50 protein-coding genes (2 of these 50 running past the window's edge) are annotated in these 57381 nt (G+C 66.7%); 25 read left to right on the forward strand and 25 right to left on the reverse strand.

Going from position 1 to position 57381, the window contains the following annotated elements; genetic code table 11:
• Positions 1-206, forward strand: partial view of a potassium channel family protein gene (locus tag JAO74_RS03175; protein WP_199034894.1) — the 3' end only. 877 nt of this gene lie to the left of the window's left edge; the window shows 206 of its 1083 coding nt (coding positions 878-1083); its start codon lies beyond the left edge, outside the window; its stop codon occupies positions 204-206.
• A gap of 49 nt (positions 207-255) precedes the next feature.
• Entirely contained in the window at positions 256-2448 is a 2193-nt protein-coding gene (locus JAO74_RS03180) for a ribonuclease R family protein (protein WP_199034896.1), read from the forward strand.
• A 141-nt stretch (positions 2449-2589) separates the two neighbouring features.
• On the opposite strand, the gene JAO74_RS03185 is transcribed toward JAO74_RS03180, so the two are convergent.
• Positions 2590-4404, reverse strand: coding sequence for an ABC transporter transmembrane domain-containing protein (locus JAO74_RS03185; protein WP_199034903.1), 1815 nt, complete (start codon positions 4402-4404; stop codon positions 2590-2592).
• Positions 4405-4547: 143 nt separating this feature from the next.
• On the opposite strand from JAO74_RS03185, the gene JAO74_RS03190 reads away from it, so the two are divergent.
• Entirely contained in the window at positions 4548-5765 is a 1218-nt protein-coding gene (locus JAO74_RS03190) for a polyhydroxyalkanoate depolymerase (RefSeq protein ID WP_199034904.1), read from the forward strand.
• Between the two features lie 56 nt (positions 5766-5821).
• Here the strand turns inward: JAO74_RS03190 and JAO74_RS03195 are convergent, their stop codons facing one another.
• From JAO74_RS03195 to JAO74_RS03210, 4 genes are all read right to left on the reverse strand, one after another.
• Positions 5822-6304, reverse strand: coding sequence for a pyridoxamine 5'-phosphate oxidase family protein (locus tag JAO74_RS03195; RefSeq protein ID WP_199034907.1), 483 nt, complete (start codon positions 6302-6304; stop codon positions 5822-5824).
• A 67-nt stretch (positions 6305-6371) separates the two neighbouring features.
• Entirely contained in the window at positions 6372-7550 is a 1179-nt protein-coding gene (locus JAO74_RS03200) for an acetyl-CoA C-acyltransferase (RefSeq protein WP_199034909.1), read from the reverse strand.
• A 55-nt stretch (positions 7551-7605) separates the two neighbouring features.
• Positions 7606-8061: a MaoC family dehydratase gene (locus JAO74_RS03205; protein WP_199034911.1), complete on the reverse strand. Its 456-nt coding sequence runs from the start codon at positions 8059-8061 to the stop codon at positions 7606-7608.
• Positions 8062-8282: 221 nt separating this feature from the next.
• Positions 8283-9029, reverse strand: coding sequence for an AcvB/VirJ family lysyl-phosphatidylglycerol hydrolase (locus JAO74_RS03210; protein ID WP_199034913.1), 747 nt, complete (start codon positions 9027-9029; stop codon positions 8283-8285).
• Positions 9030-9249: 220 nt separating this feature from the next.
• On the opposite strand from JAO74_RS03210, the gene JAO74_RS03215 reads away from it, so the two are divergent.
• A complete protein-coding gene (locus JAO74_RS03215; RefSeq protein ID WP_199034915.1) occupies positions 9250-9936 on the forward strand; it encodes a hypothetical protein in 687 nt (228 codons plus the stop codon).
• 215 nt (positions 9937-10151) lie between these two features.
• On the opposite strand, the gene JAO74_RS03220 is transcribed toward JAO74_RS03215, so the two are convergent.
• From JAO74_RS03220 to hppD, 4 genes are all read right to left on the reverse strand, one after another.
• Positions 10152-10598 carry a Rieske (2Fe-2S) protein gene (locus tag JAO74_RS03220; protein WP_199034917.1) on the reverse strand — a complete coding sequence of 149 codons (447 nt, stop codon included), beginning with the start codon at positions 10596-10598 and terminating at the stop codon, positions 10152-10154.
• A complete protein-coding gene (gene maiA / locus JAO74_RS03225; protein ID WP_199035207.1) occupies positions 10595-11239 on the reverse strand; it encodes a maleylacetoacetate isomerase in 645 nt (214 codons plus the stop codon). The genes JAO74_RS03220 and maiA overlap by 4 nt, the downstream gene beginning before the upstream one ends.
• The gene (gene hmgA, locus JAO74_RS03230) at positions 11227-12516 is read right to left on the reverse strand and encodes a homogentisate 1,2-dioxygenase (RefSeq protein ID WP_199034918.1); all 1290 of its coding nucleotides are present in this window, start codon (positions 12514-12516) and stop codon (positions 11227-11229) included. Before hmgA ends, maiA begins: the two co-directional genes overlap by 13 nt.
• 250 nt (positions 12517-12766) lie before the next feature.
• Positions 12767-13834 carry a 4-hydroxyphenylpyruvate dioxygenase gene (hppD, locus tag JAO74_RS03235; RefSeq protein ID WP_199034919.1) on the reverse strand — a complete coding sequence of 356 codons (1068 nt, stop codon included), beginning with the start codon at positions 13832-13834 and terminating at the stop codon, positions 12767-12769.
• A gap of 85 nt (positions 13835-13919) precedes the next feature.
• Between hppD and JAO74_RS03240 the strand changes: the two genes are divergently transcribed.
• On the forward strand, positions 13920-14387 hold the full coding sequence (locus JAO74_RS03240) for a MarR family winged helix-turn-helix transcriptional regulator (RefSeq protein ID WP_199034920.1): 468 nt from the start codon (positions 13920-13922) through the stop codon (positions 14385-14387).
• 179 nt (positions 14388-14566) lie between these two features.
• Here the strand turns inward: JAO74_RS03240 and JAO74_RS03245 are convergent, their stop codons facing one another.
• Positions 14567-15445 (reverse strand): LysR family transcriptional regulator, encoded by an 879-nt coding sequence (locus tag JAO74_RS03245; protein WP_199034921.1) that lies wholly within the window; start codon positions 15443-15445, stop codon positions 14567-14569.
• 104 nt (positions 15446-15549) lie between these two features.
• Between JAO74_RS03245 and JAO74_RS03250 the strand changes: the two genes are divergently transcribed.
• On the forward strand, positions 15550-17646 hold the full coding sequence (locus JAO74_RS03250) for a malate synthase G (protein WP_199034923.1): 2097 nt from the start codon (positions 15550-15552) through the stop codon (positions 17644-17646).
• Positions 17646-18176 carry a gamma carbonic anhydrase family protein gene (locus JAO74_RS03255; RefSeq protein ID WP_199034925.1) on the forward strand — a complete coding sequence of 177 codons (531 nt, stop codon included), beginning with the start codon at positions 17646-17648 and terminating at the stop codon, positions 18174-18176. Before JAO74_RS03250 ends, JAO74_RS03255 begins: the two co-directional genes overlap by 1 nt.
• A 3-nt stretch (positions 18177-18179) precedes the next feature.
• On the opposite strand, the gene JAO74_RS03260 is transcribed toward JAO74_RS03255, so the two are convergent.
• Positions 18180-18371 (reverse strand): hypothetical protein, encoded by a 192-nt coding sequence (locus JAO74_RS03260; RefSeq protein ID WP_199034927.1) that lies wholly within the window; start codon positions 18369-18371, stop codon positions 18180-18182.
• A gap of 131 nt (positions 18372-18502) precedes the next feature.
• Between JAO74_RS03260 and JAO74_RS03265 the strand changes: the two genes are divergently transcribed.
• Positions 18503-19303 carry a hypothetical protein gene (locus tag JAO74_RS03265; protein ID WP_233150574.1) on the forward strand — a complete coding sequence of 267 codons (801 nt, stop codon included), beginning with the start codon at positions 18503-18505 and terminating at the stop codon, positions 19301-19303.
• 142 nt (positions 19304-19445) lie between these two features.
• The gene (locus tag JAO74_RS03270; RefSeq protein WP_233150575.1) at positions 19446-19916 is read left to right on the forward strand and encodes a nuclear transport factor 2 family protein; all 471 of its coding nucleotides are present in this window, start codon (positions 19446-19448) and stop codon (positions 19914-19916) included.
• A gap of 67 nt (positions 19917-19983) precedes the next feature.
• On the opposite strand, the gene JAO74_RS03275 is transcribed toward JAO74_RS03270, so the two are convergent.
• The 7 genes from JAO74_RS03275 to JAO74_RS03305 all read right to left on the reverse strand — a co-directional run bounded on the left by JAO74_RS03275 (position 19984) and on the right by JAO74_RS03305 (position 28399).
• Positions 19984-21390 (reverse strand): sugar porter family MFS transporter, encoded by a 1407-nt coding sequence (locus JAO74_RS03275; protein WP_199034931.1) that lies wholly within the window; start codon positions 21388-21390, stop codon positions 19984-19986.
• Between the two features lie 57 nt (positions 21391-21447).
• Positions 21448-22311, reverse strand: coding sequence for an SMP-30/gluconolactonase/LRE family protein (locus JAO74_RS03280; protein ID WP_199034933.1), 864 nt, complete (start codon positions 22309-22311; stop codon positions 21448-21450).
• The gene (locus JAO74_RS03285; protein WP_199034934.1) at positions 22308-23069 is read right to left on the reverse strand and encodes an SDR family NAD(P)-dependent oxidoreductase; all 762 of its coding nucleotides are present in this window, start codon (positions 23067-23069) and stop codon (positions 22308-22310) included. The genes JAO74_RS03280 and JAO74_RS03285 overlap by 4 nt, the downstream gene beginning before the upstream one ends.
• Positions 23066-24217 carry a fumarylacetoacetate hydrolase family protein gene (locus JAO74_RS03290; RefSeq protein ID WP_199034937.1) on the reverse strand — a complete coding sequence of 384 codons (1152 nt, stop codon included), beginning with the start codon at positions 24215-24217 and terminating at the stop codon, positions 23066-23068. The genes JAO74_RS03285 and JAO74_RS03290 overlap by 4 nt, the downstream gene beginning before the upstream one ends.
• A 125-nt stretch (positions 24218-24342) precedes the next feature.
• Complete coding sequence (locus JAO74_RS03295; protein ID WP_199034939.1) at positions 24343-26829, reverse strand: PhoX family protein; 2487 nt, start codon at positions 26827-26829, stop codon at positions 24343-24345.
• Positions 26830-26933: 104 nt separating this feature from the next.
• Positions 26934-27938, reverse strand: a complete 1005-nt coding sequence (locus tag JAO74_RS03300) for a glycerophosphodiester phosphodiesterase (protein ID WP_199034941.1) — start codon at positions 27936-27938, stop codon at positions 26934-26936.
• 5 nt (positions 27939-27943) lie between these two features.
• Entirely contained in the window at positions 27944-28399 is a 456-nt protein-coding gene (locus tag JAO74_RS03305) for a universal stress protein (protein WP_199034949.1), read from the reverse strand.
• Between the two features lie 120 nt (positions 28400-28519).
• Here JAO74_RS03305 and JAO74_RS03310 point away from each other — a divergent pair, with 120 nt between their 5' ends.
• The 6 genes from JAO74_RS03310 to JAO74_RS03335 all read left to right on the forward strand — a co-directional run bounded on the left by JAO74_RS03310 (position 28520) and on the right by JAO74_RS03335 (position 35565).
• Entirely contained in the window at positions 28520-29887 is a 1368-nt protein-coding gene (locus JAO74_RS03310; protein ID WP_199034950.1) for a pyruvate dehydrogenase complex dihydrolipoamide acetyltransferase, read from the forward strand.
• A gap of 8 nt (positions 29888-29895) precedes the next feature.
• Positions 29896-30312 carry an acyl-CoA thioesterase gene (locus tag JAO74_RS03315; RefSeq protein ID WP_199034951.1) on the forward strand — a complete coding sequence of 139 codons (417 nt, stop codon included), beginning with the start codon at positions 29896-29898 and terminating at the stop codon, positions 30310-30312.
• 37 nt (positions 30313-30349) lie between these two features.
• The gene (gene lpdA / locus JAO74_RS03320; RefSeq protein WP_199034952.1) at positions 30350-31744 is read left to right on the forward strand and encodes a dihydrolipoyl dehydrogenase; all 1395 of its coding nucleotides are present in this window, start codon (positions 30350-30352) and stop codon (positions 31742-31744) included.
• A gap of 459 nt (positions 31745-32203) precedes the next feature.
• On the forward strand, positions 32204-33583 hold the full coding sequence (locus JAO74_RS03325) for a hypothetical protein (RefSeq protein WP_332908717.1): 1380 nt from the start codon (positions 32204-32206) through the stop codon (positions 33581-33583).
• A gap of 72 nt (positions 33584-33655) precedes the next feature.
• The gene (locus JAO74_RS03330; RefSeq protein ID WP_199034954.1) at positions 33656-34750 is read left to right on the forward strand and encodes a catalase family protein; all 1095 of its coding nucleotides are present in this window, start codon (positions 33656-33658) and stop codon (positions 34748-34750) included.
• 32 nt (positions 34751-34782) lie between these two features.
• Positions 34783-35565: a metallophosphoesterase family protein gene (locus JAO74_RS03335; protein ID WP_199034955.1), complete on the forward strand. Its 783-nt coding sequence runs from the start codon at positions 34783-34785 to the stop codon at positions 35563-35565.
• A gap of 159 nt (positions 35566-35724) precedes the next feature.
• Here the strand turns inward: JAO74_RS03335 and JAO74_RS03340 are convergent, their stop codons facing one another.
• On the reverse strand, positions 35725-36123 hold the full coding sequence (locus JAO74_RS03340; RefSeq protein WP_233150576.1) for an MAPEG family protein: 399 nt from the start codon (positions 36121-36123) through the stop codon (positions 35725-35727).
• 74 nt (positions 36124-36197) lie between these two features.
• Positions 36198-37424, reverse strand: coding sequence for an acetyl-CoA C-acyltransferase (locus tag JAO74_RS03345; RefSeq protein WP_269845918.1), 1227 nt, complete (start codon positions 37422-37424; stop codon positions 36198-36200).
• Between the two features lie 87 nt (positions 37425-37511).
• Here JAO74_RS03345 and JAO74_RS03350 point away from each other — a divergent pair, with 87 nt between their 5' ends.
• The 9 genes from JAO74_RS03350 (at position 37512) to JAO74_RS03390 (ending at position 51555) form a co-directional block, all read left to right on the forward strand.
• Positions 37512-37760, forward strand: a complete 249-nt coding sequence (locus JAO74_RS03350) for a hypothetical protein (RefSeq protein ID WP_233150577.1) — start codon at positions 37512-37514, stop codon at positions 37758-37760.
• Positions 37753-38523 (forward strand): prepilin peptidase, encoded by a 771-nt coding sequence (locus JAO74_RS03355; protein WP_199034956.1) that lies wholly within the window; start codon positions 37753-37755, stop codon positions 38521-38523. Before JAO74_RS03350 ends, JAO74_RS03355 begins: the two co-directional genes overlap by 8 nt.
• A gap of 8 nt (positions 38524-38531) precedes the next feature.
• The gene (locus JAO74_RS03360) at positions 38532-38978 is read left to right on the forward strand and encodes a hypothetical protein (RefSeq protein ID WP_233150578.1); all 447 of its coding nucleotides are present in this window, start codon (positions 38532-38534) and stop codon (positions 38976-38978) included.
• A gap of 164 nt (positions 38979-39142) precedes the next feature.
• Positions 39143-41266 carry an autotransporter assembly complex protein TamA gene (locus JAO74_RS03365; protein WP_199035214.1) on the forward strand — a complete coding sequence of 708 codons (2124 nt, stop codon included), beginning with the start codon at positions 39143-39145 and terminating at the stop codon, positions 41264-41266.
• Positions 41266-45504, forward strand: coding sequence for a translocation/assembly module TamB domain-containing protein (locus tag JAO74_RS03370; RefSeq protein WP_199034966.1), 4239 nt, complete (start codon positions 41266-41268; stop codon positions 45502-45504). The genes JAO74_RS03365 and JAO74_RS03370 overlap by 1 nt, the downstream gene beginning before the upstream one ends.
• Before the next feature lie 31 nt (positions 45505-45535).
• Positions 45536-47011, forward strand: a complete 1476-nt coding sequence (locus JAO74_RS03375; protein ID WP_233150579.1) for a flavin-containing monooxygenase — start codon at positions 45536-45538, stop codon at positions 47009-47011.
• A gap of 307 nt (positions 47012-47318) precedes the next feature.
• Entirely contained in the window at positions 47319-48653 is a 1335-nt protein-coding gene (locus JAO74_RS18640) for an EAL domain-containing protein (protein ID WP_233150580.1), read from the forward strand.
• 125 nt (positions 48654-48778) lie between these two features.
• The gene (locus tag JAO74_RS03385; RefSeq protein WP_233150581.1) at positions 48779-51100 is read left to right on the forward strand and encodes an ATP-binding protein; all 2322 of its coding nucleotides are present in this window, start codon (positions 48779-48781) and stop codon (positions 51098-51100) included.
• A gap of 62 nt (positions 51101-51162) precedes the next feature.
• Entirely contained in the window at positions 51163-51555 is a 393-nt protein-coding gene (locus JAO74_RS03390) for a response regulator (protein ID WP_199034981.1), read from the forward strand.
• A gap of 65 nt (positions 51556-51620) precedes the next feature.
• Here the strand turns inward: JAO74_RS03390 and JAO74_RS03395 are convergent, their stop codons facing one another.
• Positions 51621-52853: an NAD(P)/FAD-dependent oxidoreductase gene (locus JAO74_RS03395; protein ID WP_199034987.1), complete on the reverse strand. Its 1233-nt coding sequence runs from the start codon at positions 52851-52853 to the stop codon at positions 51621-51623.
• A gap of 341 nt (positions 52854-53194) precedes the next feature.
• Here JAO74_RS03395 and JAO74_RS03400 point away from each other — a divergent pair, with 341 nt between their 5' ends.
• On the forward strand, positions 53195-53929 hold the full coding sequence (locus tag JAO74_RS03400; RefSeq protein WP_233150582.1) for a hypothetical protein: 735 nt from the start codon (positions 53195-53197) through the stop codon (positions 53927-53929).
• A 66-nt stretch (positions 53930-53995) separates the two neighbouring features.
• Here the strand turns inward: JAO74_RS03400 and JAO74_RS03405 are convergent, their stop codons facing one another.
• The 4 genes in view from JAO74_RS03405 to JAO74_RS03420 are tightly spaced (at most 5 nt apart) and all read right to left on the reverse strand, a layout consistent with a single transcriptional unit that may run on beyond the window.
• Positions 53996-54880 (reverse strand): glycosyltransferase family 2 protein, encoded by an 885-nt coding sequence (locus JAO74_RS03405; protein WP_199034989.1) that lies wholly within the window; start codon positions 54878-54880, stop codon positions 53996-53998.
• On the reverse strand, positions 54877-55812 hold the full coding sequence (locus tag JAO74_RS03410) for a polysaccharide pyruvyl transferase family protein (protein WP_233150583.1): 936 nt from the start codon (positions 55810-55812) through the stop codon (positions 54877-54879). Before JAO74_RS03410 ends, JAO74_RS03405 begins: the two co-directional genes overlap by 4 nt.
• A 5-nt stretch (positions 55813-55817) precedes the next feature.
• Positions 55818-56879, reverse strand: a complete 1062-nt coding sequence (locus tag JAO74_RS03415) for a glycosyltransferase (RefSeq protein ID WP_199034999.1) — start codon at positions 56877-56879, stop codon at positions 55818-55820.
• On the reverse strand, positions 56876-57381 hold the 3' portion of the coding sequence (locus JAO74_RS03420; protein WP_199035001.1) for a glycosyltransferase. The gene runs 400 nt beyond the window's last position; 506 of the gene's 906 nt are visible here — the last part of the coding sequence; its start codon lies beyond the right edge, outside the window — the gene reads right to left on this strand; the stop codon is at positions 56876-56878. The genes JAO74_RS03415 and JAO74_RS03420 overlap by 4 nt, the downstream gene beginning before the upstream one ends.

Raw genomic sequence — 57381 nt, forward strand, 5'->3', positions numbered from 1 at the left:
CCGATCTGGTGACGCGCGGCGGCCGGGTCGAACTGCGCGAACGGACGGTGACGGCGGCGGAGGTCGGGCGGTCGCCGCGTGAGATCGCGGGCGGGCAGGTGCTGCGCGTCTATCGCGGCGATCAGGTGCTCGGCCTGTGGGATGCGGCGGCGGGGCGGCTGGAAGCGGGCGATTCGTTGATCGAGGTTGTTCCGGCGCCGACGTGACCGGCGTTGGCGGGGTGACGCGGTCGCCCGGTGCGCCTATCTCCCGTCAATGCATCGACCCATTTCCGGCCTGCCCACACGCGCGCAGATCCTCGACTTCATCGAAAAATCCGGCAGCCCGGCGGGTAAGCGGGAGATCGCGCGTGCCTTTGGCCTGACCGCGCAGGGAAAGATCGCGTTGAAAGCCTTGTTGAAGGACATGGCGGACGAGGGGCTGATCGACAGCGCCCCCGGCCGATCCTTTCACAAGATGGGCGGATTGCCGAAGGTGACGGTGCTGCGCGTCGCCGATGTCGATGACGGCGGCAATGTGTGGGCGGTGCCGGAGGTATGGCAGGCGGAGACGCCGCCGCCACGTCTGCGGGTCCGCGAGCGGAAACGCGGCGAACTGGGGATCGGCCAGCGGGTGCTGGCCCGGACCGAGGAAGCCGGATCGGGATGGATCGCGCATCCGCTGAAGGTGCTGGCGCGGGCATCGGAACAGGTATTGGGCGTGCTGCGCGAGGAGGCCGGGCGGTTCTGGCTGACCGGTGTCGAGAAGAAGGAACGGCGGGAATTCGCGGTGTCGGACACCGGCGACGCGGCGGCCGGCGATCTGGTGATGTGCGAGATGGCGGGACGGCCGCCCAAGGTGACGGTGCGCGTGGTCGAGCGGCTGGGCGATCCGTTCGCGCCGCGATCCTTTTCGATGATCGCGATCCACAAGCTGGGCATCCCGGACGTGTTCGCCGAGGAAACGCTGGAAGAGGCCGAGGAGGTAGCGCGCCTGCCGCTGGGCGACGACCGCGAGGATCTGCGTCATCTGCCGATCGTCGCGATCGATCCGGCGGACGCGCGCGATCATGACGATGCGGTGTGGGCGGCACCCGATGACGATCCGGCCAATCCCGGCGGGTGGCAGGCGGTGGTCGCGATCGCCGATGTCAGCTTCTATGTTCGGCCCGGCAGCGCGCTGGACAAGGAAGCGCGGTCGCGCGGCAACTCGGTCTATTTTCCGGATCAGGTCGTGCCGATGCTGCCGGAAATCCTGTCCGCGCATGTCTGTTCGCTGAAGGAGGGCGAGGACCGCGCGGCGCTGGCGTGTCATCTGCAGATCACATCGTCGGGCGTGTTGAAGGGATGGCGCTTTACCCGCGCGCTGGTGCGGATCGCGGCGAACATCGCCTATGAGGATGCTCAGGCGACGATCGATGCCGGCGCCGGGCCGATGATCGAGGCGCTGAAGCCGTTATGGGCGTGCTGGGGTGCGCTGGGCAAGGCGCGGGATGCGCGGGAGCCGCTGGATCTGGACCTGCCCGAACGGCGCGTGGTGCTGGACGAGAAGGGCCGTATCCTGTCGGTCGCGGCGCGCGAGCGGCTGGATGCGCATCGCCTGATCGAGGATTACATGATCGCTGCGAACGTGGCGGCGGCCAAGGCGCTGGAGGCGAAGAAGGCGCCGTGCATGTACCGCGTGCATCAGGCGCCGAGCCGCGAGAAGCTGGTCGCGCTGAAGGATTATCTGGAGACGTTCGACGTTCCCTTCGCGCTGGGGCAGGTGGTGAAGCCATCGACGTTCAACCGCATCATCGACCGGTTGGGTGACGCCGATTTCCGACCGCAGGTGATGGAGCAGGTGCTGCGCAGCCAGACCCAGGCCTACTACGCGCCGGCTAATCATGGCCATTTCGGCCTGTCGTTGGGCAGCTATGCGCACTTCACCTCGCCGATCCGTCGCTATGCCGATCTGGTCGTCCATCGCGCGCTGGTCGCGGCGTACAGGCTGGGGCCGGGCGGGTTGCTGCCCGACGAGGGCGAGATGGAGCGGATCGGCGAGGGGATCAGCCGGCTGGAACGCCGCGCCATGGAGGCGGAGCGCGATACGGTCGATCGCTATGTCGCCGCCTATCTGGCCGAGCATGTCGGCGAGGAGGTGGAGGCACGGATAACCGGCGTGCAGAATTACGGGTTCTTCGCAACGGTCGATGGCGTCGGCGGTGACGGCCTGATGCCGGTGCGCGATCTGGGCGGCGAATATTACCGCTTCGACGAGGCGGCGCGGACGCTGATCGGCGAAACCAGCGGCGACGTGTTCGCGCTGGGTCAGCGGGTGCGGTTGCGGCTGGCGGAGGCGAACGCGGTGTCGGGGGCGCTGCGATTCGAACTGCCCGGCGGCAAGGGCGCGGCGCCGAGCCGCGCGCCGCGGGTGCTGAAGCGGCGTGGGCGGCCGGCGAACATCCGGCATCAGGGGAAGCGGCGGTAGGCTTGGAACAAATTGCGTGAAATCGGAACCATTCCCAACCGTTCGGCCTGAGCGAAGTCGAAGGCCACCTCTTCGCAATGTGCTTCGACTTCGCTCAGCACGAACGGGTCAGATTAAGCGCTCGACATTTTTAATGTTGGCTTAAGCCGCTTCGTTGAACTGCAGGCTGGCCAGCCGCGCATATAGCCCGCTGCGGGTCATCAGCGTCGCGTGGGTGCCCTGTTCGACGATCCGTCCCTCGTCCATCACGACGATGCGGCTGGCCGCGCGGACGGTGGCAAGGCGGTGGGCGATGACAAGGGTGGTGCGGTGCTCCATCAGTCGTTCGAGCGCCTGTTGCACCAATCGCTCGCTCTCGGCATCGAGGGCGCTGGTCGCCTCGTCGAGCAGCAGGATCGGCGCGTCGCGCAGCAGGGCGCGGGCGATGGTGAGGCGCTGGCGCTGACCACCGGACAGGCGCGCACCGCCCTCTCCCAGATAGGTGTCGAGGCCGTCGGGCAGACGACGCAGGAAGGCGGCGGCGTTGGCGGCCTCGGCAGTAGCCCAAAGCTCGTCGTCGGTGGCGTCCCAGCGACCGTAGCGCAAATTGTCGCGGGCGGAGGCGGCGAAGATCACCGTCTCCTGCGGCACCATCGCGATGCGCGCGCGCAGATCGGCGGGATCGGCATCGGTCAGCGCCACGCCGTCGACCGATATGCGGCCACCCTCCGGATCGTAGAAGCGTTCGGCGAGCTGGAAGATAGTCGACTTGCCGGCCCCGGACGGGCCGACCAGCGCCACGGTCTCGCCGGGTGCGACGTCCAGCGAGAAGCTGTCGAGCGCGGCGACCTCTGGCCGGGTGGGGTAGCGAAAATGCACGTCCTCGAACCGGATCGCGCCGCGCGCGGGCGTGGGCAGCGGGACCGGCCGGGCAGGGGCGGCGATCTCCGGCACCTCGCGCGCCAGTTCGGACAGGCGGCTGGCGGCACCGGCACCGCGCAACAGGTCGCCATACACCTCCGTCAACGCGCCGAACGCGCCGGCGACGATGCCGCCGGTCAGGACGAAGGCGGCGATGGCCCCGCCGCTCAGTCGCCCGGCCGCGACATCGACCGCACCCTCCCACAGGACCAGCGTGATCGACCCGAAGACGAGGCCGATGACGATCGCGGTCATGATCGCCCGCAGCGCGTTGCGCTTGCGCGCGGCCGCGAAGGTGGCCTCCACCGCGACGCCGAAGCGGGCGGCCTCGCGGGGTTCCTGACCGAATGCCTGCACGATCCGCATCGCGCCCAGCACCTCGGTGGTGATCGATCCGACCTCCGCCACCCGGTCCTGCGAGGTGCGCGAATAGCCGCGCACGCGCTTGCCCAGCAGCGTCATCGGCAGGATGATGACCGGGATGCCGATCATCAACATGCCCGCCAGCTTGGGCGAGATGACGAACAGATAGATCAGGCCGCCGATCCCGGTGAACACGTTGCGGAGCGCGATCGACACGGTGCTGCCGACGATCATCTCGATCAGCGCGGTATCCGATGTCAGGCGCGAGGCGATTTCGGAGGGGCGGTTCTCCTCGAAGAAGCGCGGGCTGAGGCGGAGCAGATGGCGCTGCACCTCGGTGCGGATGTCCGCGACGACGCGCTCGCCCAGCCACGACACGAAATAGAACCGGATCGCGGTGGCGACGGCCAGCACGATGACGATCATCAGCAGATAATGGAAGGACGAAGCGAACGAGGTGTTCGCGCCGCCGACGAAACCGCGGTCGATCACCCGCTTGAACCCGTACGGGATGCCGATCGTGGCGGCCGATGTGGTCAGCAGGGCGATGCCGGCGATCGCGATGCGGCCGGGATAGCTGGCCGCATGTCGCCACACCATCGCGAGATCACCGAGACGCTTGCGCGATTCGGGCGTCTTGTCGGTGATGATGCCGGGGGCGGTAACGGTCGGCGGAGTGTCGGATGTCGCCATAGCCAGCGCCTAGCAGTGTGTCCGGTGATGCTCAACGGTGATGGGGAATGGAAGGCGATGGATCGATCGAACTATGGTAACGTTGCCATGCAGCGTAATTGCGTTACGGACTTCGCAACCTATCTAGGGCTAAAGGATACCCGATGCTCTATCACGCCTATGAAATGCAGCGTTCCATGTTGGCCGGCGCCAGTGCGATGGCCAATTTCGGGGCGGAGTGGTTCCAGAACCCGGCAAACCCGTTTTCCTATATGGGCGGCGGATCGATCGTGGGATCGGCGCTGGAAGTGTTCGCACATGCGGCAGCGCCACGGGGAAAGCCGGCTTTCGGCTGCACGCATACCGAAATCGACGGGCGTGACGTGCCGGTCGTCGAGGAAATCCTGCTGCGCAAGCCGTTCGGCCAGCTAAAGCGCTTTCGTCGTGACGGAGTGGAGGGCGGCCCCAAGCTGCTGATCGTAGCCCCCATGTCCGGCCATTATGCGACGTTGCTGCGCGGGACGGTGGAGCGGATGTTGCCGTTCGCGGACGTCCACATCACCGACTGGCGCGATGCGAAGCTGGTGCCGATGTCGGATGGCCGGTTCGATCTGGACGATTATGTCGATTATCTGATCGAGTTTCTGGAGCTGATGGGTCCGGGCTCGCACGTGCTGGCGGTCTGTCAGCCATCGGTGCCGGCCTATGCCGCCGCCGCGGTGATGAGCGCCGACAAGAACCCTTGCCGCCCGAAGACGCTGACGCTGATGGGCGGGCCGGTCGACACGCGGGAAGCGCCGACGGCGGTGAACACGCTGGCGACGAAGCGGCCGCATGCGTGGTTCGAGCAGAACGTGATCGTCGAGGTGCCGGTGCAATATCCCGGTGCGCGCCGCCGGGTCTATCCGGGGTTCCTGCAACTTGCCGGCTTCATGTCGATGAACCTCGGCAATCACATGATCAGCCATTGGGGCATGTTCAAGCATCTGGTGCAGGGCGACGGCGAAGGCGCGACGTCGACCAAGGATTTCTATGACGAGTATCGTTCGGTCTGCGACATGACGGCCGAATTCTATCTCCAGACCATCGACGTCGTGTTCCAGACGCACGCCCTGCCGAAGGGCGAGTACATCCATCGGGGCAAGCGCGTCGATCCGGCCGCGATCACCGATATCGGGTTGCTGGCGATCGAGGGCGAGCGCGACGATATTTCGGGGCTGGGTCAGACGAAGGCGGCGCTGACGCTGGCGACCGCGCTGCCCGACGACAAGAAGCAGTATCTGATGGCCGAAGGCGTCGGCCATTACGGCATCTTCAACGGCTCCAAATGGCGCGACCGGATCGCGCCGGTGGTGGAGCAGTGGATCACCGCCAACAGCTGATACGACAAGGGCGGCGGTCCGGGTGGACCGCCGCCTTTGTGTTGGCCTCGGTTCGATCAGGCGATCGAGTCGACCTTGGCGTGGCTGGATGACTCGTCGGGCGAGATCGTGCCGCCGAACAGCATCTTGATCCTGCCGGAGATCGCCACGTCGGTTTCCCACAATTCCGCCGAACTGACGTCGAAACGTAACAGGGCGAGATTGGGATCGGACTTGCCCTGCGGGAACCATGCCTCGACAGCATTGTCCCACAGCTTGTCGATCTGGGCGCGGTCGTTGTCCTGACTGACCGTGCCGGCGAGGCAGGCGAAGAAGTCGTGGCCCTTGCCGACGAACTGCACCATCGCATCGCCGCCACCGGCTGCGCGATTGTCCTTGCCCGCGAAGATGAACAGCGTGTTCGGCTGATCGTCGTCGAGGCGGACGTACATCGGTTCGGAATGCTGGCCGTTGGTCAGGCCCAGCATGACGTAGGGGCTGGCCTTTACCTTCTCGATGAACTTGGCGGCGATCTCTTGCGGATTGTCGTGGTCGGCCATGTCGGTGCTCTCCTTGATGGGGTTGTCGGAAGAACGAGGAGAGCGACCGTTGGTTGCCCGGCCTGCCTCAAAGCACCTCGAACAGGCCGGCCGCACCCATGCCGCCGCCGACGCACATCGTGACGACGACGTATTTGGCGCCGCGGCGCTTGCCCTCGATCAGGGCGTGGCCGGTCATGCGGGCGCCGGACATGCCATAGGGATGGCCGATCGAGATCGCGCCGCCATCGACGTTGAGCAGGTCGCCCGGGATGCCGAGCTTGTCGCGGCAATACAGCACCTGGACCGCGAACGCCTCGTTCAACTCCCACAGGCCGATATCGTCCATCGTCAGGCCGTTGCGGGCGAGCAGCTTGGGAATGGCGAACACGGGGCCGATGCCCATCTCGTCGGGCTCGGTGCCGGCGACGGCCATGCCGACATAACGACCGAGCGGGGTCAGGCCGCGGCGCGCGGCTTCCTCTTCGGACATCAGCACGCTGGCCGAGGCGCCATCGGAGAGTTGCGAAGCGTTGCCGGCGGTGATCGTGGCGTCGGGACCGAGCACGGGCTTCAGCGAAGAAAGGCCCTCCAGCGTGGTGTCGGCGCGGTTGCCCTCGTCCTTGGTCAGCGTCACTTCCTGGTGGCTGACCTCCTTGGTCTCCTTGTTGACGATCGCCATCGTCGCGGTGACGGGGACGATCTCGTCATCGAAGCGGCCGGCGGCCTGGGCGGCGGCGGTGCGCTGTTGCGACTGGAGGCTGTATTCGTCCATCTGGTCGCGGGTGATGCCGTAACGCTTGGCGACGATCTCCGCCGTCTGCAGCATCGGCATGTAGATGTCCTTGTGCATCGCCAGCAGTTGCGGATCGGGAGCGACGTTCATCTTGGGCGTCTGGACCAGGCTGATGCTGTCGACGCCGCCGCCGATGGCGATGTCCATGCCGTCGACGATCACCTGTTTGGCGGCGGTGGCGATGGCCATCAGGCCGCTGGCGCACTGGCGGTCGACCGACATGCCGGAGACGGTGGTGGGCAGGCCGGCGCGGAGCAGGCTGGTGCGGGCGATGTTACCGGCCTGATGCCCCTGCTGAAGCGCGGCGCCCCAGACGACGTCGTCGACCTCGCCGCCATCCAGCTTCGCGCGCTCGACCGCGGCCTTGATCGCATGGGCGGCGAGGCTGGGCGAGGGGAGGTTGTTGAAGGCGCCGCGATAGGCGCGGCCGATCGGGGTGCGGGCGGTGGAGACGATGACGGCGGAACGCATGATAGCTTCTCCTTCTTCACGCGGATGACCGCGTGGCGATTATGGAAAGTCGTTGTTATACAAATACTTGTGAAATCCACTCGGCGACGAGAGCGGGTTTCTCCTTGCCCTCTATCTCGACGGTGAATTGCGTGGATTGCTGGTACTGGCCGGGGCGCTTTTCGGTGAAGGACAGCGGCACGAAGCGGCCGCGGACGCGGGCGCCGGAGGGGACGGGGGTGAGGAAACGGACCTTGTCGCCGCCATAGTTGACGCCCATCCGCGCGCCCGCCAGCCGGGGCATGTCGGTCTTCGCCATCAGCATCGGCATCAGCGACAGGGTGAGAAAGCCGTGGGCGATGGTGCCGCCGAACGGCGTCAGCGCGGCGGCGGCGGGATCGACATGGATGAACTGGTGATCGCCGGTCGCGGCGGCGAAACGGTCGATCATGTCCTGCGACACCTCCACCCAGTCGGACACATATTCGGTGCCGATCGACTGTTGGATGGCATCGATGCCGGTCGTCGTCATGAGCGGTCGTTCATCCTCTGCCGTCAGGCGGCCCTGACGAGCCACCGACACCCGCCACGGGTGCTTCGTCTCTCTAGGACGGGGGCTTGCCCGCCTGCAAGCCTTGCCGCACCGAAAGTTCGATTGCGGCGGGTGACGTAGCGTCCAGTGTAGAGGTGAACGGCCAGTCCAACCGGACCCGATCTTCTAAATCACTCGATCAGGTCGATTCGCAGCGGCGCTCAACGAACCTTTGCCGGCATGACGGCGTGGATCGCGGCGAGGACATGGGCGAGCAGGCCCTCCGCATCGTGGTTGATGTTGTGGCCGCCGGGCATGGCGATGATCCGCGCGCCGGGCAGCTTGAGGCGGGGACACAGGCTGTCGGTTTCCTCTGCGCCATAGATGCAGGTGAGCGGCGCCCAGTCGAGCGTGTCGGCGGTCGTGGTAGCGATGCTGTCCGGCTGGCCGTGATAGACGATGCCCGAGGGGTCGGCGCGGTAGAACACGGTATCGCCGGGCAGGATCAGGATGATCGCGGCGACCCGCCGGCGCAGATCGGCGGGCAGGCGGGCGAGGCCGGTCTGGACGACATCGGCGCCATAGGACTGGCCGATGACGACGATGCGCGACGCGCCGGTGCGGGCGAGGCCGGTCCTGACCGCGTCGGCGATGATCGCGTCCACCTCGGCGGCGGTGCGGCGCTGGCGGAACAGGCCGGGGGACGAGATGCCGACGACCGGAAAGCCGCGCTCGGTCAGCCCGCGCGAGGTGGAGGCGCCGAGCAGGAAGCGCAGGCCCATGTCGCCGGAGACGTTGACGACGGCGATCGGCCGGGGCCGGCCGACCGCCGGATAGACATGGACGGGGTCACGATCGAAATACCCCGCCGCGCCGGCGAGGGCGATGAAGATGGCGCTGATGATGCCGGTGACCCAGGCACCGCGACGCAGGCGGCGGGTGCGCTTCGACGGGGAATCGTTGTTCATGGGTGCGGCGTTTGCGCTTGGCGGGGTGGGTTGGGCAATGTTGGTTTTTTGGCGGGCGCTTATGAGCAGGTTTGGTTAGGTGTTGCTTACGCGAAGCCGCGAAGAAGAAGGGTTCGTGCGGAACGGCCGTCCCGCACCTTTGTAGGGATTCGGGCGACCCTAGATAACTCGTTTACCTCAGCTTGCTATCGGTTTGACCGGAACCAAGCGGAGGACGCGCGTGAACCGATCGTTGCTGATCATACTGCTGCTCATCCCGGAAGCATCATGTGGCGCGAGCAAGGGGCAGCGCGCCTCGCTGAAATATGACGTGAATGGTCGCCGCACCCTTCACGCATACGACCTGAAACCAGCAAAGAGCCTAGGTCAGGCGGAAATCATCGCCCAGCGGCTCTATGGCACGCGAAACCTTCAGCGCCCTGACGAAGCATACTTTTGTACATGGCGCGATACCGGACCCGATCAGTACATCAATCGGTTTAACAGAGCTGGCAGACCATCGAAGATATTCCTCGCATGTCGATTTGGCGCCTCCCGCTGGTCTCCCCCTGCCAACTTGATCGAGGCAGCGACGGAACATGCAAAGCGTGAATCTGCCGTGATCCGTATCGAATGGGACAGGTTGCCGGATCGGTATGTGCTAAGGAGATTTGAAATCGAGCTGAATCATCGACCGGCGTTGAGTTTCCGATCCCAGAATTTAACAAAAGGGGAATTGCCAGCGCTGGGTGTACGGATACACAAAATGACCATACCGTCGAGTCCACAGGACGGTTTCAGCTTTCACCTGACGGCTCGTGTTCCATCACGCCAAAACAGTGGCATGAAGGCGGTTGGTCCGATCATACCTGTGGAAATAGATGGCTCTGCGATGCCGATGCCGATGCCGAACTGGTTATTGTACTAATCCAGTCAGTATTTCGCAAAGCGGTGGCGTGAGGATCCCCATTCAACCATCTCTCAGCCCGGGCTGCGCGCTGGCTCAAGTTGAATGGGAGCGACATCTGTCATGGCAATTTCACGGTCGGATGGTGAGCGTTCGTGCGATCTGCCCGACCAGCTAGACCTTCGCGTCTTCGCGTGAGCATTGCTTGCGGATGTTGGTGCGCGTTCGGGCCACCCTCACCCTTCGCCGCCTTCGGCGTCGTTTCCCTCTCCCGGTGGGAGAGGGAAGACAGCGGCGGTGGTCAGGTCGCCGTTCAGTACCTCGACCGGCCATGGGGTCAGGTGCTGGCCGATGCAGGGGCCGCCGATGCAGCGGCCGGTGTCGATGGTGAAGAGCGCGCCGTGGAAGCTGCAGGCGATCAGGGTGCCGTCGGGGCTGAGATAGTCGTCCAGTTGCTGCGCGAGGGGGACGCCGGCGTGGGGGCAGCGATCGACATAGCCGTGGACGCGGTCGCCGTGGCGGACGACGAAGCCGTGGAAGCGGCCGGCGCGCATCTGGACGACGATGCTGCGGGCCTTGCCGTCCGCGACCATGGCGAGGGGGCCGAGGCGCAGGCCGGGCGGGGTGGCGAACAGGCGGCGGCTGGACGGGGCGGGGGACGGGTTCTGGACGTCTTCAGTCATGCGTCGGCGTCGGGCTGGCGATCGGGGTGGGCGGCGGCGACGGCGTCGAGCGCGCGGGCGTTGGCGGCGGCGGCGGTCAGGTGCGGCCAGGGGGTGAGATCGACGGCGAACCGCTCGGCGGCATAGACCTGCGGGACGAGGTGGCAGTCGGCGAGGGTCGGGGTGGCGCCATGGGCGAAGCCGCCGCCGTGGCGGGCGATCTGCGTTTCCAGTGCCTCGAAGCCGGCGGCGATCCAGGTGGCGATCCAGGCCGTCACCTGTTCCTCGGTGGCGGCTAGGTCGCGGCGCAGGGTGGTGAGGACGCGGAGGTTGTTGATCGGGTGGATGTCGCAGGCGATCGTCGCCGCCATGCCGCGCACGATGGCGCGGGCGACGGGGTCGGCGGGGAGCAGCGGCGGCGCGGGATGCGTCTCCTCCAGCCATTCGAGGATGGCGGGGCTTTGCGTCAGGATGGCGTCGCCGGTGTCGAGCGCGGGGACGAGACCCTGTGGCGCGATCCGGCGATAGGCGTCGGCGCGCTGGGCGCCGGTGCGCAGGTCGTGGGTGATCTGGTCGTACGCCAGCCCCTTCAGATTCAGCGCGATGCGGACGCGGTAGGCGGCGGTGGAGCGCCAGTAGCCGTGGAGAGTCATTGCGGTAATCGTGCCTTGGCGAACCCCCGCCATACGTCGTCGTAATCGAGCTGCATCGTCGGCGTCTCGCTGGCCCAGCGGGTCGGGCGGACGGGGAAGCGGGTCTCGACCATGAACGCCATGGTGTCGGTGATCTTCACCGGCTTCAGATCGGCGGCGACGGCCTTTTCATAGCTGGCCTGATCGGGGCCGTGGCCGTTCATCTGGTTGTGCAGGGACGCGCCGCCGGGGGCGAAGCCGCCTTCCTTGGCATCATAGGCGCCGGTGATGAGGCCCATGAATTCGCTCATGACGTTGCGGTGGAACCAGGGCGGGCGGAAGGTGCCCTCGGCCACCATCCAGCGCGGCGGGAAGATGACGATGTCGCAATTGGCGGTGCCGGGCGTGTCGCTGGGGCTGGTCAGCACGGTGAAGATCGATGGGTCGGGATGGTCGAAGCTGACGGTGTTGATCGTGTTGAAGCGCGTCAGGTCGTAACGGCAGGGGGCGAGGTTGCCGTGCCACGCGACGACGTCGAACGGGCTGTGGTCGAGCGTCGTGGTCCAGAGGCTGCCCTGATATTTCTGGACGATCCGGTGGGGGCGGTCGTCGTCTTCGTAACGGGCGACGGGGGTTTCGAAATCGCGCGGGTTGGCGAGGCCGTTGGCACCGATCGGCCCGAGATCGGGCAGGCGGAACAGCGCGCCGTAATTCTCGCAGACATAACCGCGCGCGGGGCCGTCGAGCAGCTCGACGCGGAAGCGGATGCCGCGGGGGATCAGCGCGATCTGGAGCGGGGCGACTTCCAGGCGGCCGAGTTCGGTGTCGATCAGCAGGCTGCCCTGCTGCGGAACGATCAGCAACTCGCCATCGGCCGAGAAGAAGGCGCGATCGACCATGTCGGCGGTGGCGGCATAGAGGTGGATGCCGACGCCGGTGCCCGTGCCGACATCGCCGTTGCCGCCATAGGTGACGAGGCCGTCGACGAAATCGGTCGGCTCGGTGGGGAAGGGCAACGGGTCCCAGCGGAGGCGGTTGGGGCTGGGGGGTGCGTCGGCGAAGGGGGCGGATTTGAGGTTGGGGGCGCCCTCATAGGGGGTGAAGGCGGGGTGGTTGGCGGTGGGGCGCAGGCGGTAGAGCCAGCTGCGGCGGTTCTCGGCGCGGGGCGCGGTGAAGGCGGTGCCGGAGAGTTGCTCGGCGTAGAGGCCGAAGGGGGTGTGTTGGGGGGAATTGCGGCCGATCGGGAGCGCGCCGGGGACCGCTTCGGTGGCGTGGTGGTTGGCGAAGCCGGGTTGGTAGTGGGTCATGTGTGTTGCTCCACCTTGCTCGTTCGGTTGTATCCCCCTTTCCGTCATTCCCGCGAAGGCGGGAATCCATAGGGGCGGACTTGGGGGCTGGTTCGACAGCGTCCGACATATGGGTCCCCTCCTGCGCGGGGACGACGGGGGTGTTCCGGGCCGCCGGCGCGTCAGACGCGGCAAAGCCGCGCCTTATGCGCCAGCTTTGCCGCGCTGGCCGGGCTTGCTCGCGCACCTTCGTGCGCGCTTCGGTAGATGCTCAGGCATCTACCGTGACGACGCCGCGCCGGATTTGATCCAGCTCAATACTTTCATACAACGCCTGAAAATTGCCGTTCCCGAACCCCTCGTTCCCTTTGCGCTGGATGATCTCGAAAAAGATCGGCCCGACCATCGTCTCGGTGAAGATTTGCAGCAGCAGCCCTTCTTCGCCGACATTGCCGTCGATCAGGATGCGGTTGGCGCGGAGGCGGTCGAGGTCTTCGCCGTGGTCCGGCACGCGCTTGTCGACCAGTTCGTAATAGGTCTCGATCGTGTCCTGCAACTTCACGCCGCGGGCGCGGAGTTTTTCGACCGTGGTGTAGATGTCGGGGGTGGTGAGGGCGAGATGCTGGATACCTTCGCCATTGTAGTCGCGGATGAATTCCTCGATCTGGCTCTTGTCGTCCTGACTTTCGTTCAGGGGGATGCGGATCGCGCGGTCGGGGGCGATCATGGCCTGGCTGAACAGGCCGGTCGCCTTGCCCTTGATGTCGAAATACTTCTGCTCCTCGAAGCCGAAGATCTGGCCGTAGAAGGTGGACCACGTCCGCATCTGGCCGCGACGGACATTGTGGGTCAGATGGTCGAGCAGGTCGAGGCCGACATTGTTGGCGGCCTCCGCCTCCGCCGCGCCCGGAATCTGGTCCCAGTCGTCGTAGAGCGAGCCGGCGGTGCCGTGGCGATCGACCAGATAGAGCATCGATCCGCCGATCCCCTCCAGCGCGTACCCGCTGCCGAGGGCGCCGGCCGATGCATCGGCGGGCTTTGCACCGCGCTCGATGGCGGCGTCATAGGCGGCCTTGGCGTCGTGCACGCGGAACGCCATGCCGCTGGCCGACGGTCCGTGCGCGGCGCGGAAATCGGCGGCGTGGCCGGTGTCCATGCGGTTCAGGAGCAGGTTGATGCGGCCCTGCTTGTACCGGGTGACGGCGCGGGTCGGATGGGTGGCGGCGGCGGTGAAGCCCAGCGCCTCGAACTGCGCGGCGAGCGTGTCGGGATCGGGCGACGTGAATTCGGCGAATTCGAACCCGTCGAGACCCATCGGGTTGACGTCCATATGCTCCATGATCGGCATCCTCATCGCAAATTTCGTATCGATTGATACCAATTTGGGCCGTTGCCGGGATAGTGTCAATCGTTACTATCGCCCCATGACCACGCTCGCGCTCGACGATTTCATTCCGTACCGGCTGTCGTTCACGTCCAATCTGGTGAGCGACACGATCGCGCGGACTTATGAAGCGCTGTTCGGGCTGACGATCCCGGAATGGCGGCTGGTGGCGGTGGTCGCGGAGACGGGCGGGATCACGCAAGGCATGATCGGCGCGCGGACGCGGATGGACAAGGTAACGGTCAGCCGCGCGGCGATCGCGCTGGTCGATCGCGGGTTGCTGGCGCGGGTGGCCAATCCGCAGGACCGGCGGTCACACCTGCTGTCGCTGACGGCGGCGGGGGAGACGCTGTATGCGGCGGTGGCGCCCAAGGCGATCGATCTGGAGCGGCGGATCTTCGCGAGTTTTCCAGCGGACGAGGTGGCGGGATTCGTGGCGATGCTGCGGCGGATCGATGCGGTGACACTGGCGCTGGTGGACGAGGCGGGGCGTGTGGAAGGTTGCTGACCGGGGTTGGAGTTCAGGCGAAGCCTCGAAGGCGCGAAGAAAGTTGGTTTCGCGCGGAGGCGCGGAGGACGCGGAGGTGTTTCGCGCTGGGCCGATGGTGATCTGTAGCAACCGGAGATGGCGATAAGATGAGGCCGCCTCCGGCGGGACTCTCCGCGTCCTCTGCGCCTCTGCGCGATCTACAGCGTGGGACCGAGCCGGTCTTGCAGGAACCCGATGAAGGCGGTCACGACGGCGGGGACGTAGGGTGCGCGGGGGTGGACGGCGTGGATGGCGAGGTCGTCGGGGCCTTGCCAGTCGGGGAGGATGCGGATCAGCGTGCCGGCGGCGAGGGCGTCGCCGACGTCCCATAGCGAGCGGAGCGCGATGCCGGCGCCGGCGATGGCGCATTCGCGGACGACTTCGCTGGAATTGGTGCGGATGTGGCTGGTGCCGTCGATCGCGATCGGGCGGCGGCCATCGGTGAGGCGCCACGGCCATTGGCCGTCGGCGGCGAGCAGGTGGTGGTCGTTGAGGTCGGCGATCGTCGTCGGCGCGGCGTGGCGATCGAGATAGCGGGGCGCGGCGCACAGGATGCGGTGGCTGGTGGCCAGGCGGTGGGCGACGAGGCCGGCGGGGACGGTCGGCGCGATGCGGATGGCGAGATCGATGCGGTCGGCGAGCAGATCGACGAACGCGTCGGTCAGGTCGAGTGTCAGGGCGACGCGGGGGTGACGGTCGAGGAAATCGGGCAGATGCGGCGCGATGTGAAGGCGACCGAACGAGGTGGGGGCGGAGATACGCAAGGGGCCGTGTGGCGCATCGGGCGTGCCGGCGATGCGCGCCTCCGCGTCGCGGATCGATTGCAGGATCGCGGTGACATCGGCGTGGAAGGTCGCGCCGGCCTCGGTCAGGGCCAGCTTGCGGGTGGTGCGGTGGATCAGGCGGACGCCGAGCCGCGCTTCGAGACGGGCGAGGCGTTTCGACACCATCGCGGGCGAGATCGAACGGACGCGGGCGGCGGCGGACAGGCTGCCGCTGGCGACCACATCGGCGAACAACGCATAGTCGGCGTCCATCGTAATTGTTTCCTGTAGGGAAAAACTGTCGATCCTTTGATGTGTCTACCGGTGGGGATCGTGGTTCGTCTATGGTCCGTCGCAGGATAGCGGGAGGATGGGTGATGGCGGAGTTCGAGCAGCGGGCCGGGTTGAGCGTCGCCGCGCCATTGGTGGCGTTTCTGGAAGACCGGGCGTTGCCGGGAACGGGGATCGCCGCGCCTGATTTCTGGGCGGGGCTGGCGGCGGTCTATGCGCGGTTCGCGCCGGAGAATGCGCGGCTGCTGGCGGTGCGCGATGCCATGCAGGCGCAACTTGATACTTGGCATGAGGCGCATGCGAGCGCGGAGATCGACCAGGGGAAGTATCAGGCGTTCCTGCGGTCGATCGGTTATCTGGTCGAGGAGCCGGCGGCGTTTGCGATCGACCCCGCGAATGTCGACGCGGAGGTGGCGACGCTGGCGGGGCCGCAACTGGTCGTGCCGATCCTGAATGCGCGCTTCCTGTTGAACGCGGCGAATGCGCGCTGGGGGAGCCTGTACGATGCGCTGTACGGGACGGATGCCATTCCGGGCGAAGCAGCGGGCGGCGGATATGACGCGGCGCGCGGGGCGGCGGTGATCGCGTGGGCGCGGGACTTTCTGGACCGGACGGTGCCGCTGGCGGCGGGTTCGTGGCGCGACTGGACAGGGAAGGCGCCGGTGCTGGCCGATCCGGCACAACTGATCGGGCGGGCGGGCGACAACTGGTTGCTGCGCCATCATGGGTTGCATATCGAACTGGTGATCGACGCCGCGCATCCGATCGGGCGCGATGATGCGGCGGGGCTGGCGGATGTCGTGCTGGAATCGGCGCTGAGCACGATCGCCGATCTGGAGGACTCGGTCGCGGCGGTGGATGCCGACGACAAGGTCGCGGCCTATGACAACTGGCTGGGGCTGATGACGGGGACGCTGTCGGCGTCGTTCGACAAGGCCGGACGGACGGTGGAGCGGCGGCTGGCGGCGGACCGCGACTATGTCGCGCCGGATGGCACGCAATTCACGCTGCCGGGGCGCAGCCTGATGTTCGTGCGCAATGTCGGGCATCTGATGACGACGCCGGCGGTGCGGCTGGCCGACGGGAGCGAGGCGCCGGAGGGGATACTGGATGCGATCGTCACCAGCCTGATCGGATTGCATGACGTGCGGGGCGCGCGGCGGAACAGCCGGGCCGGGTCGATCTATATCGTGAAGCCCAAGATGCACGGGCCGGAAGAGGCCGCGTTCACCGACCGGCTGTTCGACGCGGTCGAGGATATGTTGGGTCTGGCGCGGCATACGATCAAGGTCGGGCTGATGGACGAGGAGCGGCGGACATCGGCCAATCTGGCGGCGTGCATCGCGGCGGTCCGGCATCGGCTGGTGTTCATCAACACCGGCTTCCTCGATCGCACCGGCGACGAGATGCACAGCGCGATGCGAGCCGGGCCGATGATCCGCAAGAGCGAGATGAAGGGGGCGGCGTGGATCGGCGCGTATGAGGATCGCAACGTGCAGATCGGGCTGGCGTGCGGCCTGAGCGGGCGGGCGCAGATCGGCAAGGGCATGTGGGCGGCGCCCGACCGGATGGCGGATATGCTGGCGCAGAAGGTCGCGCATCCGATGACCGGCGCGTCCACCGCCTGGGTGCCGTCTCCGACCGCGGCGACGCTGCACGCGACGCATTACCATGATGTCGATGTCGGTGCGCGACAGGCGGCGCGGGCGGGGGAGGTGCCGGCGTCGCTGGATGCGTTGCTGACGGTGCCGGTCGCAACCGGGCGGAACTGGAGGCCGGACGAGGTGCGCGAGGAGCTGGAAAATAATGCGCAGGGCATATTGGGCTATGTCGTGCGCTGGGTCGATCAGGGGGTGGGGTGTTCCAAGGTGCCCGACATCCATGATGTGGGGCTGATGGAGGATCGCGCAACGCTGCGCATCTCATCGCAGCATATGGCCAACTGGCTGCTCCACGGGGTGGCGACGGCGGACGAGGCGGAGGGGGCGCTCAGGCGGATGGCGGCCAGGGTCGATGCGCAGAATGCCGGCGATCCGCTGTACCGGCCGATGGCGGGGCGGGAGGATACGAGCCTCGCCTTTCAGGCGGCGCGGGCGCTGGTGTTCGAGGGGTTGGGGCAGCCCAATGGCTATACGGAACCGTTGCTGCACCGCTATCGCCTGCGGGTGAAGGAGACGCGCTGATGGCATTGTACGCGATCGACGGGAAGCGACCGGCATTGCCGGCGGACGGATCGGCGTGGATCGCACCCTCGGCCGACCTGATCGGCGAGGTGGTGCTGGGCCGCGACGTCGGCGTGTGGTTCGGCGCGGTGATCCGGGCGGACAACACCGCGATCGTCTTGGGGGACGGCACCAATGTGCAGGAGGGGGTGATGATGCACTCCGACCCCGGTTATCCGCTCACCGTGGGGCGGGGCTGCACGATCGGGCATCATGCGATCCTGCATGGCTGCACCATCGGCGACGACGTGCTGGTCGGCATGGGCGCGACGGTGCTGAACGGTGCGACGATCGGCGACGGCTGCCTGATCGGCGCGGGAGCGCTGGTGACGGAGGGGAAGGTGTTTGCCACCGGGAGCCTGATCGTCGGCGCGCCGGCGCGGGCGGTGCGGACCCTGCCGCCCGAGGCGATCGGGAGACTGCGGTTGTCGGCGGCGCATTATGTCGCGCGGGCAAAGGCGTATGCGGCGGGGCTGGAACGGATCGGGTGAGGATCAGGACCGGATCAGGGCGATCACCGCATCGATCACCGTCACCCCGGCCAGCGGCCCGAGGAACAGCATCAGCAGGTTGAACCCGAGTATCCACGCCAGTACCGATTCGCCCCGGCGGCTGATCCGCGGCGGCGGCGGTTTCGGCTGCCACGGTTCGGGCGGTGGCCAGGCATTGCGGAAATCGACGAACATGCTCGGGTGCTCCGATCGGCGTAGGGCATCTTCGCATTGCCGGGGCCGGGGCGACAAGCATTGTTTGTTGGTTGCTTGACCTAATTCCCAGTCGGTCCATAGGTTTTGGCCGTCTGTGTCGGGGGATCGTCATGCGGTGTTTGAGTATAGCGCTGGCGTGTCTGGCGATGACGGGGTGCAGCAAGGCACCCGACGGGAACAGCCCCGGCGAGACGACGACGAATGCAAGCGGTGTCGCCTTTGCCTATCGCTATGCGTTTCGCCTTCCCTCGAACCGGATCGCCGACGCGCAGGAAGCGCAGGCCGAGGCGTGCGAACGACTGGCGCCGGGGCAATGCCGGATTACCGGCATGACCTATCGGCTGGACGATTCGGGGCAGGTCGTGGCCAGCCTCGATGTGCGGGTCGCGGCGACTGTCGCGCGTGCATTCGGCCGGCGCGGCGTACAGGGGGTGGAGCGGGCCGGCGGAGCGCTGACGGGGGCGGAGATCACCGGCACCGATGCGGCGCCAGCGATCGCCACGGCGCAGGAGGGTACGGCCGACGCGCAAACCGATATGGCTGAGATCGACCGGCAACTCGCCCGATCCGACCTGTCGACAAGGCTGCGCAGCGAACTGACGGCCCGGCGGGCGGAGCTTGTTGCCCGCCGCCGGGAAAGCGCCGTCGCGATGATCGATGCGCAGGCGAGCGTCGCCACGACGCCGATCCGTTTCGACTATGCCGCCGGTGCCGGCGTCGGCTTGACGGCGCGTCTGGGCGAGGCGGCGCAGGCGGGGTTCTGGTCGTTGACGTGGACGTTGATCTCGGTGCTCACGGTCGTCGCGTATCTGGGGCCGCCGCTGTTGCTGCTGGTCCTGTTGGGGGTGTTTTGGGACCGTATGGGCCGGCGCTGGTGGGGGCGGGTGTTTCCGGGCGGACGGGCCGAATGACTGGGGGGACCCGAGAGGGTGGATAAGCCGTGTGCCTCCCATCATGAATCCCTGTCATAGGGTCATGCACTTTATACCCTCTTCTTCATAGCGGAGACGGGCGTTAGCCCTGTCGACAGCAATGAGCCGTGGAGACAAGGTGATGAGGGCGATATCGAAGATGCTGGGGCCGATCGCCTTGGGTGTGGCCGTGCTCGGCGCGGGGCAGCCTGTGGTTGCCCAGACCGCCGCCCGGACGAGCGGGGCGGAGCGGACGCTGATCGAGCTGTCGCGCCAGAAATGGCGGTGGATGGCCGAGCGGAACGTCGATGCGTTGGCCAAGCTGTTCGATGACCAGGCGATCTTCGTCCATATGAGCAGGACGATGACCAAGCCGCAGGAGCTGGAGGTCATCAGCAGCAGGAATATCGAATATAGACAGGCGGATATCAAGGATATCTCGGTCAGGTTCGTCGGTGATACGGCGATCGTCGCCAGCCGCATCGACCTGCATGCGATCGTTCGTGGAGAGGTGGCCGACAATCCGTTTTCGGTGACCGAAACCTATGTGAAACAGCGCGGCGACTGGAAGCTGGGGGCGCTGGTCTTCTCGAAACGCTCCGTCCCGAACTGAGCGGCGAGGGAGCCAAGCCGACCCGCCCCCGCCGGACGGCAGGGGCGGGCGGTGCAGGGGGCGGCGATCAGCCCTGCATGTCCTCCAGCTCGCGGCCGCGGGTTTCCTGGACCATCGCCTTCACGAAGAAGAACGAGACCAGCGCCGCCAGCGTGTAGAGCAGGTAGGTGATCGACAGGCCGGGCGAGAGGACCATCGACGGGAAGCTGACCGCGATGGCGGCGTTGGCGATCCACTGCGCGAACCCGGAGACGGCGAGGGCGGAACCGCGGATCTGGGTGGGGAACATCTCGCCCAGCATCACCCACATCACCGGACCCCAGCTGACGTTGAAGAAGATGACGTAAAGGTTGGCGGCGACCAGCGCGATGACGCCGGCGTTGCCGGGCAGGGTGACGCCGGTGCCGGATGCGCCGGGGACCGAGGTGGAAAAGGCCCAGGCGACGGTGGCGAGCGTCACGGTCATGCCGGCCGAGCCGATCAGCAGCAGCGGCTTGCGGCCGATCCTGTCGATCAGCGCGATCGTCAGCAGGCAGGCGCCAATCGAGAGTGCCCCGGACAGGATGTTGATCTGGAGCGCGTTATCCTCGGTGAAGCCGACCGCTTCCCACAGTGTCGCACCGTAATAGAAGACGACGTTGATGCCGACGAGCTGCTGGAACACGGCGAGGCCGATGCCGACCCACAGGATCGGGCGGATTTTGCCGCTGGTCTTGTCGATCAGGTCCGACAGGCGGGGCTTGTGGTGATCGGCGGACAGGCTGGCGCGGATTTCGGCGACCTTGCGGGTGGCCTCGGCCGGGCCGAACAGGCGGGTGAGGACGCCCTGCGCGTCTGCATCGCGACCGCGCACGACGAGGTAGCGGGGGCTTTCGGGGATGAAGAACAGGGCGATAAAATAGATCGCGGCGGGAATGACCTGAAGCCAGAACATCCAGCGCCATGCCTCGTACCCGGCCCAGAACATCGCGGTCGATCCGCCGGCGTAGCGGGCGACGAGGAAGTTGGCGACAAAGGCACCGGTGAGGCCGGAGATAATCATCACCTGCTGCACGCTCGACAGGCGGCCGCGCACACGGGCGGGGGTGACTTCGGAGATATAGACCGGGCTGGTGACGCTGGCGGCGCCGACGCCGAGGCCGCCGATGATACGGGCGATGATGAAGATCGCGGAGGAACCGGCGGCACCGGCCAGCAGCGCGCTGACGATGAACAGGACGGCGGCAAGCATCATGGTGTTGCGGCGGCCGATCAGGTCGGCGAGGCGGCCGGCGGTGAACGCACCGATCGACGAGCCGACGAGGATCGCGCCGACATTGATGCCGATGCCCAGCCGGCCAAGATCGAACGCAGCCTCGATCCCCTTTTGCGTGCCGTTGATGACGCCGGAGTCATAGCCGAACATGAACCCGCCGATCGTCGCGACCGCGACGATCAGGCCGATCAGCCCGTTATTGACCTGTCTTGCTTCCACTTTGGTGCTTCCTCTCTGTTACGCCTCCCACCAGTCGATTGGGGACGCTTGATTTTTTCAGGCCGCTCTGAGTGGCGGTTTGGCAGGGATGTCGACCCGGAAGGTGAAGATGTCGCCGGCCAGCGGCTGGGCGGCGAGCGCGGTATCGTCGAGGCCTTGGCGGGCGGTCGTCGCGTATGCGGTGCGGCCATCGGGGCCGCCGAGTGCGATCTTGGTGATGTTGGCGACGGGAAACTCGACCACGTCGGTCAGCGTGCCGTCGGGCGCATAGCGGCGGGCTTCCCAGCCGCTGTAGAGGCCGAGCCAGACGCCGCCTTCCGCATCGCAGATCGCGCCGTCGGGATAGCCGTCGTCCATGTGGAACGTCAGGAAGGTCTCGCCTGCGCCCAGCGTGCCGTCGGGCGACAGCGGGTGGACGGTGATGCGCTTGCCGATGGTATCGACGTGATAGAGGCGGTCGCCGGCCGGGCTGATCGCGGGTCCGTTGGTGATTGCGACGGGATCGGCACCGCTGTCGGTGACGGTGGTGCCGTCGAGGCGATAGAGGCGACCGCTGAGCGCGGCCTCGTCATTGTCCATCGTGCCGAACCAGATGCGACCGGCGGGATCGAGCGCGGCGTCGTTCAGGCGGTTGGCGGGCAAATCAGTATCGACGCCGGCGATCGGAACGAACGTGCCGGTGGCGGGATCGAAGCGATGCGGGCCGGAGCGAAGGCCGGCGACGAACTTGCCCGGTTCGGCGGGAAGCACCCAGCCGACCATCTCGGGCGCCGGCCAGTGATCGAGCGCGCCGGTGGCGGGATCGTGGCGATAGATGCGTTGTTGTTTGATATCGACGAACCAAAGCGCTTCATCGACCCAGATTGGTCCCTCGCCCAGCGTCGCACCAACCGTAAGTGCGTGTTCTGCCTTGATGTTCATCGCCACCCCGCATCGATAAAATAATCGTGGCCGGTACACATACGCGCATCGTCTGACGCAAGGAACAGGACCAGTGCGGCGACGTCGGCCGGCTGGATGCGGCCGTCGAGGCATTGCGCGGCGACGATCTCCGCCTCGCCCTTTGGCGTGTACCATTTCTCCTGACGGGGGGTCTGGACGTTGCCGGGGACGATCGTGTTGACGCGGATATTGTCGCGGCCGAGATCGCGGGCGAGGCTGCGCGTCAGGCCCTCGATCGCCGCCTTGCAGGTCTGGTAGAGGATCAGGTCGGGCAGCGCGAGGTGCCAGCTGATCGACCCGAAGTTCAGGATCGCGCCGCCGCCCGCACGCTTCATCGCCGGCACCACGGCCTTGGCGGCGAAGAACTGGTGACGCAGATTCACGTTCAGGCGCTGGTCCCAGTATTCGGGGGTCACGTCGTCGATCGAATGGCGGTCGTCGTTGCCGGCGTTGTTGATGAGGATATCGACGCCGCCCAGCGCGGTTTCCAGATCGGCGAAGACGGTGGCGAGCTGGTCCAGATCCGTCAGGTCGCAGTGGCGATAGACGGGGGCGTGGCGCGCAGGCGGTGACAGGCGATCGACCAGCGCGGCGCTGTCGGCATCGGCGATATCGACGAAGGCGACATGCGCGCCCTGCTGCACGAAGGCGGTGACGAGACCCTCGCCGATGCCCGATCCGCCGCCGGTGACGATGACGCGCTTGTCGATGAGGCTGGGGTAATGCGCGGTGGTCATGCCGTGAGCAGACCGCGTTTGGCGAGGTTGCGCATCAGGTCGCCGAGGCCGAATTGCCACGGTGGCGCTTGGTCGCAGGTGGTGACGGGGTTGCTGAGCGTGCCGAGGCGATCGTTGCTGATCGTCACCACGTCGCCGACCTTGTGCGTGAAACCACGGCCGGGGTGGTCGCGATCCTGCGTCGGGGCGAACAGCGTGCCGAGGAACAGGACGAAGCCGTCGGGATAATGATGCTCGCTGAGCGACTGGGCGAGCAGGTCCTCCGGATCGCGGCTGATCTCACGCATCGAACTGGCGCCATTCAGGACATAACCGTCCTCGCCCTCGATCCGCAGCGCGATCTGCGCGTCGCGGACGTCGTCCATGGTGAAGCCGGCGTCGAACAGGCGGATGAGGGGGCCGAGCGAGCAGGAGGCGTTGTTGTCCTTCGCCTTGCTGAGCAACAGTGCGGAGCGCCCCTCGAAATCGCGGAGGTTCACGTCATTGCCGAGCGTCGCGCCGACCGCATGGCCATGCGCGTCGGCGAGCAGGACGACTTCGGGTTCGGGGTTGTTCCAGGTGGAATCGGAGCGGATGCCGATCGGGGCGCCGCAGCCGACGGTGGAGAGGACGGGGGACTTGGTGAAGATTTCCGCATCCGGGCCGATCGCGACCTCCAGATATTGCGACCACATGCCGCCGTCGATCAGGGCGTCCTTGAGCGTGGCGGCCTGTTCGGAGCCGGGGATGACCGAGCCGATGCTGCCGCCGAGCGCGGCTTCGAGGCGACCACGGACTTCGGCGGCGCGGGTGTAGTCGCCGCGGGCCTGTTCCTCGATCACGCGTTCCAGCGCGGAGACGGCGAAGGTGACGCCGGCGGCCTTCACGCATTGCAGGTCGATCGGGCTGAGCAGGCGGACGGGCGCGTCGCTGTCCGGCGACGGGCCGACATCGAGCAGGTCGCCGAGCGATGTGCCGGCGGCAGTGTCGAACGAGCCGCCGGCGACGAGCGCCGAGACGGTGGGGGCGACGGGCGTCATGTCATAGGCGATGCCGGCGGCGACGATGATCGGGGTCGGGCCTTCGCCGCGATCGATCCGGCCGACGAACAGACCCTGTCGCCAGTCGGCCGGCAACGCGCTTTCCAGCGCGAACGATTGGTGTGCCATGCGATCCTCTTCCTGCTTTGGTAGCGGTATCGCGTCGGTATCGGGGATCGTCAAGCGATCGGTATGGTTTTGGTTCGATCGGGTTGGATGCAGTTCCCCGGCGGAGGCCGGGGAGCGGATTAGGCTTACAGGCCGACGAGGCCGCCGTCGGTGCGTGTGATGACGATCGTTGCCGAACGCGGGCGCGAGGTGGGGGCGGCGGTGCCGGTCTGGTTGGCGGGCCAGTTGCTGGAGATGGCCGACGCGTTGCCGCCTTCGCCCGGATGCTGGATGTTCACGAACAGCGAGCGGCCATCCGGCGTCGAATGGATGCCGGTGATCTCGCACTGCTTCGGGCCGACCAGGAAACGGCGCAGCGTGGTGCCGGGTGCCTTGCCGATGCGGGTGGTGACGGTGTTGGTGACGCCGCCCAGCGTGCTGGTGACCGCCCGGGTGCCGCCGTCGCCGACCGTGCCGGGTATGGCGGCGAGCAACATGCAGTTGGTGACATCGGTATAGGCGCCGTCGTCGGTTTCGATCCACATCACCGGCGTACCCTGACCGGTGGCGTTGCTGTTCAGGCCGAACCACAGGCCGTCGGGCGACGAGAAGTCGTTGGTGGCATCCAGACCCGACAGGTTGATGTTGGTCGGGCTCAGGTCGCTGCCGGCGCCGAAGGCGTAGATGTCCCAGGCGAAGGCGGTCGCCTCAGACGTGTCGCCAGCCTCGCGCAGGCGGATGACGTGGCCGTTGACGTTGCCGTTGCCGGCCGAGCGACCATCGACCTTGGGATCGGTGTACGCGCGCGGGTTGGGGGCATCGACATTGGCGGCGGTACGCGACGAGTTGTTGGTCAGCGTCACGTACATCTCGCCAGTCGCGGGATTGACCGCGGTCCATTCCGGCCGGTCCATCTTCGTCGCACCCAGGATGTCGGCGGCGAGACGGGTGTTGACCAGCACATCGGCCTGATCGGCGAAGGCATAGGTCGCGTTCGACGAGGTCAGGCCGTTCTGGCCGAACACCAGCGGCAACCACTGGCCGCTGCCGTCCGCATTCATCTTCGCGACGTAAAGCGTGCCGGCGTCGAGATATTTGTCGCCGATCGCGAGGCGGTTGGTGGCGGTCGCGTCGGCGGCCGACCACGGTGTGGCGGAGACGAACTTGTAGAGATATTCGTTCTGCGCGTCGTCGCCCATGTAGAAGGCGGGCTTCACGCCGGCGATGGTGCGGCCGATCTCGCAACCCTCATGGTTCATGCGGCCGAGCGCGGTGCGCTTGCGCGGGGTGGAGGCGGGATCGAACGGATCGATCTCGACCACCCAACCGAGCTGGAACGGCTCGTGGCTGAAATCGGTGGTGCCGTCGGTGACGGTGCCGGCAATGACGCTGGCGTTCCAGCGGGCATAGATGGTGCTGGTGGTGTCGGCGGGGACGACGGTGGACCAGCCGTAATTGCCGGCATTGCCCTCGCGGATGCCGTAGCGGGTGAGCGAGGCGTTCTCCTTGCCGCGACCGCCGGCGGTGCGCAGCGCGGCGTCGCCCGAGGCGCGGCGGAAGTAACCAGCCCAGTTCTCTTCGCAAGTCAGATAGGTGTGCCACGGCATCGTGCCGTTGGCGCAATTGTTGATCGTGCCGCGACCGGCGGTGCCGTCGGTCGAATAACGCGTGCGCAGAACGGCGTTGCCGCGCACCGGGCCGCTGAACGACACCGGCGTGTTGGGCGTAACGCGACGGTTGAGCGCGGACGACTGGTTATAGCTCCACGTGCCGCTGGCGGACGTACGCGATACCTCGATCACCGAGACGCCGTGCGATTCGATCTCCTTGATAGCCTCGCTTTCCAGCCGGGCGCTGCCGGCGGTGACGCCGTTCACGTGCAGATATTGCTCGCTGATATTCTCGTGGTTCATCACCAGCAGGCCGCGGCTGCTGTTCGTCGGATCGGGCGTGCTGGCGCTGGCGGACAGGCCGAAATAGCTCATGCCGTCATGATGATCGCCGGCGCGCTGGGCGAAGTTCGTGTCGGTGCCGTTATTGGCATAGGCGGCGACGCCGGACGCGATCGGATCGCCGAGGCGATAGAGGACGGTGACGGCATAGCCATCGGGCACGGCGACGACATCCGCCAGGCTCTTGGGCACGGCGGTGAAGCCGAGCACGGCGGGGCTGACGGTGACGGTGGCGTCGGCGGTCGATGCCGTGCCGGCGCTGTTGGTGGCCGAGAAGCGGAAGACGAGCGGCGTCGCGGTGGTGACGCCGGGCGCGGTGAACGAGGCGGTCGACGTCGCGGCGTTGGCGATCGTGACGCTGGGGCCGCTGACCTGCGACCAGCCGGTGCCGGTCGCGCCACCGACGGTGGTACCGGTCAGCGTGACGAGGCGGCCGGCGCTGGTCGCCACCGCGCTGCCGGCATCGACCGTGACGGGATCGGGGCCGTTGTCATCATCGTCGTCGCAGCCGGTCAGCAACATGCCGCCGAACACCGCCGCCGTCATCGCAGACAGGCCGCCGCGCAACGTCTGGCGGCGCGAATAGCGGCTGGCGATCAGCTCGTCGATATGCGGGTTGGCCGACACATTGGTGTCGATGTCGCCATCGTCATAGGCGAGGTTCGCGATCGAAACAGTCATGGAAAATCCCCCGGTGGGCGCTTTGGCCGTAAGCGCTTATTGGCGGCGGGGGATGACGCGGACGTTGCGGAATAAAGACGTTTCGGTGACGGTTAACATTCCTGTCATGTTGCCAGCGCGGCTTTGCCCAGTGCGGGATCGTCGGTGAAGAAGCCGTCGATGCCGGTGGCGAGCCAGGCGCGCATCTCGGCGATCGATCCGGCCGGGTTGCGGGCGTCGGGGCCGGCATCGTCACGGAAATCGGCGGCGAGGAAGCGGTTTTCGGGGCGGAACGTCCAGACGCGGACCAGCAGGCCGGCGGCATGCGCGTCGGCGACCAGCGAGGTGGGGGCGAGGAGCCGATCGTCGGGGCCGGTCGGGATGACCGCGCGGGCGGAGGGTGCGACGACATCGGCATAGCGTGCGATGTCGGCGAGGCCGGCGGGGGTCGTCATCGCGGCATAGGATAGCGCGGGATCGTCGGCGGGACGAGCGTCTGCGTCACCGATCAACTGCATCAGGCGAAGGTTGGCGGGGCGGCCGAGCCGGTCGCGAAGATAACGCAGGTTCGCGGCCTCGAACGACTGCACCTCCAGCGGCGCGGTGCGCAGCCAGGGGTGGCGCGCGATGGAGGCAATGAAAGCGTCCTCCAGCGGCAGGCCGATACCGGCGAAATAGGTCGAGTGCTTCAGTTCGGGGACGAGGCCGATCGGGCGGTGCAGCCGAGCCGATTCGGCGGCGGTAAAATCGACGATCTCGTCCCAGGTCAGGATCGGAAACAGCCCGTCGTAGGAGCGGCTTTCCGGGCGGACATGGCCCAGCCGCTCGATCGCGCGCAGCGTCTTCAGTTCGTCGAGCGTGAAGTCTTCGGTGAACCAGCCGGTGTGGGGCATGCCGTCGATCGTCTTCGTGGTGCGGCGGTCGGCGAAGCGGGGGTGGCGGGCGACGTCGGTGGTGTCAGCGATGTCATTTTCGTGACGGGCGACGAGGACACCGTCGCGGGTCATCACCAGATCGGGTTCGATATAATCGGCACCGTCGCGAATCGCGCGGGCATAGGCGGGCAGCGTATGTTCGGGCCGCCAGGCGGAGGCGCCGCGATGGGCGAAGACCAGCGGGGCTCCGTGCATCGCGTTCAGCTCAGGCGGTCGATCTGTTCGGGGGTCAGCGAACCGGGGATTATCATCACCGGCACGGCCAGCGCGCCGGCATCGGCGCCGGTGAAATGGGTGACGAGCGCACCCGGCGCGCCCGAGGCGGCGGCGCCCAGCACCAGCGCGGCGATATCGGGATTGGCGGCGATCAGGTCGCGGATCACCTTCGGCCCCTCGCCACCGCGGACGGTGATCGCCGGCGTCAGCCCGGATTCGTCGAACAACGTGCCGGCGGCGCGCGATACCAGCCCCTCGGCATGATGGCGCGCCTCTTCCTCGATCGTGGCCTGGACGCCGCCGAACGCGATGAATTCCTGCGGCGGCAGCAGGGTGAGGATTTCGACGCCGCCGCCGGTTTTCACCGCGCGGCGGGCGGCGAATCGCAGGGCGATCTCCGCTTCCGGACTGTCGTCGATCACTACCAGATAGATGCGCATAAATAGCCCCGTTTCCGCTACGGTGTGACGCCATGCCGCCGTCCGTGCAAGCGCGTCGGACTTGACCCGCGCGCGTCACGGGGCGAGAGAGCGTGCCCTTACCGAAGCCCGAGGACCTTCATGCCGATCGAGATCAAGATGCCCGCGCTGTCGCCCACGATGGAAGAGGGCACGCTCGCCAAATGGCTGGTGAAGGAGGGCGACACCGTGTCGTCCGGCGACATCATGTCCGAGATCGAGACCGACAAGGCGACGATGGAGTTCGAGGCGGTCGACGAAGGCACGATCGGCAAGATCCTGGTGCCTGAGGGCACCGACAATGTGAAGGTCGGCACGGTCATCGCGATCCTGCTGGAAGAGGGCGAGGATGCATCCAGCATCGGCGCGCCCGCCGCGAAGTCCGAAACGCCGCAGCCCGCCGACCCCGAGTTCAAGGGCACGCCCGACGCCACCGACCCAAATACCAAGGGCAACGAGGGTGCGCCCGTGGCCCGCGGCGAGAGCGAGGCCGAGGATCATGGTCGCCCGGCCGACGCCGGCCCCGCCCAGTCTGCTTCCTCGACACCGGCCGCATCGGGCGACCGCGTGAAGGCGAGCCCGCTGGCCCGTCGTCTCGCCGCCGAGAAGGGCATCGACATTGCCGCCGTCACCGGCTCCGGTCCCAAGGGACGAATCGTGAAGGCCGATCTCGACGGCGCCAAGGCCGGTGCCGCGCCGTCCAAGGCCGCGACGCCGACCGCCGAGGCGCCCGCCGCCGCTGCGCCGGCGCCCGTTGCGAAGCCCGCGACGGTGCCGGATATCCCGCACGAGCTGACCAAGCTCAGCAACATGCGCAAGACGATCGCGCGCCGCCTGACCGAATCGAAGCAGACGGTGCCGCACATCTACCTGACGGTGGACGTGCGCCTCGACGCGCTGTTGAAGCTGCGTGGCGAGCTGAACGCGTCGCTGGAAAGCCGCGGCGTTAAGCTGTCGGTGAACGACCTGCTGGTGAAGGCGCTGGCCGTGTCGCTGATGGCGGTGCCGAAGTGCAACGTGATGTTCACGCCGGATCAGCTGGTGACGTTCAAGCGCGCCGACATCTCGGTCGCGGTATCGACGCCGTCGGGCCTCATCACGCCGATTGTGACGGAGGCGGATACCCGCTCGCTGTCGTCGATCTCGGCGGCGGTGAAGGACATGGCCGCGCGCGCCAAGGAGAACAAGCTGAAGCCGGAGGAATTCCAGGGCGGCACCGCGTCGATCAGCAACATGGGCATGTTCGGGATCAAGCAGTTCGAGGCGGTCATCAACCCGCCGCAGGGCATGATCCTGGCGATCGGTGCCGGCGAGAAGCGGCCGTACATCGTCGACGGCGAACTGGGCATCGCCAGCGTCATGTCGGCGACGGGCAGCTTCGATCACCGCGCGATCGACGGGGCCGATGGCGCCGAACTGATGAAGGTGTTCAAGGAACTGGTCGAGCGGCCGCTCGGCATGCTCGCCTGATCCCGGCGATGGACGTCCATCCCGACGAGATGCCGCCAGAGGGTCTGCCGGCGGTGCGCGTGATCGCGATGCCGGCGGATACCAACCCGTATGGTGACATATTCGGCGGGTGGCTGATGAGCATGATGGACTCGGCCGCCGGGTCGGTCGCGTCGCGCCACAGCCATGGCCGCGCCGTGACGATCGCGGTGGAGGGCATGACCTTTCATCGCCCCGTCGTCGTCGGGGACGAGGTGTCGGTGTACGCCCGGCTGGCGCGCGTCGGTCGCACATCGATGACGATCGACGTCGAAAGCTGGCGCCGCGCGCGCCACGACGACCGCAGTTACAAGGTGACGGAGGCCAAATTCACCTTCGTCGCGATCGGCGAGGACCGGCAGCCGCGACGCGTGCCGCCGGTCCTGGTCGAACAAACGAACAATTGACCGGCCGTCGCGCCGGACGCTGAGAAGGAACCGACAAGTGGCCGAATCCTACGATCTCATCATCCTCGGCTCCGGCCCCGGTGGCTATGTCGCCGCGATCCGGGCGAGCCAGCTGGGCCTGAAGGTCGCCATCGTGGAACGCGAGCGGCTGGGCGGCATCTGCCTGAACTGGGGCTGCATCCCGACCAAAGCGCTGCTGCGCACGTCGGAAATCTATCATTACATGACGCACGCCGATTCATACGGGTTGAAGGCGGACAATGTCGGTTTCGACCTGGGGAAGATCGTCGATCGCAGCCGCAAGGTCGCGGGCCAGCTGAACGCGGGCGTCAAGGGCCTGATGAAGAAGAACAAGGTCGCGGTGCATGAGGGCGTCGGCGCGATCACCGGCAAGGGCAAATTGTCGGTGAAGCAGGGCGACAAGACGGTCGAGCTCGAGGCGAAGAACATCCTGATCGCCACCGGCGCGCGCGCCCGCGACCTGCCGTTCGCCAAGGCCGACGGCAAGCGGGTGTGGACGTATCGCCATGCGATGGTGCCGACCGAGATGCCGACGAAGCTGCTGGTCATCGGATCGGGCGCGATCGGCGTGGAATTCGCCAGCTTCTATAACGACATGGGCGCCGACGTGACGATCGTCGAGATGCTGCCGCGCATCCTGCCGGTGGAGGACGAGGAAGTCTCGACCTTCATGGACAAGGCGCTGACCAAGCAGGGCATCAAGATCGTGACCGGCGCGGGCGTCGAAAAGATCGAGCCGGGCGCGAGCAGCGTGAAGGCGGCGATCAAGGGCAAGGACGGCAAGGTCGAGACGACCGAGTTCAGCCATGTCATCGTCGCGATCGGCATCGTGCCGAACACCGAGGAGATCGGCTTGGAGGCACTGGGCGTCGAGACCGAGCGTGGGCACATCAAGACCAACGGTTACGGCCAGACCAATGTCGAGGGCATCTGGGCGATCGGCGACGTGACGGGCGCGCCGTGGCTGGCGCACAAGGCGAGCCACGAGGGCGTGATCGCGGTCGAAAAGATCGCTGGTGGCAAACCGCACCAGATGGACAAGGGCAATATCCCCGGCTGCACCTATTCGCGCCCGCAGGTGGCGAGCGTCGGCATGACCGAGGCGAAGGCGAAGGAGGCCGGGTACGAGCTGAAGGTCGGCAAGTTCCCCTTCATCGGCAACGGCAAGGCGATCGCGCTGGGCGAGGCCGAAGGCTTCGTGAAGACGGTGTTCGACGCGAAGACCGGCGAGTTGCTCGGCGCGCACATGGTGGGTGCGGAAGTGACCGAGCTGATCCAGGGCTATGTCGTCGCGCGCCAGCTTGAGACGACGGAAGCGGAACTGATGGAGACGGTGTTCGCGCATCCGACGTTGTCCGAGATGATGCACGAGAGCGTGCTCGGCGCGTATGGCCGGGCGATCCATATCTAGGACGTAGGTGCTTCCTGCCGACGCAGGGGAATCTCCTAAACTATCTGCTTCCCCGGCAGAGGCTCGGGTCCAGTTGGGTGAAGGTTTGTGATGCACTCACGATGGCCTTCCCAACTTGACCCCGGCCTCCGCCGGGGAAGCTGTTTCAGGGAACGGTCCTGCACCATCGCGGCGCTTCATGGTCCGTCACACGACGACCGCCGCAGCGTTGCGCTCGCGTCACTGGCGGTCGGATGCGCGGGATGTGGGCCGATCTTGATGGACGAGGCGGTAAACCTCGGTGCGCAGGAAGTCCTGCCAAGATCATTTGCCTCCCCGGCGGAGGCCGGGGTCCAGTTGGGAAGGTTTGTGATGACTCACGATGGCCTTCCCGACCGGGCCCCGGCCTCCGCCGGGGAAGCCCCGGCCTCCGCCGGGGAAGTGACGTTGGAGATGGATGCTGCACCTTCGCGGCGCTCCGTGACCCGCCTCATCACGACCGCCGCGGCGTTGCTGCTCGTCTCGCTGGCGGTCTTCTGGCCGGGTTTTGCCGAGTATGACAGCGTCGCCCAATATGCGCAGGCGCTGTCGGGCAGCTATGACGACTGGCATCCGCCGGTCATGGCGCGGCTGTGGGCGGGGTTGCTGGTATTCGGGGCCGGCGCGGGGCCGATGCTGGTCGTGCAGATGGCGACATATTGGACCGGGCTGGGCCTGATCGCGGCGGCGCTGATGCGTGCGGGGCGGGTGCGGACAGGCTGGGCGGTGGTGGCGGTCGGTCTGTTTCCGCTTTTCCTCGGCTGGCAGGCGGTGGTGCTGAAGGATGCGCAGGGCGCCGGCGCGATGCTGGCGGCGGTCGGGGTCGTCGGGTGGTGGCGGATCGACGGGCGGCGGGTGCCGAGCGCGGTCTGGGTCGTGGCGGCGGTGCTGCTGGGCTATGCCGTGTTGATCCGCGCCAACGGGGTGTTCGCGGTGGCGCCGCTGGTCGCGATGCTGCTGCCGGCCAGAAGCTGGCGGATGGGCGGCGGGATCGCGATCGGGCTGGTCGCGGTGACGCTGGCGCTGTCGCCGGCGATCAATCAGCGGGTGCTAGGCGCCGAGCCGAGCGGGGTACAACGGACGCAGCCGCTCTACGATCTGGCCGGCATCGCGGTGCGGATCGCGCCGGCGGAGGGGGCGGGGTTCACGCGCGCCGAGGCCCGGGCGCTGATCGAGCATCATTGCGTGACGGCGTTCTTCTGGGACTCGCTGGGCGAGGGGCCGGCGTGCGCGGCGGCGAGCGGGCGGATGCAAAAGCTGCCGCCGCCGCGGCTCTATGCGATGCTGGTGCCGGCGATCGTTGCGCATCCGCTGGCCTATGCCGGGCATCGGCTGGCGCATCTGAATTCGACGCTGCGCTGGTGGGTGCCGGCCGAGTGGCCGAATGCGGGGCCGCCTGGCGGGTCGGAGCCGAACGATCTGGGGCTGGGTCAGCCGGGGTGGCTGGCGGTTAAGTGGCAGTGGCTAGCCGGGCTGGTCGCGGCGACGCCGCTGGGGTGGCCGGTGGCGTGGATCGTCGTGGCGATCACGGCGCTGGTGGCGACGTGGCGAGCGGCGTCGCCGATTGCCGGCGTCGCGCGGGCGATGCTGGTGTCGGCGTTGCTGCTGGAGGCGAGCTTCGCGACGTTCAGCATCGCGTCCGACCTGCGATATCATCTGTGGGCGATGATCGCGACGGCGCTGGCGGGCGTGATGCTGGGTGGCGAACGCTGGTCGCGGCGGGCGGTGGTTGCCGGATCGGTGACGCTGGCGCTGGTGGTGGCGATCGGGCTGGTGGCGCGGGCGACTCTGCCGGTCGTGACGATCGCCACGATGGTCTAGCGATCGATCCGGGCGCGGAACGGGTTTCCCTTCAAACAGTTAGTCTTTTGACTTCACTGAAGGATACCCGGCATGGCCATCAATTCCCCCGTCCGTTTCGATCCGTCCGTCGAGGACGTCCAGCCGGACGAGAGCGAGGTGATCGGCCAGCTGAACGACTCGTTCCAGACCATCCTCGAAACGACGTCGGCGGATTACGGCCATGCCGTGCGGTCGGTGCATGCCAAGGCACATGGCATCGCGAAGGGCAAACTGACGGTCCACGCCGACCTGCCGCCGGAACTGGCGCAGGGGGTGTTCGCCCGCCCGGCGACGTACGAGGCGGTGATCCGCATCTCGACCAATCCCGGCGACATCCTGGACGATTCGATCGCCCTGCCGCGCGGACTGGCGTTGAAACTGATCGGGGTAGAGGGCGAGCGCCTGCCGGGATCGGAGGGCGATACGACGCAGGACTTCATCATGGTAAACGGGCCGGCATTTTCGGCGAAGGATGCCAAGGCGTTCTCCAAGAACCTGAAGTTGCTGGCCGGCACGACCGACAAGGCGGAGGGCGCGAAGAAGGTTCTGTCAGGCGTGCTGCGTGCGTTCGAGGCGACGCTGGAGGCGGTCGGGCTGGAATCGTCGACCTTGCAGACGCTGGGCGGCGCGCCGCAGGTGCATCCGCTGGGCGAGACATACTATAGCCAGACGCCGTTCCGGTACGGCGATTACATCGCCAAGTTCTCGCTGGCGCCGGTCAGCCCGGCGCTGACGCAACTCACCGGCGATACGGTGTCGACGAAGGATCGCCCCGATGCCCTGCGCGAGGTGGTGAACGAGGTGATGGCGTCGCAGGGCGGCACCTGGGAATTGCGGGTGCAGCTCAACCGTGATCTGGACGCGATGCCGGTCGAGGACCCGACCAAGCCGTGGGACGAGGACGACAGCCCGTTCGTCACCGTCGCCACGCTGGACATGCCGCCGCAACTGTCGTGGGAGCATGGATCGTCGGATGCGATCGACGATGCGCTGTCCTATAGCATCTGGCACGGCATCGCGGCGCACCGGCCGCTCGGCAACATCAACCGGGCGCGCAAGGATACGTACGATCATTCGGCCGACTTCCGCGGCAAGTTCAACGGATGCCCGCTGCATCAGCCCAAGGCGCTGGCCGAGCTGCCTTGACGGATCGGCGGTGAGCGGGAAGGGGCGTCGCCATGACTACCAAGCTATTCCACGTCAGCGACGTCCATTTCGGCAAGGAAGATCCGGCGGCGATCGCCTGGTTCAAGGAACGGGTCGAGATCGAGCGTCCCGATGCGGTGCTGATGACCGGCGACCTGACCATGCGGGCGCGGACGCGGGAGTTCGAAGCGGGCGGGGCGTGGCTGAAAAGCCTCGCCGCGCCGGTGACGGTCGAGGTCGGCAATCATGACATTCCCTATTACTGGGACCCGATCCGCCGTTTCCTGATGCCGTATCGTCGCTATGCGGCGATCGAAAAGATGATCGAACGGCCGCTCGACCTGCCGGGCGTGACGGTGGTGCCGCTGAAAACGACGGCGCGCGCGCAGTGGCGGTGGAACTGGTCGAAGGGCAGTGTCAGCCCGTCCGCCCTGCGCAAGGCGCTGGCGTTGATCGCCAAGGCGCCGAAGGGCAACCTGATCTTCGTCGCGGCGCATCACCCGCTGATCGAGGGCGGGACGAAGGGCACGGCCAAGACGCGGCGCGGCGAGCACGCGCTGGGCGAACTGGCGGCGGCGGGCGCGCATGCGGTGCTGTCCGGCCATGTCCATGATCCGTTCGACGTGCCGGTCGACTGCAACGGCTGGACGGTGCGGATGATCGGCGCGGGGACGCTGTCGAAGCGGCTGCGCAACAGCCCGCCGGCGTTCAACGAGATCGTGATCGACGGGGATCGATTCGAGACGCTGGTGCGGACGCAAAGTGCGGAACCGAAGCATGCGATCAGCGAGACGACGGCGGCGGGGGCGGTTTAAGGCTTCGGGCGTGTCGTCGTTGCGAGCGTAGCGAAGCAATCCAGGATTCCACGCGCTGCCTTGGATTGCTTCGCTGCGCTCGCAACGACGAGCTTTCGTATACCCTCACCCTTCCGCGGCTGCGCCGCTCCCTCCCTCTCCCGGTGGGAGAGGGAAAAGTTACACCAACCGGATCAGCATCAGCAGCAGGCCGAGGATCGACACCAGCCAGCACAGGCTGCGAACATAAGGTATACCGAACAGATAGAGCGGGATGTACGCGATGCGCGCGACGAACCATGTCGCGGCTCCGACCACGCCGATGCCGCCGGTGCGGTCCGTTATCGTCAGGGCGAGCGCGAGGGCGATGAAGGCGGGCCAGGTTTCCTGAAAATTCGTCAGCGCACGCTGGGCGCGGCCGGCGAGGGGGCCGAGCGGAGCCGCCTCGCCGTCGCGGGGACCGGCGTTCCAGCCCAGCCCCCGCTCGCGCGTCGCGGTCTGCCCCTGCAGCATGAGATGCGCGAACAGCAGCACCGTCGACCAGCCGAGCAGCGTGATTTCGGTCGGCAGCGTGGTCATCGGCATTCTCCAGCAGGTGGCAGGTGTTCGCAACGGAACGCCGCCCCGGCGGCTTCGGTCCCCGCGACCGGCGATCAGCGCATCAATTCGACCGCCATCGCCGTCGCCTCGCCGCCGCCGATGCACAGCGACGCGAGGCCACGGGTGCCGCCGGTGCGCTCCAGCGCCGAGAGCAGCGTGGCGATGATCCGCGCGCCGCTGGCGCCGATCGGATGGCCCAAAGCACAGGCGCCGCCATGGATGTTCAGCCGGTCGTGCGGGATGGAGAGATCGTGCATCGCGATCATCGCGACGGCGGCGAACGCCTCGTTCACCTCGAACAGGTCGATATCGCCGATGCTCCAGCCGGCGCGCTCCATCGCCTTGCGCATCGCCGGCACGGGGGCGGTAGCGAAGCGGGCGGGGGCATGGGCGTGGCCGGCATGGGCGACGATGCGGGCGATCGGCGTCAGGCCAAGCCGCTCGGCGACCGATGCGCGCGTCATCACCAGCGCAGCGGCACCATCCGAGATCGACGAGGCGTTGGCGGCGGTGATGCTGCCATCGGATGAGAAGGCGGGCTTCAAGGTCGGGATGCGGGCGACGTCGCCGCGCGCCGGCTGTTCGTCGAGGGTGACGGTGGTCGCGCCCCTGCGACCGGCGACTTCGACCGGGACAATCTCGCGATCGAAGGCGCCGTCGCGCTGCGCGCGCTGGGCACGGTGCAGCGATTCGATCGCGAAATCGTCCATCGCGGCGCGCGTGAATTGATATTCGGTGGCGGTTTCCTCGGCGAAGCTGCCCATCAGGCGGCCGGGTTCATAGGCATCCTCCAGCCCGTCGAGATACATATGGTCGTACATCGTATCATGGCCGATGCGCGCGCCGGCGCGGTGCTTGCGCGACAGATACGGAGCGTTGGTCATGCTCTCCATGCCGCCCGCGACGAGCAGGTCGACCGATCCGGCGGCGAGCGCATCGGCGGCCATGATCGCCGCCTGCATCCCCGATCCGCACATCTTGTTGACGGTCGTCGCCTCGACCTGCGTCCCCAGACCGGCGCCGATCGCCGCCTGTCGCGCGGGGGCCTGACCGAGACCGGCGGGGAGGACGCAACCCATATAGATGCGCTCGACCGCATCGGCGGGCATGCCGGCACGGGCGACCGCCCCGCGGACGGCGGCGGCGCCGAGGTCGGTAGCGGTGGTGCCGGTCAGGCTGCCCTGAAACGATCCCATCGGGGTGCGGGCATAAGACAGGATCACGACGGGATCGTGGGTCGCGAAACCGGGGGCGACATCGCCCGCGAACTGAGTGGCCAAGACATTCTCTCCGTTTATTATTTGATCGGCGATGTAGGGACTGCGATCGCCGATGGCAAAAGCGGCGTGGCCCGTTACGGCTGATGCATGGACAGCATCACCGACGTCATCAAATGGGTTGCCTCGATATCGGGCATGACGGCGGCGCTGATCGTGTCGCTGGATCTGGGGCGGCGGGCGACGGGATTCGGCTTCGTCATCTTCGTCGCCTCGTCGATCGCGTGGTTCGCGGGGGCATATCTGACCGAGGACTGGGCACTGGGGACGCAGAACGGCGTGCTATTCGCGATCAACGTGCTGGGCGTCTATCGTTATCTGGTGCGCCAGAGTGTCTGACGCGGGCGTCTGGGCCGGCGTGCTGGCGGTGCTGGGCGCGATCGTGGGCAGTTTCGTGGCGGCGCTGGTGGTACGCTGGACCGAGGACCGGTCGGTGATGCGCGGGCGATCCGCCTGCGACGCGTGCGGGCGGACGCTGGGGCCGGCGGAACTGGTGCCGTTGCTGAGTGCGCTGGTGCAGCGCGGGCGATGCCGGGGGTGCGGCGCGCGGATCGATCCGATCCACTGGCGGATCGAGGCGGCGGCGGTGGTGATCGGTGGCGCGGCCGGCGGGGTCGTCGCCGGGCCGGTGGCGATTGCCGGGGCGGCGTTCGGATGGCTGCTGTTGGCGCTGGCGGCGCTCGACTGGCGGGCGTTCTGGTTGCCGGACCGGCTGACGGGATTGCTGGCCGCGGCGGGGCTGGCGACGGGGCTGGCGACGGGATTGGGGGATCGGATGCCGCCGTCGCTGACGGATCGCCTGATCGGTGGCGTCGCGGGCTTTGCGATGTTGTGGGCGATCGCGACGGGATATCGCCGCTGGCGCGGGCGTGAGGGGATGGGCGGCGGCGATCCCAAGCTGTTCGGGGCGATCGGGCTGTGGATCGGGTGGCGGATGTTGCCGGCGGTGATGCTGACGGCGAGCCTGATCGGGCTGGGGATCGTGCTGTTCCGGTGGCTGACCGGGCGGGCGATGGCGGCGGACGACGCCCTGCCGCTGGGGACGCTGCTGGCGCTGGCGGCTTACCCGGCGTGGTTGATGATGATAGGCTGGATGTCATGATCGCGTCGATGCTTGCTTTCGCCTTGTCCGTTGCGGCCCAGACCGTTGCGCCACAGACCGCCGCGCCCCAGGGTGCCGTGCCGCCGGTTCCCGGCGAACTCGGCCGCCAGCCGCTGCCCGCTCAGGGGTGTGCGGCGTATCTATGGAACGTGTCGGACCGCAAGCTGGTGGTGATGGCGGGGGCCGATCCCGCGCTGGTACGGCTGGTGCTGGGCGGCAAGGCGATCGATCTGGCGCGGGAGTCGGAATCGGGGCTGGGCGGTTTCGGCTTCGCGGGCCGGACGGCCTATCGGAACAGCGACGTTACGGTGACGCTGGACATGACGGTGCAGACGCAGGCGGACCTGACCGACGGTGGCGCGGTGCCGCAGGGAACGCTGACGTTGGAACGGGGCGGGGCGGATGCGGTGGTGATCCCGGTCGCCGGCCTGATCGGTTGCGCACCGGCCCGCTAAGGGAGCCACGACAAAGTGCCGGAACGCGTTGAACCATACGGCCATTGGTGCGTTGCACGGGAAGTTAGGGTTATGATCCGGTACAGCGGACGCCCGGTGGCAAAGGGGCTTTGTTCAGCGTGATCGTACCGCACCGCCGGCATTACTGGTTGGCCGTCGCGCTGATGGCTGCTTCTCCCGCCGTCGGCCAGATCGCCCGGCCGGGCACCGCCCCTGCCAGAGGGCCGGACGCGCCGAAGGGCGATGCCGTACCCGATGCCGCGACGGCGTCCGACCCGCAGGGCAACCAGCCAATCGTGCCGGATGCTGAATTCAATGCCGCGCTGCCACCGCTGTCCGGTGATATCAACGCCCCCCTCGAACCGATGCAGCCCGACGCGAAACCGGGTGCCGCACCGCTGCCCGCCGCGCCGACCACCGAAGCGGTAGCGACCGGCGATACGCTGGCGCCGGTGGGTCCGGAGGACCCTGCGCTGGCCCAGCCGCTGACGCCGCTCGCCAGTTTCGACACGACCCCGCTGCAGGATGCGGTGATCGCCAATGCCGACAGTCCGCAGGTGCGGTACGATACCGAAGTGAAGGGGCTGGAGGCGCTCGACCTCGACGCTCAGTTCAAATCGCTGTCGGCGCTGAACGAGGGCAAGGGCAAGGCGGCCAATACCGCGCAGGTGTCGGCGCGGGCGCGCGAGGACGAGAGCCTGGCGGTCCGCCTGATGCGGTCGCTGGGTTACTACAACGCCACCGCCGTGTCGGTGGTCGAGACGGTGCCAGCCACGCCCGGCCGGTTGAAGGCGGTGCTGACCGCGTCGCCGGGGCGGCTGTATACGCTGTCGTCGGTGACGGTGCAGGCTGATCCGGTGCTGCCGGCCGATCTGATCCGCCGCAACCTGCCGCTGAAGGTGGGCGATCCGATCGAGGCGGCGCGGATTCAGGGAGCCGAGGCCAATGTCAGCCTGACGCTGCCGCAACAGGGATATCCCTTCGTCAAGGTGGGCGAGCGCGATATCCTGCTGGAGGATCAGTCGCCGACCGCGGTGGGGGCATACACCCTGCCGGTCGAGACCGGGCCGCGATCGTCGTTCGGCCGTATCACGACGACGGGCGATACGGTGTTCGGCGTCGATCACCTGAACATCTTCCCGCGCTTCGACGAGGGTCAGTTGTACGACTCGCGGCTGACCGACGACGTGCGCGATGCACTGGTCGCGACCAGCCTGTTCAACAGCGTCGCGGTGGAGCCGCAGCGGACCGGACGGATGAACCCCGATGGGACGGAAGCGATCGATCTGCTGGTGCGCCAGACCAAGGGACCGGCGCGCACGCTGGCGGCGACGGGCGGGTATTCGACCGGGCAGGGCACGCGGATCGAGGGAAGCTGGCAGCATCGCAACCTGTTCCCCGACGAAGGCGCGCTGATCGGGTCGATCGTGGCGGGTACGCAGGAACAGGGCGCATCGGGCACGTTCCGGCGATCGAACGCCGGCCGGCGCGATCGCACCTTCACGGTCATCGCATCGGCCAGCCACCAGAATTACGACGCGTACGAAGCGTTCATCGGCACGCTCGCCATGCGCTGGAGTTACGATTCGACGCCGATCTGGCAGAAACCGCTGACCTATTCCTATGGTGTCGAGCTGACCGGCACGAACGAAGACGTGTATGATTTCGATGCCGGCCGGCGGCGTCGCGGCACGTACGGGATCGCCGCGCTGCCGGGACAGGTGGTGTTCGACCGGTCCGACAGTCTGCTCAACCCGACCAAGGGTTTCCGCCTGAAACTGAACGTCAGCCCCGAAGCATCGGTGCGTGGTGCCGTGCGTCCCTATGTGCGGACGATGGTCGAGGGTACGGTCTATTATCCGATCAACGACAGTCTGGTGATCGCCGGGCGGGCGCGGGCGGGATCGATCCAGGGGATCGAACGCGACGATCTGGCCCCCTCGCGGCGCTATTATGGCGGTGGCGGCGGATCGGTGCGCGGTTATGGCTATCAGCGGCTGGGACCGCTTGATCCGGACGGCAACCCGGTGGGCGGTCGGTCGCTGAACGAATTCGCGGTCGAGGCGCGGTATCGCTTCGGCAATTTCGGGATCGTGCCGTTCATCGATGCCGGCAACAGTTACGACGCGAAGCTGCCGACCTTCTCCGCGTTGAAGTTCGGCGCGGGTATCGGCGGGCGGTTCTACACCAATTTCGGCCCGTTCCGCGTCGATGTCGCGACCCCGCTCAATCCACGACCCGGCGATGGCAAGGTCGCCCTGTACATCTCGATCGGGCAAGCATTCTGATGGCCGACGGCACCCTGTCCGACACCACGATCTCCGACACGCCGGGCGCCGCTTCGCCGCGTCCCGTGTGGCAGCGCATCCTGAAATGGGTCGGGCTGACGATCCTGGGACTGGTCGTATTGGTGCTGGTGGTGCTGTTCGGCATCAACACCGATCCCGGCCGCCGTTTCGTGGCGGACCAGATCGGTGGCTATACCACGGCGTCGGGCCTGACGATCAAGGTCGGGCGGATCGATGGCTCGCTCTATGGCCGGATGACGCTGTCGGACTTGCGGGTCAGCGACCCCCAAGGGGTGTTCCTCGACAGCCCCCGGCTGGATGTCGACTGGCGACCGTTCGCGTTCGTACGCAATCATGTCGACGTTCGTGCGCTGTCCGCCGATACGGTGACGCTGCGGCGGCGACCGGTGCTGAAGGCGACGCCGAGCGATCCCAACGCACCGTTGCTGCCCGATCTGGACATCGACGTGAACCGGATGCGGATCGGCCGCTTCGTGATGAGCGCGCCGGTGACGGGGCAGGCGCATGTCCTGTCGTTCGACGGCACCGTGCATATCGCCGATCGCCGCGCGCAATTGGTAGCCAATGCAGCGGCGCTGCGGGCGCCGGGCGTGGCGGGTGGCGATCGGCTCGCGCTGCGGCTGGATGCGGTGCCGGACCAGAACAAGCTCGACGTCAATGTGAAATTGCAGGCGCCGGCCGGCGGCGTCGTCGCGACGATGGGCGGGCTGAAGCAGCCGCTGGCGTTGTCCGTCGATGGACGCGGTAGCTGGGCGGCGTGGCAGGGACGTGCGGTCGCGCGGCTGGGCGGCGGTGAGCTGGCCAATCTGGGCCTGACGTCGCGGCAGGGGCATATCGAGGTGCGCGGCACGACCCGGCCGGGCCTGTATCTGGAAGGCCCGGTCGAACGGCTGACCGCGCCGCAATTGCAGGTGGCGATCGACACGACGTTGAACGAGCGGCGCGCGGACACGCGGATGACGCTGCGGTCCGATGCGCTGGCGGTGGATGCCGGCGGCCTGATCGATCTGGCCAACAGCCGCTTCGCCAACTTCGCGGTCGATGCGAAGCTGCTGACGCCGGGGGCGATCGCGCCGAACCTGAGTGGTCGCAATGTCAGTGCGCGGGTGGTGCTGGACGGTGCGTTCGCGACGCCGACGGTGGATTACAAGGTGACCGCGGCAGCGATCGGCTTTGGCGAGATGGGCGTACAGAACCTGTACGCCGAAGGTCTGGCGCGGGTGAATGCCGATCGTATTCTGGTGCCGATCAACGCGCGGGCGAAGCGCGTCACCGGGCTGAATGCGGCCGTGGGTGGTCTCGCCAACAACGTGTCGATCCAGGGCGACTTTGCGATCGCGATGCCCAATATCCTGTCGGACAATCTGCGCATCCGGTCCGACAATATCGATGCGACCGCGATCGTCGTCGCGAACGTGCAGACCGGACGGTACAGTGGTGCGCTGAAGGGCAGGGTCAATAATTACCGGGTCGATTCGATCGGCATCATCAACCTGACGACCGATGCCAAACTGGTGCCGGGACCCAATGGCGGGTTCGGCATCACCGGCCGTGTGGTCGCGCAGACCACGCAGTTGTTCAACGATGGCGCGCGCAATTTCCTGGGCGGCAACGCCGTGGTGCGCGCGGATATCGGGTACAGCCCCGAAGGCGTCGTGACGTTCAGTGGCCTGCGGATGAACGCGCCGCAATTCCGCGTGACGCGCGGCGAGGGTCGGTTCGATCCGCGCACGGGAGCCGTAGCGGTGAACGCCGATGCGTTCTCGACCCAATATGGTCCGCTGTCGGCGCGGGTGACAGGATCGGCGACGAACCCGGTGGTCGTGCTGCGCGCGCCCCGGCCGGGTGTGGGCGTCGGGCTGGTGGACCTGCAGGCGCGGGTCGTCGGTCGTGGCGGTGCCTATGCCGTGACCGCGAGCGGCGGCACCAATTACGGCCCGTTCACCGCCGATGTGCTGGTGCGGCCGGGCAATCAGCTGGCGGTCGATGTCCGCCGCGTGGTGTTCGCCGGGATCGTCGCGAACGGGCGGATCGTGCAGACCGCGGCGGGTCCGTTCGCGGGCGTGCTGGCGTTCAATGGGCAGGGGCTGACCGGCAATGTCCGGCTGGCCAATCAGGGCGGCAACCAGCGCGCCGATGTGGCGGCGCGCGCGTATAATGCGCGGGTGCCGGGGCAGGTCGATTTCACCATCGGCCGGGCGCTGGTCAACGCCAGCGTCGTGATGCTGCCGAACGCGCCGCAGGTCGTCGCGGACGTGCAACTGGCGGATACGCGCTATGGTCCCACCGTCATTCAGTCGGCGCGGGCGAAGGTTAATTATGTCGGCGGACGCGGCACCGCGCAGGCGTTGCTGACCGGATCGAACGGCGTGCCGTTCCGCGTTGCGATGAATGCGCGACTGGCGCCGAACGATTATCTGGTCGCGTTGCAGGGCATGGCGAACGGCATCAACTTCCGCACCGCCAATCCGGCGCGTATTCAGTCGGTGAAGGGCGCCTATCGTCTGTCGCCGACGCGGCTGGTGTTCGATCAGGGTTCGGCACGGCTGGCGGGTTCGTTCGGCAATGCCACGAACGTGCAGGTACGGCTCGACCGGCTCGACCTGTCGATCATCAGCGCCTTCGTGCCCAATCTGGGCATTTCGGGCCAGGCGACCGGCAGTCTCGATTATGCACAGACATCGAGCGCGGCGTTCCCGACGGCGGATGCCCGAGTGTCGGTGGCGCAGTTCCGGCGCACGGGGCTGGCCGCGATCTCCACCCCGGTCGACATCGTCTTCGCCGGCCGGCTGGTCGCCGATGGCGGCGAGGCACGCGCGCTGGTGAAGAGCGGACAGACGGTGGTGGGGCGGATGCTCGCGACGCTCCGGCCGCTGCCGCCGGGGGCGGGATCGTGGACGACGCGGCTGTTCTCGGCACCGCTGTCGGGCGGCATCCGGTATAACGGGCCATCGTCGCTGCTGTTCTCGTTCGCGGCGTTGCAGGGTCAGCAACTGACCGGCCCGATCGCGGTCGCGGCGGATTTCTCAGGCCAGGTGTCGGCACCGCGCCTGAATGGCCAGATCCGCGCTGACAATCTGACCTATGACAACGAGACGTTCGGTACGCGGCTGTCGCGGATGCAGCTGGCGGGGCGGTTTACCAACGACCGGCTGGAGATCACGCGTCTCGCCGCCCGTGCTGGCGACGGGACGGTGCAGGCGCAGGGGACGATCGGGCTGGCATCCGATGCCGGCTTCCCGATCGACCTGCGCGCGACGCTCGACAATGCCCGGCTCGCGGACAGCGACGCACTGGCGGCGACGAGCAGCGGCACGATTCACCTGACCAATGGGCCGAACGGCGGCCTGATCCAGGGCGAGCTGACGATCCCGAACGCGCGCTACCAGATCATCCGTCAGGGTGCAGCCGAAGTGCCCGAGCTGACCGGCATCCGTCGGCGCAGCGAGATGCGAACGCCGCGTCCGACGGATCGACCTGCTGCCGCGCCGCCGGTCGGCCTGTTCCGGCTCGACCTGCGCGTGCGGGCGGACAACCAGTTGTTCGTGTCGGGCATGGGGCTGGAATCCGAATGGGAGATGGACCTGCGCATCGGCGGTACGTCGACCGCGCCCGTCATCACCGGCGGGCTGGACCTGATCCGCGGCACCTATTCCTTCGCCGGCAAGCGCTTCGACGTCAGTCGCGGGACGATCCGCTTCCGGGGCGGGGCGCTGACCGATCCGGACATCAACATTCAGGCGACGACCACGACCGACGGCATCACCGCGACGATCAACGTCACGGGGACCGGCCAACGGCCGCAGATTAGCTTCACCTCGACCCCGACGCTGCCGCAGGACGAGGTGCTGAGCCGGTTGCTGTTCGGCACCAACCCGGAGAACCTGTCGGCGATGGAGGCGATCCAGCTGGCATCCGCGCTCAACTCGCTGCGAGGGTCGGGTGGCGGTGGTCTCAACCCGCTGGGCAAGCTGCGTTCGGCGACGGGATTCGACCGGTTGCGGGTGCTGGGGGCCGATGAAGCGTCGGGTCGCGGCACCAGTCTGGCGGCGGGCAAGTATCTGACCGACGACATCTATGTCGAGATCGTGACCGACGCGCGTGGCTTCACCGCCACGCAGCTGGAGATCGCGCTAAGCCGGACGCTCAGCCTGTTGACGGCGACCGGATCGTTCGGCGGATCAAGCGGCAGCCTGCGCTATTCGAAGAACTATTGAGACCGGCTTTACCTGACCGGGGCCGGCTGCCATGTTCGGTGGGATGGAGCGGAACGATACCGGTGCGGTGAAGCACGTCGATGTGCTGATCGTCGGCGCCGGTATCTCCGGGATCAGCGCGGCGTACCATCTCCAGACCCGCTGCCCCGATCGATCCTATATGATCGTCGAGGCGCGGGCGGCGATCGGCGGGACATGGGACCTGTTCCGATATCCGGGTGTCCGGTCCGATTCGGATATGTTCACGCTGGGGTTTTCGTTCAGGCCGTGGACCGGCGGCAAGACGATCGCCGATGGCGAATCGATTCGGACCTATGTCGAGGATACGGCACGCGCGTTCGGGATGGATCGGCATATTCATTTCGGCGTGCGCATCGACCGCGCGACATGGTCTTCGGCGGAGCGGCACTGGAAGGTCGAGGGCAACGGCCTCGCGGGGGCGTTCGCGATCACCTGTTCGTTCATCGATCTGTGTGCAGGCTATTACGACTATGCAGCGGGCCATGCGCCGGTGTTTGCGGGGGCGGACGAATTCGAGGGGGCGGTCGTTCATCCGCAGCACTGGCCGGCGGATCTGGATTACGCGGGCAAACGAATCGTCGTGATCGGGAGCGGCGCGACGGCGGTCACGCTGGTGCCCGCGCTCGCGGCCACGGCGGCGCATGTGACGATGCTGCAGCGATCGCCCAGCTATGTCGTCGCAATGCCGGCCGTGGATGCCGTGGCGACATGGTTGCGACGGTTCTTGCCGGCAGGGGCAGCCTATTCGGCCATCCGCGCCAAGAACATCCTGTCCTCGATCGTCCTGTTCGCGGCGGCACGACGATGGCCGGCGGTCGTGAAGCGGCAGATCACCGGGCAGGTCCAGCGTGCGCTGGGCGCGGATTACGATGTCAGCGCGCATTTCACGCCCACCTATGCGCCATGGGACCAGCGCGTCTGCCTGACCCCCGATGGCGATTTGTTCGCGTCGATCCGTAAGGGCGAGGCGTCCGTCGTGACGGACACGATCGATCGATTCACGGCGAGGGGCATCCTGCTGACATCGGGGCAGGAACTGGCCGCAGATATTGTCGTTACGGCGACCGGCCTGACGATCAAACTGGCTGGCGGCATCGCTTTTGCAATCGATGGCAAGGCAATAGGATTCGCGGGTAGATTGCAGTACAGGGGGATGATGTTCGACGGTATTCCGAACCTGATCAACACGTTCGGCTATACAAATGCCTCGTGGACATTGAAGGCCGACCTGACGGCATCTTACCTTTGTCGTCTGCTCAACATGATGCGGCGACGCGAATTGTTGGTGGCGGTGCCGATCAATGACGATGAGATGATGGCGCGGGCAGCATTCGTGCCGTTCTCATCAGGATATATTACGCGTGTATCGGCATCGTTGCCGGTTCAGGGGCAGAAAAAGCCGTGGCGGTTGAACCAGAATTATCTGCTGGATGTTATCGCGCTGCGAACTGGTTCGTTACGGAACCGAATGAGATTTACTACCTGATCCAAACTCAGGAACAAATTAAGTAATCCATTATGACCTATACAAATCGGCTCGGAACAGACCAATGCTGCCAGAGGAAGCAATGCTACCACCCCGAGCCGAAGTCAGCTTACCAAGGCTTGATATGTTCGCCGTAGATCAGCGCAAGAACGAACTTCAGCATGATGATACTCCCTCGTTTGCGCCACGTTGGACGCAAAGGCTTAGTAAAAGAAAATTAACCATGCCACAATCGCCTTAACGCATGTCAAAACGGTTTGACGCCTCTTTAAGGGAATATTTAACCCTTTCCCCTAGCGATTGGGGTATGGAACGTGGCGATGGCAACGGTTCCGGCCCGATGCCGGAGGGAGCGAACGTCTCACCCGGCGGCCAACGGGGCGCGGATGGGCGATCGGTGCAGCATGACCACTGGCGTTTCCTGATCGTGGCGCAGGTAGCGAATTTCGCTATCCTTCGCAGGCATTTGGGAATCGATCGCGCCAATCGTCTGGCGGAGGATATCGTCGTTCTCCTACAAGATCTTATCGTCGATTCGGCGGTCTCGATCATGGGTCGGGACCGGATCGACATCGCGTTTTCGGCCCCGAATCGCGAGGCGCTCGACATCGCGCTCCGCCGGATCGATGCGCGATTCGAGGGGGCGTTTATGGTCGACGGCGAACCTTATGCCGTCGAGATGCTGTTTGGTGCCTCAGTCTGTTCCATTGTGCAATGCGATGAAGTGCGCCTGATCGACGAAGCCGAGCACGCGCTGGCCGATGCGCGTGAGGCTCGCGAGCCGGTGATTCGCGGGATCGGCGAAGGCGAAGCGGTGCTCGATCGTGCCAGCCTGGCCCGCGATCTGCGCGCGGCGATCGGCAAGGGCGAACTGTTCCTGCAATATCAGCCCAAGGCGCATCTGCGCAGCCAGCGGATCGCGAGCGTAGAGGCACTGGTCCGGTGGCAGCATCCGGTGCGTGGTCTTGTCCTGCCCGGCGATTTTATCTCGTTGGCGGAAGAATCGCGCGACATCGTCGATCTGACCGTCTGGACGATCCAGCAAGTGGTGAAGGACCAACGCCTGTTGGCCGCCGATGGTCATGATATCACGGTGTTCATCAACATATCCGGCGGCCTGTTGTCGGATGCGCGTTTCGTTCGGCGGGCGTGCGCACTGGTGCAGAGCAGCGGTGTGAAGATCGGCTTCGAGATTACTGAAACCGCGGTGATCCGCGAGCCGGAAACGGCGATCGCGCATCTTCAGGCGTTCGCCGATATCGGTATCGTCATCGCGATCGACGATTACGGGGCTGGCCTGTCGTCGCTTGCCTATCTGAAGCAATTGCCGGCACGCGAATTGAAGATCGACAAGTTGTTCGTGACGCAACTGACCAGTTCCAATCGCGATCCGCTGATCGTCCGGTCGACCATCGATCTGGCCCATGCGCTGGAGATGGAGGTAGTAGCCGAAGGGGTAGAGACGGCCGCCGCTTTCGCGTTATTGTCGGTCATGGGCTGCGACGTCGTACAGGGTTATTTCATCAGCCGTCCGCTCGGGCTGCCGGCGTTGATCGAGTTTCTGGAACGCGATCATAGCGACGGGTTCGACCGGCATCGCGCCAGTCTCCCCAATCTGGCTGCGGCCTTCAGGCGAGCGTAACGGTGATGCGGGTCTGGTGGCGCGCCTCTTTGCTATCGATCGCGATTATCCCCGGCATCGCCGCCGCCGAACCGTCTCTTAAAGATGGGTTCGACGCTCGGATCGCGCATGCACGCGAATTGATGATGGTCGATCCCAAGGCCGCCAGCGATGCCGCCCAGAGCGCACGTGGGGCAGCCGACCGGATCATGGATACCCGTGAACGGACGATCGCAATCGCGACGACGCAGTGGCTTCAGGCCGAGGCCGCGTTCCGGGTCGGCGATATGGCAAAGGCCCGGACACTGATCGATACCGCGGCGGCGCAGTCGTTGGCGATAGACGCCAGATCGAAGCTGTCGGGTGACATCCTGTTGACGCGCGGCAGCGTCCGGGGGGCGCTGGCGCAGGTCGCGGAAGCATTGTCGGACTACCAGCGGGCGTTCCAGATTTTCGAACAGATCAAGAATCCGCGTAGTCAGGCAATCACGCTGATGCTGATCGCGGCGCTCTACAATGATGGACGCGACAACAACGCCGCGTTGAAATATCTGGAGCAGGCCACCGAGATATATCGCGGCGATCCAGGGCTTCTTATTTCCCTGCACAACAGTCGTGGGACGATCCTCCAGGATCTCGGTCGCTATGACGAGGCGGAAGGCCAGTTCAGGCTCGCGGCCCATTATGCCGAGCAGATGGGCAGCCCCACGCTGGAGGCGCAGGTGCTGCGGAACATCGCCCGCAATCGGCTGAAGGCCGGCCAGATCGGACCGGCCGAGCAGGCGGTGCGGCGGAGTCTGGCGTTGGCATCGGGCAGCGAACTGGCAAGCGCGCGGCCGCAGTTGCTCGCTCTTGCCGCGCAGGCGGCGCTCCAACGTAATCATCTGGCGCAAGCGGCCGAACTGATCGAGCGCAGTTTCGCCAATGTCGATCTGAATGACACCACGATCGTATGGCGGGAGGCGCATGCGACCGCCTATCAGGTGTTTTCGCGGTTGAACCGGGACGATCTGGCGCTCGCGCATCTGGCCGCCCTGAAACGGCTGGACGACGAGGCGACGAAACTCGCCACCACGACCAGCACGGCGTTGATGGCGGCGCGGTTCAACTTCGCCAATCAGGAACTGCGGATCGCCACGTTGAAGGCGGACGAACTTCGCCGCTCGGTCGCATTCGAACAGGCGCGGGCGCGGACGGAGCGGCTGGTCTTTCTGGGCATTGCCGGCGCGACGGCGGTGGTCATCGCGATGCTGGCCTTTGGCCTCTTCACCCTGCGCCGCAGCCGGAACAAGGTGCGCGCGGCCAATGACGATCTGGCGCACACCAACGCGGCCCTCGGCAAGGCATTGGCGGCGAAGACGGAGTTCCTGGCGACCACCAGCCATGAAATCAGAACGCCGCTGAACGGTATCCTAGGCATGACGCAGGTGATGCTGGCGGATGCGGCACTGGCGGCGCCGGTGCGGGAGCGGGTGTCGGTGGTCCACGGCGCCGGTCTGACCATGCGCGCGCTGGTCGACGATATCCTCGACGTGGCCAAGATGGAGACGGGCAACCTGACGATCGAACAGGCGCCTTTCAACCTCCGCGACACGGTCAGCGATGCGTCGCGCATGTGGGAGGCGCAGGCGCAGACCAAGGGACTGGCGTTCGATGTGGTGCTCGACGACTGTCCCGGCGCGGTGCTGGGCGATGCGGCGCGGGTGCGGCAGATCGTATTCAACCTGCTGGCCAACGCGCTGAAGTTCACGGCGGCCGGTCGCGTGTCGCTGACCGTCAGGGCGGATGCGGTGCGACAGGCGGCGATCATCACCGTGACCGATACGGGCATCGGTATTTCGCCCGACAAGCAGGCGGCGATCTTCGAACTGTTCCGCCAGGCGGATGCCGGCACGACACGGCAATATGGCGGCACCGGGCTGGGGCTGGCGATCTGCCGCAATCTGGCGCGCGCGATGGGCGGCGATGTCGCGGTCGAGAGCGTGCCGGGCGAGGGGGCCAGCTTCATCGTCACGCTGCCCCTGATCGAAGCGGCCGTCGAGGAAGCGGCGGCGCCAGCCGTTTCGCCATTGGCCAAATCGGCACTGCTGGTGCTGGACCGGAACCCGATCGCGCGCAGCATGTGGCGATCGCTGCTGGAACGGCATGCGGGCAGGCTGGTCTTTGCCGGCACCGCGGGCGAAGCGGTGGAATTGGTCCGGGGCGGATCGATCGCCGGTGTCCTGCTGGACGACGGCACGATAAGAAACGAGGCCGCACCGGAGGAGGCGCTGGCCGAGATCGTCGCCGCGGCCACGGATATCGGGATCGAGACGACGTTGCTGTGGCCCGCGGCCGTCGATGTTCCATCGGTGCCCGTGACGCGGATCGTGACCAGACCGGTGGTGGGAGCCACGCTGGTATCCGCCTTGTTTTCGGCCAGAGGCGACGAGCCGAGCGATACGTCGCTTGTGTCGCACGCGGCATAGGGCTTAAATGCTGCCATGAGGTACAGGTTTCCGCGACGTCCACCGGGCGTGGCGACAGTCCCATGAACGTTCTCTTCATCGAGGACGACCGCATGAACAGGCGGGTCGTGCGCGACATGCTTGGCGTGGCGGGCGCGGCTATGGCTGAAGCCGAAAGTGCCGAAGAGGGCCTGACCCGGATCGACGAGGGGGATTATCAGGTCATCCTGATCGACCTGCGCATGCCCGGCATGGATGGCATCACCGCGATCGGCCATATCCGGTCGCGTGGTGACGACAAGGGCAGGGTGCCGATCATCGTCGTGACGGCGGACACCGCGCTCGATCTGCGCGCCCGCTGTCTGGCGGCGGGGGCGGACGACGTGATTTTCAAACCGGTGGCGATGGACGATCTGTTCGAGGCGATGGGCAAGGTGCTGGCCAAGGGCGCCGAAGATGGCGGCGTGATCGCCTGACGTCCTGATCGGTGGTCGTCCTGATCGGTGGTCGGCCTGATCGGTGGTCGGCCCGCCGATCGACGTTACCCCGGAACGATATCCTTCAGCGCGACGTCCGCGTCGGCGAGCAGCGCCGGATCGATCGTGGCGCGCTCGACCACCAGTTTGCGACCCTGGACATAATCCTTCATCCGCCCGACGCTATCGATCGCAATGACGTGGCCGTCGCGCAGGTAGACGATCGAGAAGCTGCGGCTGGCCGGATCGCCGCGCGTCACCGCGGTGTCGAAGCCGGTCGACAGGCCGACGGTCTGGAGCTTCAGATCATACTGGCTCGACCAGAACCACGGGACCGCGTCATACGGTCTGGCATCGGCGCCGACGATCGCCCGTGCCGCGACGTTCGCCTGATCGTTGGCGTTCTGCACCGATTCGAGCCGTATCCAGTTGCCACTCGCGAACCCGTTGGCGTGGAGCGCGCAGTCGCCGATCGCGAAGACATCGGGCAGGCTGGTGCGGCACAGCGCGTCGACCTCGACACCGTTGCCGCCCACCGCGCCGGCGGCGAGTAGCGGCTCGACTGCGGGAATGATGCCGATCCCCACGATCACCATGTCGGCGGGCAGTACGTCGCCATCCGCAAGCGCAACGCCCGTGACCTTCCCGCCATCACCGACGAGGCTCTGGACGCCGACGCCCAACCGTACCTCGACACCATGCGCTCTGTGCTCGGCCTCGAAGAAGCGTGACAGCGCCTCGCCGGCGACCCGCGCCAGCACCCGGTCGAGCGCTTCGAGAATGGTGACATGCTTGCCGAACTTCGACAGCGCCGATGCCGCCTCCAGCCCGACATAGCCGCCGCCGATCACGACGACACGGTCGGTGGTGGCGAGTTCGGCCTCCAGCCGATCGACATCCTGCCGGGTGCGGATGCCGTGGACGCCCGCGAGATCGGCGCCGCCACACGACAGCCGTCGCGGTGCACCGCCGGCCGCCCAGACGAGCGTGCCATAGCCCAGCGTCGCGCCGTCCTGCGTCGTCACGGTCTTCGCCGCCGGATCGACGGCGATGACGCGCCGGTTCATCAGGATCGCGATGCCGCGTTCCTCCCAAAAGGTGGGCTGCCGGATCAGGATACGCTCGAACGGCTTGTCTCTGGCGAGATACTCCTTCGACAGGGGCGGCCGTTCGTAGGGATAATCGTTCTCCTCGGTCACCATCGTGACCGAGCCGGTGAAGCCGAGCTGGCGCAGCATCATCGCGCACTGCGCCCCGGCATGGCCCGCACCGACGATCAGGACATCGTGAAGGGGCATAAGCGAATCCTCGATCATCAGGCAGCAGACATGGAACAGGCCACGCGGCGGATAACGCCGGGTGTCCGGTTCACTGCATATCCGCGTCCGATACGAAGTTCGACCGTCGGTGTGACTGTTTGGCGAAATCTCCTCGGTGGGTCAGACCTCGGGAAACGCGGCAGCGCCGCAGCGTCGCTCATGAGGATATGCATGACACGGCAGAGATTAAAAAAACCGCAACACGCGGTGAATGTCCGCACTTGGGTCGATGCACCTTGATGCCGTGATGAGTGATGGACCCAGTCGGCAAAGAACGTCATCCTGTCTCAATGAACCGCGATACCGGTCGACGAGAGCCAATGATCCACCGTGCGCGCACCGTCGCGGCCGGCTTTGCTGACGTCGGCCTCACCCATGCCGAGGAACTGCTTCGCCGCATGTCGCCTGAAGGGCGCGAGCAGGCACGCCGCGAGCGCGAGGCGAAAGCACGACGGCAACGGCGACTGATGGTCCGGCTGGTCGTGGCGGCGGTCGCTTCGCTGCTCATCTGGGCGCTGCTCGCCGGCATGGCCACGGCCGGCGTGGCGCTTGCCATCGCATCGGCGCTGATGCTGCTGTTGACGACGTTGGTCTTCACACGCGCCGACCCCCGTGCACCGGGGCGGGAGGCCTTGACCCAGGCTGCACTTCCTTGCCTGGCCGAGGAAGCCGTCGTCTGGATCGCCGCGCAACGTCGCGGTCTGCCGCCACCCGCGCTCCAGCTCATCGACGCGATGAGCCGCCGGCTCGACGAGTTGGTGCCGCGGCTGGGCCGGCTCGATCCGCGCAGTCCCGAAGCGGCGTCCATCCGTAAGCTGGTCGCGGTAGAGTTGCCCGATCTCGTCGAGGGCTGGCGCGCCGTACCGATCTCGATGCGGCGTGTGTCACACGCCGATGGTCGTACGCCGGACGATCATCTGATCAACGGCCTTCAGCTGATCGGATCAGAACTTGCCAAGGCAGGCGAGAAACTTGAGCGCAGCACCTTCGACGAGATCGCGGTGCAGGGGCGGTACCTCGAACTCAAATACAGCGAGGACGATCGGCTGCCGTGACGTGAAGATCGTTTGCACTGGCAAGCAACAGCTAGAAAAATCCGTCAGGGAAGTATAGAAACCATGTCATGAAGGTTTCAGATAAGAGAAAAATCCTTTGAATTTGAAGCGCAGTACGAAGAGATAAAAATGTCGTATGCCGGAAAATGATGTTACAGGCTTGTTTTGGCCGGGGACCAAATTCCGGATATCATGGTAGATGGCTTTCATGACACGACAGTCTCTCATAAAATGCTTGGCATAGAGCGCGCCGTCTCCGTAACTGTACCCGGCGAGTAGTCGAACGACTTCGTTGGGGCACCTTCGTCCATGGTGATGGCTGACGGTGAAGCGGGGGTCGTAACGGACCGGAATACCATCCCCTAGCGCGCGGAACAGGAAGTCGGTGTCCTCCGCCGCCACGAAACGCGCGCCCGCGCCGAACCGCTCGTCGAAGGGGCCGACACGCGCGATCGCATCGGCGGTCATGGCGAGGTTCGCGCCCATCACGAACCCGCCGGGAAAACCGTCCGCCGGGGCGATCATCGGGTGATCTTCCAGCTTCACCGTTACGGGCAGGTCGGCAGGGTCGCCCAGCAGGATGCGCCCGCCGATGATCGCCGGTCCCGTCACCTCGGCGAAACAGGTCGCGAGGTGGCGGAAGTAATCGGTGTCCAGCACGCAATCGTCGTCGGTCATCGCGACGATCCGGCCCCCCGTTTGCGCCAGTCCGGTGTTGCGCGCGCGGGCTAGGCCGGGGCGGGGTTCGTGGAGCAGGCGGACGGCGAAAGACCGGCCCGCGAGCCATGCCGCCAGTCGGTCGTCGGTGTCGTCGGTGGAGCCGTTGTCGACGATCACGACCTCGATCGCCAGATCCGGCGCGGCGTGGATCGCACGGTCGATCGAGCCGAGCGTCGCGGCGAGTTTTGCGGCGCGGTCTCGGGTACAGAGCAGCAGGCTGATGTCGGTCATGCGGAGGGACAAAGCTGCGCAATCGCTTCGCCGGCCGACGCGGCGGTGCGAACGCCGTCGCAGTCCCTCGTCCAGCAGGCGATATACGCGGAAATCTTGCCGTAATCATTGTCGAGCGCAACATGCGGGATGCCGAGCAACGTCGCGAGGATATGCGCATGCAGCCGGTCGGTGACAATCCTGCGCCCACGCGATAACAGGCGCAGACCACGTTCCACCCGCGCGGTCGCGGCAAGATCATGTGCTTGTGCCGTCGTGGTGTCGGCGGCGTCGGGCAGCGTGTCGTCGTCCAGCCAGTCAAGGATGACGCCACCGGTCATATCGGCCAGCGCCGATCGATCCTCCGCGCGGCGTTCGTCGTCGGTGCGCATCAGCATCAGCACATCGCAATCGGCGGGCGCGGGGCGAGACTGTGGCCCGAGTGCGAACGCGCTGTCCGGCGCGAGATCGATCGCGCAGGCCAGATGCCGGGCGGCGATATCGAGGCTCTGCCGGTCGCGGACATAGAGGTGGAAATCGGGATGATCCGCGACGACGCCCGCGAACGACGCGATCCGGGCGGTATCGCGAAAATGGATCGACTGCGGCAGTTGCACGACCGGCCGGTCGCGGATGGTGCGCAGCATGTCTTCGCGGAACGCCTGATGATGCACCCAGATATCGCCGAGATTGCCTCCGCCGTGCAGGAACAGCACGCCGTCCGGACAGGCGCGCCGGAACGCCGCCTCGTCGAAATCCGCCCAGGTCGAGACATAGTCCGGCGCTCGCCCCGTCACCGCGCGCAACATCCGGGTTTCGCCCAGCCAGATCGCGCTGTCGCCGACATTGGCATGGTCGGGGAAATCGACCAGCGCGTATGACTGCCCCGGCGCGACATGGCGGCGATAGAGCATGTCGAGCGCGGTTCGTTGCGCCGTGATCGCGTCTGCCATGCCGGTCATGCGGGAACGGGCTGGACTTGGGCGTACAGCGCTTCGCATGCATCCAGCCAGCGGTCGCGCGTGAACAGGCGTTCGACGCGGCGGCGGGGGACGTTGCGCGGGATCGCCATCGCCTCGCCTATCGCGTCGGCCAGTGCGACGCTGTCGTTGGCGGGGGCGAAGCGGCCGCCCTCGCCGATCACCTCGCGCGCGGCACCCATGTCCAGTGCGGCGACGGGCAAGCCGCACGCCATCGCCTCGATCGCGACGAGGCCGAACGGTTCGTCCCAGCACGGCGTGAAGAGGAACACCGACGCGCGGCCCATCTCGGCCGCCAGCGCCGCGCCGTTCAGATGCCCGCCATACCGGATGTCGCCGCCCAGCAGCGGCGCGACCTGCGCGTCCCAGTAATCGGGGTCCTCGATCTGGCCGAACAGCGTCAGCGGCACGCCGGCGATGCGCGCGGCCTCGACCGCCAGATGCGTACCCTTGTTGGGGGTGATCCGGCCGCACCACACCGCGCTGCCGTCACCGTTCGCGACGAAGGGCCACGCGGCCGGATCGATGCCGTTGTGCAGTACCGATGCCCGACGCGGTGCGCCGTCCGGCCACCATGCCGCCATCTGCCGCTGCGACGTGACGGTCAGATGATGGCCCGGCGTCGCGCTTTCCTTCACGAACCAGTGGAGCGCGTCATAGGGCGGGACGTGCAGCGAGGTGACGGTCGGGACCACCGCCGTGCGGCGCGGCTCTATCGCGAAGCGGTGCAGGCTGTTGTTATGGACCACGTCGAATCCACCGGCCGCGATCCGGTCGCACGCGGCCGCATAGCCGGCGTCGAGATGCGCGATCAGCGGTGCCGATCCGCGATGCTCCGCCCAAGGGAAGGTGCGTTCATAATGCTCGGCCACGACGGGATCGATGGCGAAGCGCGGATCGCTGTCGCCGGCCGCGAACAGCACCACGTCATGCCCGCGCGTCATCAGGCCGTCCGCCAGATGCCAGCTATGCGATTCCATGCCGCCCATGAACGGTTGCGCGATCCGCTGGCGGACATGCGCCAGCAGCGCGATCCTCACGCCGCCACTCTGGCTTCGAGGATGCGGATGACGCTGGCGGTGTTGGCATAGGGCTGATGGCTCTGCTGACCGGTCAACGCGAGGTCTTCGGCATCGGGGCGGCGCAGGATGCGGATCGGGCGGCCCGGCGCCTGATCCACTAGTCCCATCAGCGCAAAAGCGTGCAGCCAGTGGCCCATGGTGCGATAGCCCCATTTACTCTCGAACAGTTCGGCATTGCGCACCACGCTGTCGAGGTGGTGGACGGGCGGCATGTGGTGCGGATGATATTGGTGATAGGCAAGACCGCCCTTGATCCACGCGATCGGAATGCCCGCCTGATCGATCGTCTTGCCGTAATCGGTATCCTCGCCGCCATAACCGACATAGCGTTCGTCGAACCCGCCGCTGGCGAGGAAGGTCGCGCGGCGCATGGCGAAATTGAGCGACCAGAAGCAGCGGTAATCGGCGCAGATCTGGATGCCGTCGGCGGGTGGTCCCTGCCGGTCGGAATGGCGCACGG

Source organism: Sphingomonas mollis (assembly GCF_016427505.1).
Classification (GTDB): domain Bacteria; phylum Pseudomonadota; class Alphaproteobacteria; order Sphingomonadales; family Sphingomonadaceae; genus Sphingomonas; species Sphingomonas mollis.

Bases quoted from the DNA above. Each gene is read 5' to 3' on its own strand.
- JAO74_RS03180 (WP_199034896.1), top strand. From the start codon at position 256: ATGCATCGACCCATTTCCGGCCTGCCCACACGCGCGCAGATCCTCGAC.
- JAO74_RS03185 (WP_199034903.1), bottom strand. From the start codon at position 4,404: ATGGCGACATCCGACACTCCGCCGACCGTTACCGCCCCCGGCATCATC.
- JAO74_RS03190 (WP_199034904.1), top strand. From the start codon at position 4,548: ATGCTCTATCACGCCTATGAAATGCAGCGTTCCATGTTGGCCGGCGCC.
- JAO74_RS03195 (WP_199034907.1), bottom strand. From the start codon at position 6,304: ATGGCCGACCACGACAATCCGCAAGAGATCGCCGCCAAGTTCATCGAG.
- JAO74_RS03200 (WP_199034909.1), bottom strand. From the start codon at position 7,550: ATGCGTTCCGCCGTCATCGTCTCCACCGCCCGCACCCCGATCGGCCGC.
- JAO74_RS03205 (WP_199034911.1), bottom strand. From the start codon at position 8,061: ATGACGACGACCGGCATCGATGCCATCCAACAGTCGATCGGCACCGAA.
- JAO74_RS03210 (WP_199034913.1), bottom strand. From the start codon at position 9,029: ATGAACAACGATTCCCCGTCGAAGCGCACCCGCCGCCTGCGTCGCGGT.
- JAO74_RS03220 (WP_199034917.1), bottom strand. From the start codon at position 10,598: ATGACTGAAGACGTCCAGAACCCGTCCCCCGCCCCGTCCAGCCGCCGC.
- hmgA (WP_199034918.1), bottom strand. From the start codon at position 12,516: ATGACCCACTACCAACCCGGCTTCGCCAACCACCACGCCACCGAAGCG.
- hppD (WP_199034919.1), bottom strand. From the start codon at position 13,834: ATGGAGCATATGGACGTCAACCCGATGGGTCTCGACGGGTTCGAATTC.
- JAO74_RS03240 (WP_199034920.1), top strand. From the start codon at position 13,920: ATGACCACGCTCGCGCTCGACGATTTCATTCCGTACCGGCTGTCGTTC.
- JAO74_RS03245 (WP_199034921.1), bottom strand. From the start codon at position 15,445: ATGGACGCCGACTATGCGTTGTTCGCCGATGTGGTCGCCAGCGGCAGC.
- JAO74_RS03250 (WP_199034923.1), top strand. From the start codon at position 15,550: ATGGCGGAGTTCGAGCAGCGGGCCGGGTTGAGCGTCGCCGCGCCATTG.
- JAO74_RS03255 (WP_199034925.1), top strand. From the start codon at position 17,646: ATGGCATTGTACGCGATCGACGGGAAGCGACCGGCATTGCCGGCGGAC.
- JAO74_RS03260 (WP_199034927.1), bottom strand. From the start codon at position 18,371: ATGTTCGTCGATTTCCGCAATGCCTGGCCACCGCCCGAACCGTGGCAG.
- JAO74_RS03265 (WP_233150574.1), top strand. From the start codon at position 18,503: ATGCGGTGTTTGAGTATAGCGCTGGCGTGTCTGGCGATGACGGGGTGC.
- JAO74_RS03270 (WP_233150575.1), top strand. From the start codon at position 19,446: ATGAGGGCGATATCGAAGATGCTGGGGCCGATCGCCTTGGGTGTGGCC.
- JAO74_RS03280 (WP_199034933.1), bottom strand. From the start codon at position 22,311: ATGAACATCAAGGCAGAACACGCACTTACGGTTGGTGCGACGCTGGGC.
- JAO74_RS03285 (WP_199034934.1), bottom strand. From the start codon at position 23,069: ATGACCACCGCGCATTACCCCAGCCTCATCGACAAGCGCGTCATCGTC.
- JAO74_RS03290 (WP_199034937.1), bottom strand. From the start codon at position 24,217: ATGGCACACCAATCGTTCGCGCTGGAAAGCGCGTTGCCGGCCGACTGG.
- JAO74_RS03295 (WP_199034939.1), bottom strand. From the start codon at position 26,829: ATGACTGTTTCGATCGCGAACCTCGCCTATGACGATGGCGACATCGAC.
- JAO74_RS03300 (WP_199034941.1), bottom strand. From the start codon at position 27,938: ATGCACGGAGCCCCGCTGGTCTTCGCCCATCGCGGCGCCTCCGCCTGG.
- JAO74_RS03305 (WP_199034949.1), bottom strand. From the start codon at position 28,399: ATGCGCATCTATCTGGTAGTGATCGACGACAGTCCGGAAGCGGAGATC.
- JAO74_RS03310 (WP_199034950.1), top strand. From the start codon at position 28,520: ATGCCGATCGAGATCAAGATGCCCGCGCTGTCGCCCACGATGGAAGAG.
- JAO74_RS03315 (WP_199034951.1), top strand. From the start codon at position 29,896: ATGGACGTCCATCCCGACGAGATGCCGCCAGAGGGTCTGCCGGCGGTG.
- JAO74_RS03330 (WP_199034954.1), top strand. From the start codon at position 33,656: ATGGCCATCAATTCCCCCGTCCGTTTCGATCCGTCCGTCGAGGACGTC.
- JAO74_RS03335 (WP_199034955.1), top strand. From the start codon at position 34,783: ATGACTACCAAGCTATTCCACGTCAGCGACGTCCATTTCGGCAAGGAA.
- JAO74_RS03340 (WP_233150576.1), bottom strand. From the start codon at position 36,123: ATGACCACGCTGCCGACCGAAATCACGCTGCTCGGCTGGTCGACGGTG.
- JAO74_RS03350 (WP_233150577.1), top strand. From the start codon at position 37,512: ATGGACAGCATCACCGACGTCATCAAATGGGTTGCCTCGATATCGGGC.
- JAO74_RS03360 (WP_233150578.1), top strand. From the start codon at position 38,532: ATGCTTGCTTTCGCCTTGTCCGTTGCGGCCCAGACCGTTGCGCCACAG.
- JAO74_RS03365 (WP_199035214.1), top strand. From the start codon at position 39,143: ATGGCTGCTTCTCCCGCCGTCGGCCAGATCGCCCGGCCGGGCACCGCC.
- JAO74_RS03370 (WP_199034966.1), top strand. From the start codon at position 41,266: ATGGCCGACGGCACCCTGTCCGACACCACGATCTCCGACACGCCGGGC.
- JAO74_RS03375 (WP_233150579.1), top strand. From the start codon at position 45,536: ATGTTCGGTGGGATGGAGCGGAACGATACCGGTGCGGTGAAGCACGTC.
- JAO74_RS18640 (WP_233150580.1), top strand. From the start codon at position 47,319: ATGGAACGTGGCGATGGCAACGGTTCCGGCCCGATGCCGGAGGGAGCG.
- JAO74_RS03385 (WP_233150581.1), top strand. From the start codon at position 48,779: ATGGTCGATCCCAAGGCCGCCAGCGATGCCGCCCAGAGCGCACGTGGG.
- JAO74_RS03390 (WP_199034981.1), top strand. From the start codon at position 51,163: ATGAACGTTCTCTTCATCGAGGACGACCGCATGAACAGGCGGGTCGTG.
- JAO74_RS03395 (WP_199034987.1), bottom strand. From the start codon at position 52,853: ATGCCCCTTCACGATGTCCTGATCGTCGGTGCGGGCCATGCCGGGGCG.
- JAO74_RS03400 (WP_233150582.1), top strand. From the start codon at position 53,195: ATGATCCACCGTGCGCGCACCGTCGCGGCCGGCTTTGCTGACGTCGGC.
- JAO74_RS03405 (WP_199034989.1), bottom strand. From the start codon at position 54,880: ATGACCGACATCAGCCTGCTGCTCTGTACCCGAGACCGCGCCGCAAAA.
- JAO74_RS03410 (WP_233150583.1), bottom strand. From the start codon at position 55,812: ATGGCAGACGCGATCACGGCGCAACGAACCGCGCTCGACATGCTCTAT.